Origin of the sequence: Actinobaculum suis (assembly GCF_900102025.1) — a bacterium.
Taxonomy (GTDB): domain Bacteria; phylum Actinomycetota; class Actinomycetes; order Actinomycetales; family Actinomycetaceae; genus Actinobaculum; species Actinobaculum suis.
Genome location: NZ_FNAU01000003.1, coordinates 115344 through 172671, shown reverse-complemented (window position 1 = coordinate 172671; position 57328 = coordinate 115344). Strand labels below are relative to the sequence as shown.

Sequence of the window (57328 nt, the reverse complement as noted above, 5' to 3'; positions counted from 1 at the left end):
CGACGCCGTCTAGCCCGGATTCGCCGTGTACATCGGGGGCAATTTCAATATTGCGCAGGAGTGGGCCGGCACATCCGGCCGCAATCGGCACATCCGTGATTTGTGCCATGGCCATCACGCCTTGGGCGTTGCGCGTGGTGCGATGCAGTTCCGCGTTGCCGCCAATCGTGGTTACCGCGAGCAATTCAATTTCCGGATTTCCGGCCGCAAGCATGAGCGCAATCGCATCATCATGCCCGGGATCGCAGTCGAGGATAATTTTCTTTGCCATAAGATTCTCCTTTGAAATGGTGGCCGATAGTTCTTATTCTCCCATAAAGGTGCTTCGTTAGGGATCAGCGCAGCGCGGCTTTTTAGCGCAGGAGGAAGTCGATATCCTCGGGAAATTCGCCCAGGGCGCTGGCAAGTTGCTGCGTTACTACTTGATGAATGAAGAGGTGGCAGTCGGGGGCGCGGCGGGCGCTTTGCAAAATAGCGAGCCGATAGAAAATAAGCCGTCCGGTGATTTCCCCGCCTGGCTCAAAAGGTAGATAGCGGGCGAGGGGAATCCCGTCTTCCCAAGGGGCCGGATCTTCGCTCGGCACGTCGAGGATCCCAAAATCCAGGCCGTCCATTTTTTCCCCGAGCACCATGCGGTAAGTGGCAAGTTCGTAGGCGATAACGTCGTCGAACTTTTCCGCCCGGGTACGCCAGGCCGGCAAAGTGAAAGGTAGGAAGGGGCCGCGGATCCCGCGCCCGTGCCGATCGCGCCGCCGGCCTTGGGAGCGGAGCGGAAAGATTTCTGACATGCCGCCCATCCTAGCTGTGCCGCGGCCGCGGCTTCGCGAACCGCCGTGCGGGCGGTTTGTGTGCTGGGCGGGCGGTTTGTTTTCTATGCGGGAGGTTTGTCTCTGAGTGGCGGGCGGTTGGTCTTTGGGTGGCAGGCGGTTTGTGTGCTGGGCGGGCGGTTTGTCCGCGGGCGAGCCGCGCCAGCCGTGGTACCGTTGCTTGGCGTGAGCCACGTACGGAAGTGCTCCCGAGTGGGATGCGAGAATGCAGCGGTTGCAACCATGACCTATGGGTATGCGGATGCGACCGCCGTGATTGGACCGCTCTCTCCAAAGCCGACTCCGGGCGGTCTTGACTTGTGCGCGCGGCACGCAGAAGCCGTAACGGTACCGCGCGGGTGGCAGATGATTCGTTTGCGCACCGAATTTGAACCGGCCCCGCCTTCCGAATCTGACCTTATGGCGCTGGCGGATGCCATCCGGGAAACTTCGCAGCGCGAAGCTCCCGCTCCCGAACAGGCCGATAGGCGTGCGCGCCGGGCCAGCGATGTGCCCAATTGGAAAACTGGTTACGGCAACGAACGCCGCCGCCCGAATCTGCGGGTGGTGCCCGACGCCGTTTCTGCTCCCGAATCTGCTTCCGCGCCGGTGGCTGCCAGCACGCCAGAACCCGGTTCGGGGCTGCGCGCGGGCAGGGCGCCATATTCTGCCTCCACCGCTGGTTCCGGAAATAGTGCCACTAGTGCCCCGAGCGCACCAGAAAGTGCACGGGAAAATACACGGGAAAAAACACGAGAAAGTGTACGGGAGATTACTCCGGAACGAGAACCGGGAAGCACACCCGAAAATGCAGCGGAACGTGCTCCGGGAATTATGGAAGCCTGGAAAAAAGGCCGCAAGGGCCGCAAGTAGATACGTCGCGCGGCCACGCGCGGTGCAGTGCGGCGCGGTCCGGAGAAAAAGTGCGAATTTCATGAAAAGATAGGTTTATGAGTACGCGCATTCTCGTGGTTGATGATGATCCGGGCATTTCGGAAATGGTGGCCATTTTGCTGGAATCGGAAGGCTATGCGGTAACAGTGTGTGCCGCAGGCAATAATGTGCTCCCGATTTTCCGTGCCGAACATCCCGACCTTGTGCTCTTGGATGTGATGTTGCCAGGGCTGAGCGGGGTGGAAGTAGCCAAGCAACTGCGGGAAGAATCCGATGTACCCATCATTATGATGAGCGCGCTTACTGATTCGGTGGATGTGATTGCCGGGCTGGAAGCTGGCGCCGACGATTACGTGACCAAGCCTTTCGAAAACGCGGTGCTTTTGGCACGTATTAAAGCGCGTCTGCGGCGCCAGGAACCCGAAGCCGATATTTTGCGCGTTGCGGACCTCACCATTGATCTGCGTGCTCACCAGGTGCTCCGCGATGGCGAAGATTTGCGGCTCACTCCGCTCGAATTTGATCTTTTGGCCTGCATGGCGCGCAAGCCCTACCAGGTGTTTTCACGCGAGGAACTGCTCGAACAGGTTTGGGGTTACCGGCATCAGAATGCTGATACACGCCTGGTCAACGTGCATATCCAACGTTTGCGTTCCAAGGTGGAAAAAGATCCGGACCATCCGCAGGTGGTGATTACTGTGCGCGGGGTGGGATACCGGGCCGGGTCTGTGCAGGATAGTAACCAAAACTCCGCGAGGGCAGAGGCCCGGTGATCCGCGTATTCACTGATTCCGGCGTGTACTCCGGATTTGGAAGCCGAGTACGCCGAATCCTACTGGAGCTTGCCGAACATTGGCGCGGAAGTATGATCGCCCGCGTGGTGGTCACAGTATTGCTCGTGGGAGGCTTGACGGCAGCTTTAACCGGTGCGGCCGTTGCCAACCAAACCCGAGACCGTTTATATAGCGGCGCGGTAAAATCTTCCACGGAACAATTCGAATCCACACGCGCGCAGGCCCAATCTACTTTTGATGCGCAATCGGCGCCCACCTCGGGGCAACTCCAGCAAATCGCCACCGCTTTGGTCCGCTCCCAGTACGACGCGCAGATCGGCGTCGTCGGCGCGGCACTTTTACGTACCCCGGGGCAAACTACCGGTACTTACGAAGTGGCGGAAGTTGCCACTCAGGCACCCGCAATCGGCGAACTAATCAGCAAAGAAATGCGCACTTCCGTACCGAAAGGCGATGGTGTGTACTACCAGCCGGTGGCGATTCCAAAACCGGGGGAAAAGGGGGAAAGCTCGCCGGGAATCGTGGTTGGGGCTCCCGTACGCCTGCCCAATGCTGGTAACTACGAGTTTTATATTCTCTATTCTTTGCAAAACCAGGAAGATACGGCCCGCATGGTCACGCGGATTCTCACTACCGCGACCGTGGTAATGCTACTTATTGTGCTGATCTCCTGCGTGGTAGTGGTGCGTTTCGTATTGCGCCCGGTGCGAGAAGCTTCGCAAAACGCGCGGCGCGTGGCGGCCGGCGTCTTTGACGTGCGAATGCCGGAAGAAGGGGAAGACGAAATCGCGCAACTGGGCCGTTCTTTCAACCAGATGGCAGAATCTATCGACGACCAGTTCACCCGTTTGGAACGGCTTTCGCGCGTGCAACAAAACTTTGTTTCCGCAGTTTCCCACGAACTACGTACGCCCGTCACCACGATCCGCATGGCCGGCCAGCTTATTTACGATAAACGCCACGAACTGCCAGATAGCTTGCGGCGCACCGCCGAACTCCAACACGACCAGCTTATTAACCTCGATACGATGCTTTCGGATCTGTTGGAGATATCCCGGTACGACGCCGGTGGCATGAAACTGAGCGCAACCCGGGCAAACCTTACGGAAATTGCCCGCAAGGTGGTGGAATCGCAAGTCCCGCTCGCCATTGACAATGGGGTGCGGGTGCAGATTGTGGAAGAAGGCGATCCGCACGCGAAGGTGGATGCGCGGCGCATTGAACGTATTATTCGCAACCTGGTGGTCAACGCGATTGAACACGCGGAAGGCGGCCCGGTGCGGGTACGCGTGGCCGGTGGGCCCACGGCGGTAGCCGTAGAAGTTTCGGATCGTGGCATTGGGCTTTCAAAAGAACAAGCCAGCCACGTTTTTGACCGTTTCTGGCGGGCCGATACTTCCCGGGTCCGCAAATCGGGCGGCACGGGCCTGGGCCTAACTATCGCCCGGGAAGATGCGCTTTTACATAATGGCCGCTTGCAAGCAATTGGGGAACCGGGCGTGGGGTCCACTTTCTTGCTCACCGTGCCCCGCGAACAGCACGCCAGTTGGGCGCCCGTGTTAGAACTGCAGGTCGCGGCCGCTGAGCCCTGGCCGGCCCCCGCGGGCGAGATTTATGGGGCCCCGCTACCGGAGCCGGCCCCGGCACCGCAGGCCCCGGCATCGGCACCGCAAGCTCCGGCCTCGGCACCGCAGGCCCCGGCATCGGTCCTTCTCTTGGAAGCCCTGCCGCCTGAAGGGATGGCACCTGAACAGGCCGCGCCGGGAGGAGTGGCACCCAAACAGGCCGCGCCGGAAGCTGGCCGGCAGGATGCGGTACGCGGTCCGGCTCCGGATCGGAGGGAGGAAGAATGAAACGCCTGCTTGGCGTACTCGTGGTAAGCGCTTTGGCTTTGACCGGATGTGGTACCTTGCCGCGCAGTGGCAGCGTAGAAGTGGTTAGCCCTTCGCCTACGCAGGATAGTTCCGTCTCCCTGGGGGCAGCCCCGCCGGTAACCGATGCCTCCCCGGAAGAAATAGTGCAAGGCTTTATCCTCGCGGCTGGTGCGGGAACGGATGGCGAATACGCGGTAGCCCGGCAGTTCTTGACCGATGATGCAGCTTCGCACTGGAATCCGCGTAGCCAAGTGCGGGTATACCCGGATAACCAGAACGTAGACCCCACCGAAGTTAAAGGTACTAGCGCGCAGCCTGGTGCTGCCCAGCCTGATGCTGCCCAGCCTGGTGCTGCCCAGCCTGGTGCCGCGCAGTCTGGTGCCGCACAGTCGGGCGCCGCCCAGCCGAGCGCTGGAAATGCGGATGCTGCCCAGTCCGAAGCTGCGTCAGCTGATAACCCAGGCGTAAAAACCGGTGGTGAGGTAGCAGGCGTAAAAACCGGCGGTGAGGCAGGTGTGAAAACCAGCAATAACGCGGGGGATACCCCTGGTGATAAAGGGGACAAAAGCAGCGCGCCCGCAGAAAACTCCGGGGAGGTGAGTACCGCTACGGTGAAATTGTCTCTCACCTCGGTGGGAACCTTAACGGAAAATGGCCAATACCAGGAATCTTCCGTAGACGCGGTGATCAATAGCGAGTTCGGTCTGGAGCGCAACGCGGACGGGCAGTGGCGGATTTCCCGGCTCGACGACGGCACGATTATGTCTGAGCATTTCTTTTCGCAAAGTTTTGTGGCCACGCCGCTGTATTTCCTCGACCGTACCTCTCACTATGCGATTGCAGATTTGCGTTGGTATCCGCGTGCTACTTTCACCACTTCGGCACTGCAGGGCCTGTTTGCCGGTCCCACAGGATGGCTGAAAGATGCTGCCCATTCGGCGATCCCGCGCGGCACCCAACTCAATGGTGCACCTACCGTAAAAGACACTACGATGACGGTGGATCTAACCGCGGAAATCCTTACCGAATCGATCTCCAACCAGGCCTTAGCCGTCGCCCAAATCCAAGAAACGCTTACCGCAGCGGATTCGGAAATCCAGGCGGTGAAGGTAACTGCCATGGGTATGGAACTCGATGTGGGAACGATTCCCCGCCCGGAAGTTTTTCCCTTTGGCAGCTATCCGATAACCACTCTCCAGAAGGGCAAACCTCGCTATGTGGAAAAGGATCGCACGATTTCCGCGCTTTCCCCCGAGCTGGAACAGATGGTCGATTTTGAGAGAATCGCCGTCTCCTACGAAGATTCCAAACCTATCTATGCGGGGCTTTCGCGCGGCGGGCAAACGATCGACATCGTAGACAGTAAAACCCGCGGCGTGGTATCCGTGTTTACCGGTAATCGGCTCGTAGCCCCTTCTATTGACCATTACAACTGGGTGTGGTCCAGCGAACAGACCAATAGGGGCAACCTGGAAGTTGCCACCGCTGACGGCCGCTGGGTGTCCCTCCCAAGCGCCTGGCTAAAAGGCGCCACCATCCGTGACTTGCGGGTATCCCGAGAAGGTTCGCGCCTCGCCGTCCTTGCCGAAAGCGCCGGCACCATGATGCTCTACATTGCGGCAATCACGCGCGACGATTCGCATACTCCAAAGGCCCTTGGAGAGCCCATCCAAGTGGGGCAAAGACTATCCGATGCTAATTCGATCGCGTGGATCTCTTCCACCGAACTTGCGGTGCTCGGCCGCGCTTCTGCCGGTGCCGATACCTCCATCTACCAGGTGCTGATCGGCGGTCCAATGACTCGCCTCGCCACCGTGTACGACGGCGCCGCCCGGCTCACCGCCGGGCGGTCAGGGCAGTCTGTCACACTCATAACCGAAGGGGGAATCGCGGTTTCTCGCAACGCGGGAGCCTGGCGCACCATCGCCACAGGCGTAGAAGACATCGCCTACCCCGGATAAGCGGGTGGCTCCAGCTGGCCTGGGAAATGCATAAGCCGCATAGGCGGTACGAAATGCAGTACCGGCAGGCCCCGGCTATCTGGAAAACCAGCCCTTGCCGGCTGGGAAAATACGTATCTGCCGGTCTGTGGAAACGGCTCTGCGGTGGGCTGTGGATGCGAGCTTGGCGGGCAACCTGTGCCCTGGCACAGTAGCCGCATGGCAATTTTCGAAGATATCGCAGACCTCTTCTTTCCCCGCTGGTGTGCCGGCTGCGGGGCAGAAGACGAAACCCTGTGCCGAGCCTGCCAAGAAAGTTTCATGGACGGCCCAATTCGAGCTACCGAACGCGCGCCCTACCTCATGCGCGTGGAAGCCAATGGTGATATCGCGGAAAGATTTCCGGTTTTTGCCGCGGCAGAATATACGGGCCGGGCCCGCCGCGCCATCATCCGCTGGAAAAACACGAACGACTCCCGCCTGCACGCTGCCATGGCCGCGGTTTTCGCCGGGATATGCCAGCGCCACCTGCCCAAATTCCTGGCCGAAATGAAACTTGCACCGCGCCCGGGGAGCGGCCGGGCAGATACGCCGGCCGGAAACACCCCGGAACCGCCAGAGCAGTTTACAACCGGCCCGGCAGACCTGGCTTTGGCAGACCCGGCTTTGGCAGACCTGGCTTTGGCAGACCCGGCTTTGGCCGCCCCGGCCCCGGCAAGCGCAAACCCGGCCGGGCCGATATTGTTTGTGCCCGCACCTTCCCGGTGGCGCCGTACCTTCGAAGGCAGATTCGTTGCCGGCCTACTGGCCGAAGCCGCCACCCAGAGCGCCAAAACCCTGGCCGTTTCCGCCGCAAGTTGCCAAGTGCTAGCCCAATCCCAGCTACTGGCTCGTACCCGGCGGAAAACCCAGACCGTCCCGCACGCGCAAACTCAGCTACCTGCCCAAACTCAGGTATCTGCCCAAAGCCGTATCTTGCCCGGGCCCGTTACTGCCTTGCAGCGGGGCCCGGCAATGAAATGGGGCCGGCTGGCCGAAGCAATCCCGGCCTTATTTGCTGCCAGCTCGGCGCGCGGCCCGCAATCCGTGGGCCGGCGCGGTGCCAAAGCCCGAAATATTTATGTGCGGGAAAACCACCTGGCCCGGCTCAGCCTCAAGCTCGCCGGTAAGCAAGATACCCCGAAGAAAAATGGCCGGTACGGCGTCGTACTGATAGATGACGTGGTAACTACCGGAGCAACTTTAGCCGGGTGTGCGGACGCACTGGAAACCTACCGCAACACTCCGCACCTAAAACTGGAGGTAGTAGGGGCTATCACGTTAGCGGTAGCTCCGGATCCGCGCCGGCAGAAATACTTCCACAGGCAGCAGCCTAAGTAGCACACTTAGTATCTTTGTCAAAACAGTAATTACGCTGGTGGCGGCGTAAAACTAATCGCACCAGCAGGTGATATCGCCTACAATTAAGGCAACCCGAAAGTTACGGGAACCTGAACGTCCTGGAAAGTGAGGAGGTGTACATCTCCCTAACGCCTGAGAAGCGGAAAGAAAAAGGGGCCGCATGGCCACTCGAAAACCAGGAGGATATCGTGGAAATCGTTGTTACAGGCAGAAACAGTGAAGTTTCGGATCGCTTCCGCGAACATGTTGAAAATAAGCTTTCAAAGGTTGAACTGTTTGCACCACGAGCACAACGCGTTGAAGTGGTAATAACCAAGGAAAACAATCCCGCCCAAGCCGATACCGCCAAAACGGTAGAGATTACCGTACATGACAAAGGGCCGGTAATTCGCGGCGAAGCCTCAGCGGCGGATCAATATTCAGCGCTTGATCTGGCATCCTCCAAGCTTTTTGAACGCTTACGGCGCGCTCGCGATCGGAAGAAGGACCATCGCCGGGGTGGTAAGCCCCAGGAAGTCGAGCCGCTGAATCTGCGTCCGGAAGATGTGAACGTGAAACCGGATGCGGAAGAGGAACACCCGGAAGAAGCACGCCACGCACCTACCCATTTGGGAGAAACGGTGGAAAGTCAGCTTGGCGATTCGCCGGTGATCGTGCGAGATAAGCTTTATGAGGCCGAACCAATCACGGTAGATGAGGCTTTGTACCAGATGGAGATGGTGGGGCACCCCTTCTTCATCTTCATCGATAAGGAAACCAAGCAGCCTTGCGCGGTATACCGCCGCCACGGCTGGACTTATGGCATTATTCGCCTCGATACCGTAACGCAGGCCTAAACAAAACTCTAATTGCGGGCCCGCACTCATAACGATTACTCATGTACAGCGCAATAACGCACGTACATAGGGATCCGAGTGCGGGCCCGCAACGCATATAGGCGGGCGGCGGTGTGGCGGCGAGGCGTGCGCCAGCCGGACTGCCGCACAAGCTGGGCTGTCGCACAAGCTGGGCTGTCGCACAAGCTGGGCTGTCGCACAAGCTGGGCTGCCGCACCGGCGGTTTTTACCAGGCGAGAGAAACTGTGCAGAAAGCTGAGCTTTCGTAGAATCGGGGAAGGAAAACAAGGAAAGGAAAACATGAGTGATTCACTTCAGGTGGCCATTATCGGCGCTGGGCCGGCCGGAATTTACGCGGCCGATCTTTTGCTAAAAACGGAACATAAGGTGAGCATTGATATTTTTGATGAGCTCCCTGCTCCGTATGGCCTGGTGCGGTATGGGGTGGCCCCAGACCACCCGTATATCCGCTCCATTACCAATGCGCTTCACAACGTGCTCAAGCAGGATAATCTCCGCTTCTTTGGCAACGTGAAAATCGGCGAACACGTAACCGTGGCGGAACTGCATGAACACTATGACGCGGTGATTGTAGCCACGGGTGCTAATGCTGACCGCAGCTTGGGAATCCCGGGCGAGGACCTGCCGGGGAGCATGGGCGGCGCGGACTTTGTGTCCTGGTATGACGGCCACCCGGACCACCCGCGCACCTGGGACCTTTCCGCTCAAGAAATCGCGGTTGTCGGCGTCGGCAATGTGGCCCTGGATATTACACGCATGTTAGTGAAAGATCCGCAAGCCCTGGAAAGCACGGATATCCCGCCGAATGTGGAAGCTGGGTTGCAGGAAAACCAGGTGCGTAAGATACATATTTTTGGCCGGCGCGGGCCTGCGCAGGTCAAGTTCTCACTCCAGGAATTGCGCGAATTAGCGGCTTGTAACGGAGTGGAGGTGCGGGTAGCACCGGAAGATATGCAGCACGACGCCGCCTCTACGAAGACGGTCGAAACAGATCGCATGCAGCGGCAGGTCGTAGAAGAACTCGAAAAGTTGGTGCAAGCCGAACCGGCAGAGAGCGAAGCGCCGCGCCAGGTAATTATCCACTTGCTTTCCGCTCCCACGGAGATCTACGGGGACGGCAAGGTAGAAGGAATCCGGGTGGAGAAAAACCGTTTGCGCGGCGATGGCCAAGTAACAGGCACCGGGGAATTTGTGGACTATCCGGTACAAGCGGTTTACCGGGCGATTGGCTATGCTTCCGCGCAGGTTCCGGGCCTGCCCTGGGATGAAACAGAAAAGGTTATTCCCAACGCGGCGGGGCGGATCATGCACGACGGCGCTGCCCTGCCTGGCTACTACGTGACCGGGTGGGTGAAGCGCGGCCCGGTGGGATTGATTGGTTCCACCAAATCGGATGCGAAGGAAACCATCACTTGCCTCACGGAAGATATCGAGGCGGGCAAGGTGAAGGCTACGGGCGCCGGAGACGGAGGTGAGGGTATTCTCAATCTGCTTCGCAAGCGTGGCGTTCGCTGGACCACCCGGGAAGGGTGGGAAAAACTTGATGCGTACGAAGCGCAGTTGGGCGAAGCGAAGGGGCGGGCCCGCACCAAGGTTGTGGACCGCGAAACCATGACGGCCATCGCGCGCGGCGAAAAATAATGATGGAAAGGTTTTCTAATGCATGGCGAGTATAAAGAGCTCGGTCAAAAGATGGTGATCGTCGATCTGGATGTGATCGATGGCCACATGCGCAATGTGAGGATTTCGGGAGATTTCTTCCTGGAACCGGATTCGGCACTGTGGCGGATTACCGCAGCGGTGGAAGGGCTCCCGGCGGACACCAATTCGGTGGGTATCCAAGAAGCCGTGCAGGCCGCGGTTTTACCTTCCGATAATCTCTTTGGCCTCACCCCGCTCGGGGTGGCCACGGCAGTACGCCGCGCTTTGGGCCAAGCTCTGGACTGGCACGATATTGATTTCGAGGTGATCCACACCCCGGTCATCCATCCCGTGCTCAATATGACCATGGACGAAACCTTGCCCGAAGCCGTAGCGGCGGGCAAACACAAGCCCTTCATGCGGATTTGGGAATGGGATCGGCCCCTCGTGGTGATGGGCTCGTACCAGTCATATTCCAATGAGATAAACCAGGCCGGGGTGGACAAGTGGGGGATCACGGTCGGCCGGCGGATTACCGGTGGTGGCACCATGTTTATGGAGCCGGGTAACTGCATCACCTATTCGCTAGTGGTCCCCACCGCCCTGGTAGATGGCATGAGCTTCCAACAGTCCTACCCGTTCTTGGATGCCTGGGTAATCGAAGCACTTGCCCGCGTGGGCGTGAATGCCAAGTACGTGCCGCTCAACGATATTGCTTCTGATAAAGGCAAGATTGGGGGAGCAGCCCAGAAGCATTTCGCCACCGGGTACATGGTCCATCACGTCACGATGGCTTATGACATCGACACCGACAAAATGATGGACGTGTTGAACATGGGCGATGCCAATAAGAAAAACCGTGGGCATCGCTCCGCCAACAAGCGTGTTGATCCGATGAAATCCCAAACCGGCATGCCCCGCGATGAGATCATCAAGGTATTCATCGAAACCTTCAAGGAACGCTACGGCGCTACCGAGGGTGAAATCACCGCGGAAGATATCGCCATTGCGGAAGAGCGCTACCGCACCAAGTTCTCCACCGAAGAGTGGATCAAGCGCTTGCCCTAAAGGCTGCAAGCACCTTCCTTAAGGGCTGCGAGCGCTTGCCCTGTTGCGACGTTGGGTGTGTTGCCAGTGGCGGCCTTCCCTAGGGCTGCAGGTGCGTGCTCTAAGGACTGCAGGTGCGTGCTCTAAGGGGTTGGTGGCAAGGCCGCGAAGTGGTGCCCGGGCTGTAAACCCGGGCACCACTTGGTACAAGCCCGTGTGTTAGCCCGTGCGTGATTGCCGGAGGTGATCCGGATGCTGTTGGGCGCAAGCCCGGGCTGTACCGTTGTGTCAGCTCGTGTGGCGCCGCCGGGCCGGGCCGACCGGCGGCGGCCGGGATTGCGAAAAAGTGTAGCTCGCCACGTAAGGGGTAAATAGTTTGACAGGGGTGGGGGAGGGCCTGGTACTCTCATCTGGTGCCTCCGGGAGTACGGAGCACATGGCGGGTTTCCCGAGCGGCCAAAGGGACCTGACTGTAAATCAGATGCGTTACGCTTCGTAGGTTCGAATCCTACACCCGCCACGGACGCGAAAGCGCCTGGGATACCCAGCGCGGAAGCTAGGAGCTAATCCTGGTTTTTGTGCGAGCATCCCTTAGCCCCGATAGCTCAGTCGGCAGAGCGTTTCCATGGTAAGGAAAAGGTCGAGAGTTCGATTCTCTCTCGGGGCTCCATCACTGCCTAGCAGTGATACGCGGCGGGGTAGCTCAGATGGTCAGAGCGCACGACTCATAATCGTGAGGTCGCGGGTTCAATCCCCGCCTCCGCTACTACTCAAGATTTAGAGTCGCTAAGTCGTCGGAAAACTCGGAGGAGCAAAGGAAATGGCGAGCAAGTCTGCTGATGTGCGCCCGAAGATCACCCTTGCGTGCACCAACTGCAAGGAGCGCAATTACATCACCAAGAAGAACCGACGCAATACGCCGGATCGGCTGGAGCTGAAGAAGTACTGCGCCCGGTGCAACGCATCCACGCCGCACCGCGAAACCCGCTAATACTTCACCGTTCAGGCGGAAATAACAATATAGCTTGGAACCACAGAGTTCCGTAAAGTGGCGAACTGCTCGCACAAACAACAGTGAGCAGGCCGCCACTTTTTTGTGCCCCAGAACCAGCCCGCTACCGAGTAAGCTGGGCGGTGTGACGTGCGAAATTCCTGAACCTGAAATGAACGCCGCGGATGGGCAGGCGGCACAAACCCCGCTAGTACCGCCGGTGCAATCTACCCGAATCCGGCCCGGTGCGCGTACTTTCGCCGAGCTCACTACGATTGGCGTGGGCGGGCCGGTGCACGAAGTCCGCGCGGCGCATAGCGAAGCGGAAGTAGTAGAAGCTGTACGCGAAGCCGATGCCCAGGGCACCCCGGTGCTGGTTTTAGGGGGTGGCTCCAATGTGCTCGCCGACGATGCTCCGTGGAACGGCGTCGTCGTACGTGATATGCGCCGCGGTATTACGCTCCAAAGCGCTAATGCCTGCGCCGGCGCGAATTTCCGTGTGCTCCCCGGCACTCCTTGGGATGAATTCGTGGTGGAAGCGATTAAACGCGAATGGACCGGAGTGGAAGCGCTTTCGGGGATTCCCGGTGTGGTGGGCGCGGCGCCCGTGCAAAATATTGGTGCATACGGGCAAGAAGTTGCGGCCGTGGTAGCCAGCGTGCGAGTCTACGACCGCGCCACCGGTAACATCCGCACCCTCTTTTCTGCTGATCTCAACTTCGGGTACCGCAACTCCCTCCTGAAAGAAACCTTGCGTACGTGGGGCCCCAGCCCGCGCTACATCGTGCTCGCCGTTGATTTCCAAACCGGTATTTCCGCGCTTTCGGAACCGATCCGCTACCAGCAACTAGCCACCACGCTGGGTGTTGAACTAGGAGCACGGGTACCAATGCGCGAGGTGCGAAGCGCGGTGCTAGAGGTGCGCCGGGCGAAAGGCATGGTGCTCGACGACGCCGACCGCGACACCTACTCGCTGGGCAGTTTCTTCACGAACCCGGTGATGACCACCGCACAAGCCGCGAAACTGCCGGAAACAGCGCCGCGTTACGAAGTCCACGACACCGAAAAAACTACTTTCAACACCGGAGCCCCCGTGCATCCGGGCCTCGTGAAAACTTCTGCGGCCTGGCTGATTGAACACGCCGGGTTTGGCAAAGGCTACGGGCAGGGGCAAGCCCGGCTATCCACGCGCCACACTCTCGCCTTGACCAATCGCGGCCAGGCCACCGCTGCTGATATTCGCGCCCTGGCGCGCGAAATCCAGGCGGGCGTAGAAGCTCGCTTCGGTGTTCATCTTGAACCTGAACCAGTGGTGCTCGGCGGGGAACTATAAAGCGGCGGGCGTACCAGTTACAGTTCCGTAACGAAATCGCATTTTTCTTCTCGGTGGGTTACAGACGGCGTTACGCTGTCATCAGGGTCGGGGGATAGGACCGCCCCAACACAGAGAGGTGTGATTACCCATGGGCAAGAAATACACCGGTTTTATAGCGTGGGTGAGCGTCATAGTTTTTGCCACGGGACTGGGCGGTTGTAGTAAAATCGGCGGCTCAAAATACTCCACCCAGCGAACTGGCACCGCGCGATGTTGTTTGGCATAGCGCGCACGAAAACCACACGCTTTACAGCTTAGAAGGTGTGAGCAGTATTGTAGGCGCGCGCGGGGATGGGCGCTACTTGGCGATTACCGATACGGCCTGGCAAACGGAACCACAAAATGCTAGTCCCCTGCGGCTCCAGCTTTGGGATCTAGAACAGCTGGAGAAAGGGCCGCGAGTACTGGTGGATGCACCCAGCATGGATACGGGGGAGAGAGGCAACTATATCGCTGATGCGATGGTATTTATTGGTGACTGGTTCTGGTTCGCCTATTCAGATGCTAACGGTACCCACCTGGACCGCCTGCAACTATCTACCGGAGAACGTGAACATATCGCCGATGGTCTTTCCTACTCCGGCGGGAATCTAGCTTTCTGGAACGGCACCGTGGTGGCCACGGTCGACGCGCAAGGCCCTACCGGGAATACCGCAAATGCCGCCGGAAGCGCCGAAAACGAGGCGGGAACCAAAACTCGTGGGGAGAAGCTTCAGCAGTTCGACGCCAGCAGTGGAGAAAAGCTTCCCCTGGATGAAAGACTGGCCGGCCTGAACTTCGTAAGTAGTTTCGTAGCAACCCCGCATGATCTCGGCCTGAACTCCGCGCGTAGTTCCAAAGCAAGCCCAGAATACCTGGTGGTTACCGAAAGCGTGCTTTCGGAAGGCAGTGGGGATGTGCAGTGGATAATACCGGCCACGGGCGAAGCGAAATATGTGGACCCGGTCGCCTCACCCGCTCCCGAGGGGTGGAAGATCGGGCAACCGGTAGGCGAATACTTACCGGTCGCGGTAGAAGAAGGAACAATGGCACTGCACTTGCCGAGCGGAAACTGGTGCAAGTTGGACGCCAAAATAATTGGCGAAGGCCTACACGGCCCATTGCTCACCGCACAAAGCTAGCCGTTGCAACAATAAAGCTAGCCGTTGCAATAATGCGGTGCCTTGCGGTGGCACGGTGCCTAGTCCGGACGCCTTGTACTGCTAGTTTTCGGTGCTGCGGTGGGTGTATCTTTCGGCGGGTTTAGCCCTCGGTAGGCTTAGTATTTGGCGGCGTTTTTAACCAGTCATCGACCTCGGCCAACCAGGTGCGTTTCGAGTTTTCGGAAGCGAAGCTGGCCCGAATAGAACGCCGCGCCAATTCCGCGAGTTCCGGATCCGAAAACCCTAGCCGCCGTGCCATTTCGTATTGGTCAGTGAGCCGGGAAAGGAAGAGGAGAGGATCGTCGGCGCCCAGGGCGATCTCGGCTCCGGCGTCGTACAAAGTGCGTAGCGGTACTGCCTCTTCTTCCGGGTACACCCCGAGGGAAATGTTCGATGCCGGGCACACTTCCAAACTGATTCCGGCCGCCACGATTTGCTCCAGGAGGGCAGGATCTTCCGCCGCGCGCACGCCATGCCCCAAACGGTCCGGATGTAAATATTCGATGGTTTCCCGAATTGCCCGCGGGCCGCGCAATTCGCCACTGTGCGGGACGGATTTCAAACCCGCACGGGCCGCAATTCGGAAGGCTGGGCCCCAATCGGCCACATTGCCGCGCCGCTCATCATTAGAAAGACCAAAACCGATCACTTCGCCCGGTCCGTCACCGGCATAGCGTGCAGCTAAACGGGCGAGCGTGCGCGCATCCAGCGGGTGGCGGATGCGGGAAGCCGCCACGATCACTCCCACCTCCACGCCGGTGCTGGCCTGCGCCTTTTTAGCTTCGTCAAGCACAATTTCCAAAGCCGGAGTAATCCCGCCTACGAACGGCGCATAACTCGTGGGATCAATCTGGATTTCTAACCGGCGCGAACCTTCGGCTGCATCAGCGGCCGCTGCTTCGCGTACGATTCGCCGCATAGACGCCTCGGAACGAACAACTGCGCGGGCAGCGTCGTACGAACGCTGGAAACGGAACCAGCCCCGCTGATCAGCAGGCACATGCAAGGCCACATTGTCCGTGAGGTTTTCCGGCAAACGCCGCCCTTGTTCGCGGGCCATACTCGCCAGCGTGGGCACACTCATCGAACCAGTGAAATGCAGATGCAGATGGGTTTTCGGAAGAAATTGTAAATCTCGCACCTCCCCATCATCGCATTATCCAGGGAGGAACGTGGAATGGGCGGGCGAACTGAAATTAACGTTGAGGGTTGGTTCTGAATAATCTGCGGTAACAGTTTGGTAACAAAGAACTAAGTCGGGTTAAAATCTGTTCTCTAACGGTAAAATAATTGTTGCAAGTCACAATGGTGGCGCGTAGCGCGTTGGGTGCACGACTTGTGAGTCATTGCCGTCAAGGGTGACGGAATCTTTTGAGATCAGACTCGGGCCAGGTTAAGGTCACATGCACCCGTGAATGGGAGGATGGAAAATGCGTAAGACAATTCGGTTTTCCTCGGTTCCTCGTAGTCACATTTCGACCTTTAAGAACAGGGCAAATGCTGACCTCACGAAGGGGCCACCCTCTAGCTGTAAAAATGTCAATTCCGGCTGGGGTGGACTATTCCCCGAAGGGGTATCCGGCAGACCGGACGATCGTGCGCCATATGGCGGTTATGGGATATAGGGGTTTTCTATGGTAAATCGAGGGGTGTATAAAAGTATATCGTTGGGTTTGGCGCTGTGTCTGGGCCTCGGGCTTTCGGCCTGCAACCCGAAAAGCGAGAAGAACGCGGATATGACTGGCCATAGCACCACGCCCTCGGCGTATCCCTCCGAAGCCTATATTGATGGGTACAATCCGCCTCCGGAGCTGAGTGCGGAGCAGTTGCGCCGCTTCCGCGAAGCACCCATCTATGAGATGCAGGAAGTATCAGTTCCGGCGCAATATACGGATTCCGCGGTGCAGAAGCGTCCTGATTGGGCAGCTCCAAACATGGCGGATAAAGATGTTATTTGGGCTGATGATTCTGGATTTTTGGCCGAGGTTCCCTTTAGTTTGGATGAGGTAAATAAGGCCGATCGTGAAGGGCGACCTCCTACGCTTCCAACGCGTGATGTTGTATGGCATGGTGCCGATGGGTCCGAGCGGAAACTCTTAACGCTGGAAGGTATGGATCAAATTTGCCATGTAGTGGGGAATGGTCGTTTCCTGGTTATTGCTTCTTCCATAGAGGGGAATCTGGCTCCGGCGGAGCCCGTCCGTGTGCGGTTGTGGGATTTACAAGCAGGTGGTGATCCGGTTGAGCTTGTAAGTGCGCCAGAAGGTAATGCATTCGAGAATGGCAGTTTTCTCTATAAGTCATTCTTATTCGATGGTGACTGGTTGTGGTTTGGTTACTCACAGCGCGAAAAGTCCAATCTCGATCGGTACAACCTTCATACTGGCGAGATCCAACACATTGGGGAAAGTGTAACGGGATCCCTCGCCAAGTGGAATGGAACCGTAGTGACTACGGCGCTTGGCACGCCGGGTACAGATCAAGTGATACTGCGTCAGTATGACAGTGAAACTGGGGCGCCTGTACCTCTTGATCCGCGGTTAGAACCAATGAATCGAGTTGATGATATAGCTGCTACTGCGCATCATTTGTTCGTGTCGGAAACTATATATCCAACCAGTCCTTCCTACCCTACGTGGGTGGTTCCGGAAACCGGCGAACCGCAGATAACCGATCTGCAAAGTGAGCGGGGATCTGATTTCTGGTGGCTAAAGCGATCTGCTGGAGATTATCTTGCCGTGAGCGCTAACGAGGGAGACTTCGTTCTGCACGCCCCGAGTGGGAAGTGGTTTACTGTTCCGAGAGTGGATGTGCCGGCTATTCGGGGATTCGTGGTGGGGCCCATGGTCTACGAGCCGACAATGATAAACAAAGACATACCCCGCGGGGAGGTGGACCTATCGAAATTGCCGCCCAGTTTGTAGATAGCTACATAGTGGCAGCGAAACTGGACAGGCAAACCTGAAGGGCCTGTAAAAGGGCGCTTAAAAGGCTATAAATATAGCTAACAGAAGCGGGCCGGCGCGGGCGGTAATTACTGCCGTGTCGGTCCGCTTCTGCCGTGCCTGCGCATTTTTGCCAGCGCAGGCCTGTCTTTGCTAGCGCCGGCCCGCTTATGCTGCCGGCCAGTTTCTGCAGTGCTTTCCCATATGTGCCAGCGCCGGCCCGCCGAATCTGTTACCAGCGGAGTTGTAAATTCTGCTGGAATCTCGCATATGCACACTTACATGTACAAACTTCGGTCCCACCAAAGCGGAGCTAATTTATGCTCTATTGCCTGGTAGCGGCAAGAAATGGGAGGCGCGCCCCGGGGCATCGACGTCGGTTCTGAAAGTTGGGGCACAATATATGTATGGCGATAACGGACGGTGGTGAAGCACAGGCTCTCGCCTTGCTTACAAGCGGGGAAGCAGGGGCTATGCTCGCCGTGGCGTACGCTCCTCGTGCCGTGCATAGCTGGGCCGTCCACTCTGTACATCACCGCCCGGGTGCAGGCGTTACCGTGGGATATCAAGTGGTAGTGACAGCGGAAGTGGGATATGCCGCGGGGGCTAATCCTGGCGCAAGTATGGGCACTGCCGCGAGAGATCTCCCGAAAGTTCCAACAGGGGCGGCCGTACGTTCCGGTGCGAGTAATAATTTCGCGGGTGGGGCAGGACCTTCCGCAGCAGCTACCGCAACCGCTACGGAAGAAAAATATGTGTGCGCCTCCACGGCACAATTAAGCCGCCCGGATTTACCTTTCCTAAAACATATGACGCATGGCGGGGTGCAGGTAACCCTGTGGGAATACCCTTATGATCCAGAATTACCTGCCTTAGCGGTAGCGTGTTCCCCGCGAAAGATGAGTGAACTGTTGGGGAAGCGGGTCGGCGTCGAACTCAAAAGCTACCGGCCTACCCGCCGCGCGGTAGTACGCGTGGTAGACGAAGCCGGAAAGGGTGCTTTCGCTAAAGTGCTCAAACCGCCGGCCGCGGGATCGTTAGCAAAACGCCACCATATGCTCACCGCCGCCGGCGTGCCCGCTCCGCGCGTGCTCGCAGAAAATGAGCAGGGCTTAGTATTGATTTCTCAGCTTGCCGGTGAGCCTTTGGCCAATGCGTTGGGGCGCGGGCTGCTGGGGCAGGCACGCGCGGTGCTCGATAGTTTGGAGGCAACCCTAGACGCACTACCGGATTCGGTGATGCAACTATCTCGGCGTGCGGCGTGGTCGGATCGGGTGGAACACTATGCGCACGCGGCAGCCACGGCTTTACCGCAAATCCGTTCACGCGCCGAAGCCGTTGCCCACGGGGTGCGGCAAATCCTTTCCACCGTGCCGGCCGGCCCGCTCCAACCGGTACATGGCGATTTTTACGAAGCCAATATTTTCTTGCGGAATATTCCCGAAACTACTGCCCCCGCCTCTCCAAACACAACGTCCACGCGGCCGCAGGGGAGAATACAGGAGGGAACACGGGGGAGAGTGCAAGGTGGTCGTCTGGAAGCCGGGATTATCGACGTCGATTCCCTAGGCCCGGGTTATCGCGTGGATGATTGGGCGTGCCTATTAGGCCATATGTCTGTGCTCCCGCATTTGGCTCCGGCGAGCTATCCCCACATTCGCCACGATTTGGAAAGTTTTTGCCGCATGTTGGAATATCGGGTTTCCCCGCCGGCGCTGTATGCACGATGCGCGGGGGTAACCCTTTCCTTGGTGGCCGGCGCGGCCCGGGTGGATGGCACGCCCTGGGAAGAAGACGCACTCGGCCGGCTTACCGAAGCCGAAAACTGGCTCCGCCGTGCCCAGTCTTTCCTCGGTCCCGTAGATCCGCGCCAACCCCGCAAGCTGCGCTAGAACTTAGAAACAAATTGCGCTGGAACTTAGAAAGCAGTGCGCAAAAGCTTCGTAATGCGCGCGCATCCTTCCTCCAGATCAGCATCGGAAAGAGAATAAGAGAAGCGCAGATAACCGGGCGCCCCAAAAGCTTCCCCGGGTACCAGAGCCACCTCGGCGTGCTCCAAAAGCAAATCGGCCAGTACCTGGGAACTGGTGATCGTTACCCCGCGCAGTTGGCGGCCGAGCCAGGCTTCCACGCCCACGAAAACATAGAAAGCACCCTGCGGTTCAATCACCTCGAAGCCCTCGATTTGCCGCAGGAGTTCCACGAGCCGCAAACGCCGCCGATCAAAAGCCTGGCGCATATTTTCGATCTCGTCCCGCGGGCCTTCCAAAGCGGCAATTGCGGCGCGTTGCACCACATTGGCCACATTCCCGGTGAGGTGGCTGTGATAGTTCCGGACCGCCTGCATTGCTTCGGCCGGGCCGTACAACCAGCCCAAACGCCATCCCGTCATTGCATAAGACTTCGAAACGCCGGAAATAATGAGCGTGCGCTCTTGCATTTCCGGAACTTCCGCGAGCATATACGCCATGGTCGTATCGCCATACACCAGGTATTCGTAAATCTCGTCAATTACTAGCCAAACGTCATGACGTAGCGCCCAAGCCCCAATTTCTCGCAATTCGGCCGCGCTATACACCGCCCCGGTGGGATTATTCGGCGTGCAGAGCAGCAAGGCGCGGGTGCGCGGCGTCGTTACCGCTTCCAACTGTTCCACCGTAACCTTGTACCCATTTTCCGGACCCGCAAATACCTCGACCGGCAAGCCACCATAAAACTTGATGGTTTCCGGGTAGGTGGTCCAATAGGGGGCCGGCAAAATAACTTCGTCGCCGGGATCGAGTACCGCTGCCCAAGCTTCGAAATTTGCTTGTTTAGCACCGTTGGTTACCACGATATTTTCCGGATCGATAACGACGCCGCTATCACGCTTCGTCTTCGCCGCGATTGCCGCGCGCAATTCGGGCAGGCCCGGGCCCGCGGAATAGCCGTGATTGCGCGGGTCAGCCGCCGCTTCTTGGGCGGCGCGGACCACGAAATCTGGGGTGGGGAAATTCGGTTGGCCCACCCCAAAACTAATCACCGGCCGCCCCTGCGCAAGCATGGCTTTCGCCCGCGCATCCGCAGCGAGCGTAGCGGAACCCTGGACGGCAGCGAGGCGGCGTGAAACTCGCCGGCTAGAACAGTTATTCGTCATGCCCCCATTACATCACTTCTGCTCAGATAACTGTGCCTTCTTCCGAAAAATCACCACTGGCACCAGAAACATCACGGTTGGTTCCCGAAAAATCACCGCCGGCTCGCCAAACGTCACCGCTGGCTCCAGAAACATAACCACTGTTTTCCACAAAGCTCGAAGCACGCTTCGTTCTGCGAAGCACGCCGCGTTTGCGGGAAACGCCCAAGTATGAGGAAGCCAGCCTTAACACCTCCGCGAAGCACGCCGCATTTGCGGGAAACGCGCGGGTAAAACTGCGGGGATTAGGGCCGGCGATACCCCGCGGCGTTGTGAGATGGCTCGCCGTAATTCGACGAGCGGGCGCTGAGTGGGTAGTATAGGGCGAGTTGTGGCAAGTAATTGTCATGCCATCCGCATCTGTGAAGCGTAAGCTCGGCACGGAAGCATCTATACTGGATGTTGAAGTACTGGCATAAGTAGACAGTGCGAGTGGAAATATCCAACCTAGGGTAGTGGCGCAATTGGTAGCGCATCGGTCTCCAAAACCGACGGTTGGGGGTTCGAGTCCCTCCTACCCTGCGAACCGGCCCGCGGGCCGGGTGGTAATGATCGAGGAGAAGGGCTACCGGTGAGTCAAACAGCTGCCGCGTCCAAGCGGGAATCCGCAGACAAGAAAGGCGTATTCGCCCGCCTAGCTCAGTTTTTCCGGGAGATCTTTAGCGAGCTGAAGAAAGTTCAGCGCCCCACCCGCGATGAGCTGTGGCAAATGTTCATTACCGTTTTGGTTTTCGTCCTTGCGGTGATGGTTTTCGTAGGTATTTTCGATCTCTTATTTGGCCAGCTAACCTTCTGGATCTTCGGTTAGCTTTTGCCGAAGGAAAGTAGGGAAGCGTGGCTGAGGATAACCGCCAGCAGAATGAATTGTTCAGCGCTGCGGAAGAAGTAGAATCTCCGGTTGCGGCAGGGCAGGTCGCGGAAGAATCCCCAGCTGAATCGGCCACGGCTACGGCCAGCGCGCAAGCTGCCGAAATTTCCTTTAGCGACGCCGATACTGAGGCTCCCGGGGCTGTAGAACCCGCGGATGCTGATTCGGCTACCGAATCCGCAGAAGTTACCGAGCAAGAAAGCGCACCCGCCACCGCAGAAGCAGAAGCGAGTGCTTCGGCAACTGCTGCCACAGATGGCACCGCCGCCGCTACAGACAACGGCGCGGCAGAGGCTGCGGAAACGCAAGCAGCGGAGGAAACGGAAGCAGCGGATAAGAAACAGGGTGAAGTCGGTACCGTTACCGAAGAAGAGGTGCGCGAACGGTTGCGGGGCCTCGAAGGTAAATGGTACGTACTGCATACCTATTCGGGATATGAGAAGCGGGTCAAGCAAGATCTGGAAGCCCGCTTGGTCACCATGAACATGGAAGATTACATCTTCCAAATTGAGATCCCGATGGAAGAGGTCTACGAAATCAAGCGTGGCCAGCGTAAATTGGTACAGCGTGTGCGGATGCCCGGCTACGTGTTGATTCGGATGAACCTCACCAATGATTCCTGGCGTGTAGTGCAGGCAACGAACGGAGTTACCGGCTTCGTTGGCTCTGGTCGCGAACCCGTGGCACTCACTTTCGATGAAACCGTGAACCTGCTAACGCCCGTGGTGGAACTGGAAGCAGCCGCAGAAGCCAAGGCGGCGGGCGCACCTACTGCCGAACCGGAAACTGTCGCCCCGTTCGAAATTGGCGACCAAGTTACCTTGACCACCGAACCGTGGGCGGGCATGCCGGCAACGGTTTCCGCGGTGGATCCGGCCAACCAGCGCCTCACCGTAATGATGACTCTGGTAGGCCAAGAAACCCCGGTGGAGCTGGCCTTCACCCAGGTACACAAAGAAGAGTAAAAGAGAAACAAAAAGAGGCCGGTGGCGTGCGTATCACATGCTTCCGGCCTTTTCAGTTTGTGCCTGCTCGCGTAAAGTAGGTAGGCGTGCCATCGCTAGCCATTGCGATGGTTTTGATCAAGAAGAAAAGGACCCGATATGGCACCGAAGAAAAAGGTTGCAGGCTTTATCAAGCTGCAGATTCCTGCCGGCCAAGCCACGCCGGCCCCGCCGGTTGGCCCGGCCCTGGGCCAGCATGGTGTGAACATTGTGGAGTTCACCAAGGCTTACAATGCGGCCACCGAATCGCAGCGTGGAAACATTGTGCCGGTGGAAATCACCGTCTACGAAGATCGTTCATTCACCTTCGTACTTAAGACGCCGCCGGCTGCCCAGCTTATTAAGAAGGCCGCTGGGGTAGACAAGGGCTCTGGCCGTCCGAATACGGAAAAGGTGGGGCACCTGACGGCAGATCAGATTCGTGAGATCGCCAAGGTTAAGGAACCGGATCTCAACGCTAATGACCTCGAAAACGCTGCCCGTATCGTCGCCGGCACGGCGCGTTCCATGGGCATCACCACGGATGAAATCTAGGCCTTAGAGCCGAACATACGCGAAGCCGAAAAACGGCGGCGCGTCCAAAAGAGTGGAAGGGCCCGCGCAGGCCCGGGTACCACAACTGCAAAAGGAGAAGCAGAAATGGCAAAGCGCTCAAAGGCATACCGCGCAGCCGCGGAAAAGATTGCCCCCGGCGTGCTCTACACGCCTCGCGAGGCTTTTGAACTCGCAAAGGAAACCACCGTTACGAAGTTCGATGCGACGGTGGAAGTGACCTTCCGGCTCGGGGTTGATCCCCGCAAGGCCGATCAGATGGTCCGCGGCACGGTAAACCTGCCGCACGGCACCGGTAAGACGGCACGGGTCGTCGTCTTCGCCCAAGGTGCTCGCGCCCAGGAAGCTATCGACGCCGGTGCCGATGAAGTCGGCGACGACGAACTCATCGCGAAAGTGCAAGGCGGCTGGACGGACTTCGACGCCGCCGTTGCCACCCCGGACATGATGGGCAAGGTCGGCCGCTTGGGCCGCGTGCTCGGCCCGCGTGGCCTCATGCCGAACCCGAAGACGGGCACGGTCACCATGGACGTGGCCAAGGCCGTTTCCGATATTAAGGGTGGCCGTATCGAATTCCGCGTAGACAAGAACGGAAACCTCGCCTTCATTATTGGCAAGGCTTCCTTCAGCGTGGACCAGCTGGCCGATAACTACGCCGCCGCGCAGGAAGAAATCCTGCGTCTGCGCCCGGGTTCGGCCAAGGGCCGTTACATTAAGAAGGCCACGGTATCCACGAGTATGGGTCCCGGCATCCCGCTGGATTACTCGATTACCCGCAAGGATCTCTAAAAACGAGGCCTGGTAAATGGCCTCTCAGATCCCCATGGTTTGAAGGCCAGCGGTTTTAAAAGATCCGCATAAAACTTATATCCGCCCCGGTGGCGGTACGCGTGGCTCTGCTATCCCCAGCGTGGTGATAGCAGAGCCACGCTTTTTCTCTGCGTAGGCTAAAACTTAGAATTACCGGCAGAATTTAGAATTACCGGCACAGTGCAGTGCGCTTGCCAGCGGCGAGCATCCGGCGTGCGTATTCCCTTGCTCGCCGCTCTGCCAAACCACAGCAAGAATCGGAGAACGGGTAGTGGCACGTAGAAACAACCAGCGCGGCAATAATCTGCGCACAGACATTCGCTCCGGCCTGGGGGACGGGCTGTGCGCGGCGCTGCTCTTCTTGCTCGTCGCGGTCTGGGCCGGCGTTGCCCTAGCCCAACATCCCAGCGTGCACTCTTCGGGCGAATGGACCTACATCGATTACGCGGAAAAAATCTCGCGTGGCCACATACCCGTCCAGGGTGAAAAACTTGGCGAAGTAGCCCAAGAAAGCTGGGCCTGCAATTTTTCTGGTGTTACGGAAGGCGTCGTCGTGCCCCCAGACTGCGAAAACTGGCGCACCACGCCGATTGAAGAATGGCCCTACCGCGGCGAAAACTATAATGCCTTCCACCCGCCACTCTATTTTTGGGTGGTCGGCACCCTTTCCCGCGCCATAGAACCACTCACCGGTAGCTTCCTACTCGGTGCCCGCCTCGGTTCGGCACTACTCACCGGGCTCGGCATCGCCGCCCTCTTCGCCGCCATCCGCATGTGGAATGTTTCCCGCCCCGCCGCTTTTGCCGGCTCCCTCCTCGTACTCACCGCGCCAGTGATTGCCGGCCCGGCCGTGCTCGTACATAACGACGCCGTGGGCGTGCTTGCCGGCGCTGCCGCCGTGTGGATGGGAGCCCGGATTTTCCAAAAAGGAAACTATTCGCCCTGGCTACCTGCCCTGGCCACGGCCGCAATCTGTTGCGCGCGGGTAATGGCCGTTTCCGGAATCGTGGTGCTAATGGCCTGGCTAGCGCTGTGCCTGCTCTGGCCGGCAGTAGGCGGGCTGGAGAAAAACTCCCGCCTGCCAGTTCTGCGCTATCTCGTAGTGCAAGCCGTGGTCATTATTGTGACCTATGTGGGCTGGTCGGCCTTCCAAAATCGGCGCGTGCCCGAAGGCTACGTACCGGCCATTAGCGGCGTATCCACCGCGCCCCTGGACGGCATTTCCCTCGGCACCTGGTTGCATACACTCACCCAGCCGTACGGACTGAGCAATCCGCAAGGCGCCTGGCATATGTCCCTAGAACTTTACGGGCCAAGCACGAAAATTTGGGGCACCTGCATTTTCGTGCTGTTCTTAGCGGCGCCCTTCCTGGCCTTACTTTTGCGTATCCGGGACGTTCGCGACCGCAACCTCGCCGTACAAGCCGCCACCGGCCCGCTCGTAGTAGCCCTGCTGGTGCAAGTGCGCGAAGCCATCAATAACGGTACCTATTTCACTTTCGTATTCCGCCGCTACGGAATTGCCAATGTGCCAGTTATAGGCGCCACTCTCGCCGCCGCCTGCGACCGCCCACGGTGGCGGGCCGCGCTACAAATAGTGGCCTGGGTAGGATTTGCGGCCATGCTCGCAGGTGCACTGAGCTAAAACCTGTTTCGTGCGCCCGTATTTCCTCGTGCGCGGCCACACTGATTTTCGGTTTTTCCACGCGTGGCACTGCGCCGAGCGGGGAGGTACGACGTCGTGAACGTTAGGATGCACACAGGTACTGGCACGTACGGCGGGTAGGCGATATTCTTACTTACTGCCAAAGACCGCAGGTCCCGAAAGGGATAATCTCGCAAGAGGCCAGCGCAGGTAAGATACAGAGCTTAGCTCACTGCATCGGAAGCAGGCCGGTAATAGCCTGCTCGGCACGTACCGCGCGGAGTTTCCGCCGGCCAGCCGCAATCCTAAGGCAACTATGGCATCAGTCATGGAAGTGCGCGGGAAGCCAGATGCGTGGAATTGCCAAGCCCCGTGCTACCTGCACGGGGCTTTTTTGCGGGCCTTTCTGGATCATGCGGGGTTAGACCGAAAGGAGGCCCCATGTCGCGGAAGGACAAGGACGCAGTCATTGCCGAGCTCAAGGGACTGTTCGAGAGCTCCAGCGCTGTACTGTTCACCGAGTACCGTGGCCTGACGGTCGGCGAAATGAAGGATCTTCGCCGTTCGTTCAAGGGTGAGGCTGTCTATAAGGTCGCTAAGAATACGCTAGTGAAACTCGCCGCTGAACAGGCTGGCATTGAGCTTCCTGATGAACTCCATCAGGGCCCAACCGCCATTGCCTTTGTGCAGGGTGAGCCGCCCGTTATCGCCAAGGCGATGCGTACTTTCGCCAAGGAGCACGAAGCTCTGCAGGTGAAGGGCGGATACATGGACGGTCAGCATCTCGATGCCGACGGCGTGAAGACCCTCGCGGATCTCGAATCTCGCGAAACTCTTCTCGGCAAGTCTGCTGGCGTGCTCAAGGCGCTCCTCTACCGGACTGCCTACGTGCTCGATGCGCCGGCTTCCAAGGCGGTACGTACCGTCGAAGCCCTGCGCCAGAAGAAAGAAACCGCAGAAGCTGGCGCCTAAGCGGCCGGCATTTTGCTAATAAAAAACCACAGCAATGTCGCCCCGAATGGGCGCAGATAATCGCTCACACTGAGCGGGAAGGAAGGCCACCATGGCTAAGCTCTCTACCCAGGAGCTCATCGATGCTTTCAAGGAGCTCACCCTCGTTGAGCTCAACGACTTCGTCAAGGCTTTCGAAGAAGAATTCGACGTTACCGCTGCGGCTCCGGTAGCCGCTGCTGCTCCGGCTGCGGCCGGCGGTGAAGAAGGCGGCGCTGCTGAAGAGCAGACCGAATTCGACGTCGTTATCGAAGCCGCTGGCGATAAGAAGGTCCAGGTTATTAAGGAAGTACGTACCCTGACCTCCCTCGGCCTCAAGGAAGCCAAGGAACTCGTCGATTCCGCGCCGAAGGCCGTGCTGGAAGGCGTGGACAAGGACGCCGCCAACGCTGCCAAGGAAGCTCTCGAAGCTGCTGGCGCCACGGTTACCGTCAAGTAACTTGCCGGTGGGATAACCACCCGCACATGTTTTCCGCGAAGGCGGGTCTGCTACTAGTAATTTGGTGGCAGACCCGCCTTTTGCCATCCAGAAGTTTAGTGGCAGACCCGCCTTTTGCCATCCGGAGGGGCGGAGGGTAGGAACACATCACGTATGTAGCACTTGCTAAACTAGGGGAGAATGTGCGAGAGTATCAGCGAACGAAGAAGTTCGAGTGATGCCCTCCACAGGTGTAGGGATTGTGCTTTTATGCGTTAACGGGGTACTGTAGATATTTGCGATGACACTCCTATGCCCGTAGCCACTTCAGCCCGTTGATGTAGCTCCTGACGTCCGGTATTTAACAGACCGGCCAGGTGAGCACCCTAGAAAATGGTTGAAGTCGCCGCACCGGATTGGATTGTCTCCACATAGCTACGTCAGGGAAGGATCCACTTTGGCTGCTTCGCGCACATACTCGCTCGCCGCAGAAAACGGCAAGCCGGTAGTTGACCGCGTTTCTTTCGCAGAAATTCATGAGTTGCTCCAGGTACCCAACCTCTTGGGCTTACAAACGGATAGTTTCGGATGGCTCATTGGTTCTCAAGGATGGGCGGAAGAAAATCCCGGGGCAAAGTCTGGCCTCGAGGAGATTTTTGAGGAAATTTCCCCCATTGAAAACGCTGCCCAGACTATGGGCTTGGTGCTTTCGAATCCGCATCTGGAAGAACCGAAATACTCGATTCTTGAATGCCGCGAACGCGATCTTACATATTCGGCTCCGCTCTACGTGACGGCCGAATTCCAGAACTATGAGACCGGCGAAATCAAATCGCAAACCACCTTTATTGGCGATTTCCCGCTCATGACGGACCGCGGCACCTTCATCATTAACGGTACTGAGCGAGTGGTGGTATCTCAGCTCGTCCGTTCGCCGGGAGTCTACTTCGAACGTACCCCGGATAAGACCTCCGATAAAGATATTTACGGCGCGAAGTTCATTCCTTCGCGCGGTGCCTGGCTCGAATTCGAAATCGATAAGCGCGATCAGGTAGGCGTGCGTATTGACCGGAAGCGTAAGCAACCGATCACCGTCTTCCTCAAGGCGCTCGGCATGGAAGAATCCGAGATCAGTGAAGAATTTGCGGACTATCCGGTCTTGCTCGATACCCTGGAGAAGGACACCGTCCACACCCAGGAAGAAGCCCTGCAAGACATGTACCGCAAGCTGCGTCCGGGAGAACCGCCAACCGCAGAAGCTGGCCGAGCGCTGCTCAACAACTTCTACTTCAATCCGAAGCGTTACGACACCGCCAAGGTAGGACGCTACAAGATCAACCAGAAGTTGGGACTCAGCGATAACACCGAACGCCAGCTCACCCTGGAAGACATCGTGGCAGCCATCAAGTACATGCTGGCTCTGCACCAGGGCTTGGACAAGATGGACGAGAACGGGCAATTCCCGGAAGTGCTCGTGAGCGAAGATGGCAAGCCGGTTCGCATTTCCACCGACGATATCGATAATTTCTCGAACCGTCGTGTGCGTGCGGTAGGGGAGCTGATCCAAAACCAGTTCCGTACCGGCCTTTCCCGCCTGGACCGCATGGTCCGCGAACGCATGACCACGCAGGATGCGGAAGCAATCACGCCTTCCTCCCTGATCAATATTCGGCCGATCGTAGCCGCGATCAAGGAATTCTTCGGCACTTCGCAGCTGTCCCAGTTCATGGACCAAAACAATCCGCTGGCTGGCCTTACCCATAAGCGGCGGCTTTCCGCGCTGGGCCCGGGCGGCCTTTCGCGTGATCGCGCCGGCATGGAAGTGCGAGACGTGCACCCGTCCCACTACGGCCGGATGTGCCCGATTGAAACCCCAGAAGGTCCGAACATTGGTTTGATCGGCTCCCTGGCATCCTTCGCGCGCATCAACGCCTTCGGTTTCATCGAAACCCCCTACCGTAAGGTAGTTAACGGGCGCGTTACCGATGAAGTGGAATACCTGCAGGCAGGCGACGAAGATACCGTCAATATCGCCCAGGCAGAAACCCCGCTAGACGAAGAAGGCAACTTCCTGCAAGAAGAAGCCCTCGTGCGTTTGCCCGGCGGTGAACCGGCCCTGGTTCCGGTGGAAGAAATCGACTACATGGACGTTTCTGCCCGCCAGATGGTGTCTATCGGTTCCGGGATGATTCCCTTCCTGGAGCACGACGACGCTAACCGCGCTCTCATGGGTGCGAACATGCAGCGCCAGGCCGTCCCGCTGATCAAACCGGTTTCTCCCTACGTGGGTACCGGTTGGGAAATGCGGGTTGCCGTGGATTCGGGTGATGTGACTACTGGTGCCGCTCCCGGCGTCGTCACCGAAGTAGATGCGGATGCGGTACACGTTGAACAAGACGACGGCCGCCACGTTATCTACAAGATGCAAAAGTTCGAACGGTCCAACCCCGGCAATACCGTCAACCAGAAGGTACGGGTTTCGGAAGGTGACCGCATCGAAGTCGGCTCGCTGATCGCGGATGGTCCGGCCACCGAAGGTGGGGAACTGGCGCTCGGCCAAAACCTGCTCGTGGCCTTCATGGCCTGGAACGGTTACAACTACGAAGACGCCATCATTCTTTCCGAACGGTGTGTGCAAGACGATCTGCTTACCTCGATCCACATTGAGGAACACGAAATCGACGCGCGTGACACCAAGCTCGGCCCCGAAGAAGTAACGCGCGATATCCCCAATGTTTCGGAAGATATGCTCGCGCATTTGGACGAACACGGGATTATCCGGGTAGGTGCGGAAGTACGTTCCGGCGATATCCTCGTCGGCAAGATCACCCCGAAGGGTGAAACCGAACTGACTTCGGAAGAACGGCTCCTGCGCGCCATTTTCGGCGAAAAGGCGAAGGAAGTACGCGATACTTCCCTGCGCGTTCCCCACGGCGAAACCGGGATTGTGATTGGAGTCCGCCAATTCACGGCGGAAAACAACGACGAGTTGCCCAATGACGTCAATGAAACCGTGCGCGTTTACGTGGCCCAGCGCCGCAAGATCACGGTGGGCGATAAGATGGCCGGCCGGCACGGTAACAAGGGTTGTATTTCCCAGATCCTGCCGGTGGAAGATATGCCCTTCATGGAAGACGGCACCCCGGTTGACATCATCCTCAACCCGCTCGGTGTGCCTTCCCGTATGAACCTCGGGCAGGTATATGAACTGCACATGGGCTGGATCGCCTCGCAGGGTTGGGACGCCACGGAAGCACGCGAACGCGGCGAAGAATGGGCACTCTCCCTGCCGGAAGAAGTTATCAAGGCGAAGCCGGAGCAGCGTATCGCTACCCCGGTGTTCGACGGCGCAACCCCGGCCGAAGTTGCCGGCCTGCTCCAGAACACTTTGCCCAACCGGGATGGAGATCGGCTCGTCGATCAATACGGTAAGGCCCGCCTCTTCGACGGCCGTACCGGCGAACCCTTCCCGGAACCGATCGCGGTGGGCTACATGTACATGCTGAAGTTGCACCACCTCGTGGACGATAAGATCCACGCCCGGTCAACCGGCCCGTACTCGATGGTTACCCAGCAGCCGCTGGGCGGAAAAGCCCAGTTCGGTGGGCAGCGTTTCGGAGAAATGGAAGTGTGGGCGCTGGAAGCTTATGGCGCCGCGCATACCCTGCAGGAAATGCTGACCATCAAGTCTGACGACACCGTGGGCCGCGTCAAGGTCTTTGAAGCGATCGTCAAGGGAGATAACGTTCCCGAACCGGGAATCCCCGAGTCCTTCAAGGTACTCATGTACGAAATGCGTTCGCTGTGCCTGAATGTGGAAGCACTCGACGCCTCCGGCCAGGCCATCAGTCTGGAAGACGAAGAAGATCGTTACTCCGCTCCCGTGCAAGACGCGGAAGGCCAGGAGCTTGCTACCGGCCTGGAAGATCTTTCCACCGGAGCCGATTTCTAAGAAACACATCACCGGTAGGCCGGGCGTGCGCCCGCCCGGCCTACCGCGAATCAGCTGACATCAATGGTGCAAAACTCTTGAGGAAGTAGGAATCTTGCTCGACGTTAATCGTTTTGACCAGATCAAAATCGGTCTTGCCACCTCCGACGAGATCCGTTCGTGGTCACACGGCGAGGTAAAGAAGCCGGAGACCATTAACTACCGCACCCTAAAGCCGGAAAAGGATGGCCTTTTCGGGGAACAGATCTTTGGGCCTACCCGCGATTGGGAATGTGCCTGCGGTAAATACAAGCGTCCCCGTTTCAAGGGCATCGTGTGCGAACGGTGCGGGGTAGAAGTAACCCGTTCCAAGGTGCGCCGCGAACGCATGGGTCATATTGAACTGGCCGCACCCGTTACCCATATTTGGTACTTCAAGGGTGTGCCCTCCCGTTTGGGCTACCTGCTCGACATCGCCCCGAAGGACCTCGAAAAGGTCATCTACTTCGCGGCGTACATGGTTACCGAGGTAGATGAAGAAGGCCGCCGGGAAGATATGCCCTCCCTGCTCGCCGAATACGAACTGGAACGCCAAGCGGTAGAAAAGCAGCGCGACGCCGATCTGGAAGCTCGCCACCAAGAGCTCGAACAAGAGCTCGCCACTGCCGAAGCAGAAGGCCAGGGCGGCCCCGAACGCGCCCGTATTAAGCGCGCCGGGGAAAGCGACCTGAATAAGATCCGCCGCAAGGCCGATCGCGATCTGGAACGCCTGGCCGCCATGTGGGACCGCTTCACCAAACTCACCGTAGGCGATCTGGAAGGCGATGAAGATCTCTACCGGGAAATGGAATCCCGGTATGGCGATTACTTTAAGGCCGCGCGCGGAGCAGAAGCCATCCAGGCCCGCCTGCGCACTTTCGACCTCGAAGCCGAACACGACAAGCTCGTAGAAGAAATCGAAACCGGCACGGCCCAAAAGAAATCCCGGGCACTCAAGCGCATCAAGGTAGTGAACGCCTTCCTGCGTTCCGGCACCAAGCCGGAAGCCATGGTGCTTGACGCTATCCCGGTAATCCCGCCGGATCTACGCCCGATGGTGCAGCTGGACGGGGGCCGTTTCGCCACCTCTGATCTCAATGACCTGTACCGGCGCGTGATTAACCGGAACAACCGGCTCAAGCGCATGCTCGATCTGCACGCACCGGAAATCATGGTCAACAACGAGAAGCGGATGCTCCAAGAATCCGTGGACGCCCTCTTCGATAATGGCCGGCGCGGCCGCCCCGTGCAGGGCGCGGGCAACCGTCCTCTGAAGTCCCTGGCAGACATGCTCAAGGGCAAGCAGGGCCGGTTCCGCCAGAACCTACTCGGTAAGCGCGTGGACTACTCCGGCCGTTCCGTAATCGTGGTGGGCCCCACCCTGAAGTTGCATCAGTGTGGCTTGCCTACCGCCATGGCACTCGAACTGTTCAAGCCGTTCGTACAAAAGCGGCTCGTAGACCTCGATATCGCCAAGAACATTAAGGCAGCCAAGCGCCTGGTGGAACGCCAAGATCCGCAGGTGTGGGACGTGCTCGAAGAAGTCATTCAAGACCACCCGGTCTTGCTCAACCGTGCTCCTACCTTGCACCGTTTGGGCATTCAGGCCTTCGAACCGAAACTGGTAGAAGGTAAGGCAATTCGCTTGCATCCGCTCGTATGCGGCGCCTTCAACGCCGATTTCGACGGCGACCAGATGGCCGTGCACCTACCCCTTTCGGTAGAAGCACAGGCAGAGGCACGCATCCTCATGCTCTCCTCGAATAACATCCTCAAGCCCTCTGACGGCCGGCCCGTAACCATGCCTTCGCAAGACATGATTATTGGCGTCTACGGCTTGACGAAGGTCAAGGAAGGTAAGGCGGGCGAAGGCCACGCCTTCACCTCCACCGGGGAAGCACGCATGGCTTATGACCTCGGCAAACTGGACCTGAACTCGCTGTGCAAGATCCGTTTCGAAGGCGACGTCGAACCGCCCCTGGATTGGGAAGCACCCGAAGGTCACGAACCTGGCGAACCCTTCATTCTGGAAACCACGCTGGGCCGCACGATCTTCAACAATGCGCTGCCCACAACCTTCCCGTTCGTAAACGAAGTGGTCGATAAGTCGGCACTGGGCCGAATCGTTAACCACCTCGCGGAACGTTACGAGAAGGACGATGTGGCCGCCTCGCTCGATGCGATTAAGAACACGGGCTTCTACTGGGCGGGCCGTTCCGGCGTCACCATTGCGGTTTCTGACGTAGTGGTTCCCGATGAGAAACCGGCAATTATTGCGGAAGCGGAAAAGAAGGCTGCCGTAATTGAAAACCAGTTCCTCACCGGCCGTATTGAAGACGAAGATCGCCGCCGTGACCTGGTGGACCTGTGGTCCGACGTCACCGACGAAATTGCGCACGTAATGCGGGATAACTTCACTCCGGAAAACACCGTGAACCAGATGGTTGTTTCCGGGGCCCGTGGTAACTGGGAGCAGATGCGTCAGATCGCGGGTATGCGTGGGCTGGTAGCAGACCCGAAGGGTGCGATTATTCCGCGTCCGATTATCTCCTCGTACCGCGAAGGTCTTTCGGTGCTCGAATACTTCTCGGCTACTCACGGTGCCCGCAAGGGCCTGGCCGATACCGCTTTGCGTACCGCCGATTCGGGGTACCTGACGCGGCGTTTGGTAGACGTTTCCCAAGACGTAATCGTCAACGAATTCGACTGCCAGACCAAGCGCGGGCTGGCCAAGGAAATCGCGCAGCTTGTGCCGGCCGGCAAACCGGTTCCGGCGGGCGCGCTCGGTTCCACGGTTTACGTGCGTTTGGCCGAACCGCGCGGCGAACAACGCTTCGCCCCGCAAGTACTGGAAGCTCCGGAAAGCGGCGAACTGCTCGCTCCGGCAGATCTTCTGATCCCCGAACGCACGCTCGACACCTCGGTGTACGCACGTACCTTGCTCGCGGACATTACCGATGAAGAAGGTACCGTGCTCGCCCAGGCCGGTGCGGATATCGGCGATGAACTGATCGAACGCTTGTTGCGGGCTGGCGTCACGCAGGTGCGGATCCGTTCCGTACTTACCTGCCAAGCCAAGCACGGTACTTGCGCCCTGTGCTACGGCCGTTCCATGGCCACCGGCAAACTGGTGGATCTGGGCGAAGCCGTGGGTATTGTGGCCGCGCAGTCCATTGGCGAACCGGGTACCCAGCTCACGATGCGTACCTTCCACACCGGTGGTTCGGCCTCCGCGGACGACATCACCCAAGGTTTGCCGCGTGTGCAGGAACTCTTCGAAGCCCGTACCCCGAAGGGGGAGGCGCCGATCGCGGAAGCGGCCGGTACCTTGCGGATCGAAGACGGCGAACGTATGCGCCGGCTTATCGTCGTGCGCGACGACGGCGAAGAAGACCTCGTCTACCAGGTGTCCAAGCGGGCCAAGCTGTACGTGCCAGAAGGTGGCCGCGTACAGGTAGGCCAGCAGCTCGTGGAAGGCTCCGTGGATCCCAAGAAGCTCTTGCGGATCTCCGGCCGCCGTGCGGTGCAAGAACACATCGTCAACGAAGTGCAGGCCGTGTACCGCTCGCAGGGTGTGGATATTCACGATAAGCACATTGAGATCATCGTCCGCCAGATGTTGCGGCGCGTGACCGTGCTCGATTCGGGAACCACCAACCTGCTACCGGGCGAACTGGTAGAAGTACCCCGCTTCGAAGAAGAGAACCGGGCCGCGATGGCCGAAGGCGGCAAACCCGCTGCCGGCCGGCCCGAACTCATGGGTATTACCAAGGCCTCTTTGGCCACGGATTCCTGGCTCTCCGCCGCCTCCTTCCAGGAGACCACGCGCGTGCTCACCGAAGCCGCGCTGGAGGGCAAGTCCGATCCGCTGGCCGGCCTGAAGGAAAACGTGATCTTGGGCAAGCTGATCCCGGCAGGTACGGGCTTCGAAGCGCTCAAGAGCGCGAAGGTAGAACCCACTACGGAAGCGAAGATGGAATTCGAGAAGAACAACGGCTTTGCGGCGCAAGGCCTGGATCCCTTCGACGATTCCTTCTCCTACGGCGATTTCCAGTACTTCGATCTGGGCGCCGGCTACGGGGCCTTCTAGGCCGGGCAAGGCCAAGGAAAACCGCTTCCGCGGGGCAAAAGCTGTGTTTCCTACCACCGCAGGGCCTTAACCTTTGACGTAAATCCCGTGTGGCCGCTAATCTTGGTAGGGTTGCCTGTTCGCAGGCGCGGCCACACGGTATGTCCACACCGAGGTAACCTGATAAAGGTACGCCCCGGGTGAACTACTGCTAGCGCGGATAAGCGGTGTGTATCCCGCCGCCCTGGCGAACGATAGATATTCATTTTTCAAAACAGGAGAAATAGTGCCTACTATTCAGCAGTTGGTCCGTCAGGGCCGCGCGAAGAAGAAGCGCGCCTCCAAGCGTCCTGCGCTCAAAGGAAGCCCGCAGCGGCGAGGGGTGTGCACCCGCGTATTTACAACTACCCCGAAGAAGCCGAACTCCGCGCTCCGGAAGGTAGCCCGTGTTCGTCTTTCCTCGGGTATTGAGGTCACGGCCTACATCCCGGGTGAAGGTCACAACCTGCAGGAGCACTCGATCGTGCTCGTGCGCGGTGGTGGCGTAAAGGACCTCCCCGGTGTTCGTTACAAGATCGTGCGTGGCGCACTCGACACGCAAGGTGTGCGCGGCCGCAACCAGGCCCGCTCCCGTTACGGCGTGAAGAAGGAGAAGTAAGCATGCCTCGTAAAGGTCCAGTCAAGAAGCGCGAGATTATTGCGGATCCGATCTACAACTCGCCGCTCGTCACGCAGCTGGTAAACATCGTGCTCCGCGATGGCAAGAAGGCGAAGGCCCAGTCCATCGTTTACGGCGCGCTGGAAGGCGTTGCTGAAAAGTCGGAACAGGATGCCCTCACGGTGTTCAAGCGCGCCCTGGATAACATCAAGCCGCAGCTGGAAGTCCGCTCGCGGCGTGTGGGTGGCGCGACCTACCAGGTTCCGGTAGAAGTCAAGCCGGCCCGCTCCACGGCACTCGGGTTGCGCTGGCTGGTCCAGTATGCGCGGCTGCGCCGCGAACACACCATGCAGGACCGTTTGCTCAATGAAATCCTCGACGCTTCCAACGGCCTGGGTGCTGCTGTCAAGCGCCGTGAAGATACACATCGCATGGCGGAAGCCAACAAGGCTTTCGCTCACTATCGCTGGTAATTCGTTGCGTAAGAACGCAGCATTTCTAACAAGAGAGAGCTAAACAAACGTGGCACAAGAAGTGAAAGCGCTTACTGACCTAACCAAGGTCCGTAATATCGGCATCATGGCGCACATCGATGCCGGTAAAACTACCACTACCGAGCGCGTCCTCTTCTACACCGGCATCAACCACAAGTTGGGCGAAACGCACGATGGTGCTTCGACCACCGACTGGATGGCCCAGGAGAAGGAACGCGGCATCACCATTACCTCGGCGGCCGTTACCGCCTTCTGGAAGGGATACCAGTTCAACGTTATTGATACGCCAGGCCACGTCGACTTCACGGTCGAAGTGGAGCGCTCCTTGCGCGTACTCGACGGCGCCATCACGGTGTTCGACGGCAAGGAAGGTGTGGAGCCGCAGTCCGAAACGGTGTGGCGCCAGGCCGATAAGTACGGCGTTCCGCGCATCTGCTTCGTCAACAAGATGGATAAGCTCGGTGCCGATTTCGAATACACCCTTTCCACCATTCGGGACCGCCTGAAGGCTATTCCTGCGGTGGTAACCTTCCCGATCGGAGCGGAATCGGAACTGTCCGGCGTCGTCAACGTATTGACGATGAAGGCAGTACGTTTCCCCGAAAAGGACGATAAGGGTAACGACACCTGGGGTGCCGTGGTGGTAGAAGAAGATATCCCCGCGGAACTGCAGGAACAAGCCGAGCTTTACCGCAGCGAATTGATGGAACTGGCCGCGGAAGCCAATGACGAACTCATGGAGAAGTACCTCGAAGAAGGGGAACTGACCACCGAGGAAATCAAGCAGGGCATCCGCATGCGTACCATCGCTTCGGAGATTTACCCCGTATTTGCAGGCTCTGCCTACAAGAATAAGGGCGTACAGCCGCTCCTGGACGGCGTTGTAGACTTCCTCCCGGCTCCGATCGACATTCCGGCGATCAAGGGCTTCAAGCCCGGCCACGAAGAAGACGGCGAAACCGAAGAGCGCCACTCCACGGAGAAGGAACCGTTCTCCGCACTGGCGTTCAAGATCGCGGTACACCCCTTCTACGGCAAGCTGACCTACATTCGCGTGTACTCCGGCGCCATTAAGCAGGGCGAGCAGGTGCTCAACTCGGTCAAGGGTAAGCGCGAACGTATCGGCAAGATGTTCCAGATGCACTCCAACCAGGAAATCCCGGTTGATGTGGCGCACGCTGGTCATATCTACGCTTTCGTGGGTATGAAGGATACGACGACGGGTGACACCCTGTGCGCGCAGGACGCGCCGATCATCCTCGAATCCATGTCCTTCCCCGAGCCCGTGATTCACGTGGCTATTGAACCGAAGTCGAAAGGCGATCAGGAGAAGCTTTCGGTTGCGATTCAAAAGCTCGCGGAAGAAGATCCGACCTTTACCGTGCGCCAGGATGAAGAAACCGGCCAGACCGTCATCGGCGGTATGGGCGAACTTCACCTCGACATTCTGGTAGATCGCATGAAGCGGGAATTCAAGGTGGACGCCAATGTTGGTGCCCCCATGGTGGCTTACCGCGAAACGATCCGCCGCAAGGTCGAGCATGTGGAATACACGCACAAGAAGCAGACCGGTGGTTCCGGTCAGTTCGCACGCGTTATCGTGACTATCGAACCCTTGGATTACACGGCCGATGGCCAGACCTACGAGTTCGTAAACGCGGTCACCGGTGGGCGCGTGCCCAAGGAATACATTCCTTCCGTAGACGAAGGTATCCAGGAATCGATGCAGAACGGCATCATTGCTGGCTACCCGGTGGAAGGTGTGAAGGCAACTTTGGAAGACGGCGCCTACCACGACGTCGATTCTTCGGAACTGGCCTTCAAGATTGCGGGCAACCAGGTGTTCAAGGAGGCCGCCAAGAAGGCGAAGCCGGTACTCCTGGAGCCGATTATGGATGTGGAAGTTCGCACCCCCGAAGAGTACATGGGCGACGTTATCGGCGACCTGAACTCGCGGCGCGGTACGATTCGTTCGATGGAAGATTCGCGCGGTGTTAAAATCATTCGTGCGGACGTTCCGCTGAGCGAAATGTTCGGTTATGTTGGTGACCTCCGGTCGAAGACCCAGGGCCGTGCAGTCTACTCGATGCAGGCTGGATCCTACGCGGAAGTTCCGAAGGCAGTAGCCGACGAAATCGTGGCGAAGGCCCACGGCGAATAAGCTCCTTTTTCGTTTAGAATTAGGAACTAATAATTCGACAAGGGCGGGTGCGAAAGCGCCAGTCCATAAAGCTGTAAGTAAATTTAGTTAGAGTCCCAGGAGGGCCCAGTGGCGAAGGCCAAGTACGATAAGTCCAAGGTGCACATGAACATCGGCACCATCGGTCACGTTGATCACGGTAAGACGACGACGACCGCCGCAATCACCAAGGTACTTGCGGACAAGTACCCGGATCTGAACGAGTTCACGCCGTTCGATCAGGTGGATAACGCTCCGGAAGAGCGCCAGCGCGGTATTACCATTAACGTTTCCCACGTTGAATACCAGACCGAGAAGCGTCACTACGCTCACGTTGACGCCCCCGGCCACGCCGACTACATCAAGAACATGATTACCGGTGCGGCCCAGATGGACGGCGCCATCCTCGTGGTCGCTGCAACTGACGGCCCGATGGCCCAGACGCGTGAGCACGTACTGCTCGCCCGTCAGGTCGGCGTACCGCAGATCATCGTGGCACTCAACAAGTCCGACATGGTGGACGACGAAGAGCTGCTCGAACTGGTAGAAATGGAGACCCGTGATCTCCTTTCTTCCCAGGGTTACCCGGGGGATGACCTGCCGGTAGTCCGCATCTCCGCGCTCAAGGCGCTGGAAGGCGACGCCAAGTGGGTTGCTTCCATTGAAGAACTCATGAACGAGGTAGACAACTACTTCGAAGATCCGGTTCGCGATACCGACAAGCCGTTCCTGATGCCGATCGAAGACGTCTTCACGATTACCGGCCGCGGCACCGTGGTTACCGGCCGTGTGGAACGCGGTACCTTGCAGCTCAACTCCGAAGTGGAAATCGTTGGTATCCGCCCGGTGCAGAAGACCACCGTTACCGGTATCGAAATGTTCCACAAGTCCATGGACTACGCCGAAGCCGGCGAAAACTGCGGGCTGCTGCTGCGCGGCATCAACCGCGACGACGTGGAACGTGGCCAGGTTGTGGCGGTGCCGGGCACCGTTCAGCCGCACACCCAGTTCGAAGCTCAGGTATACGTGTTGAAGAAGGAAGAAGGCGGCCGCCACAATCCGTTCTTCACCAACTACCGTCCGCAGTTCTACTTCCGTACCACGGACGTTACCGGCACCATTACTCTGCCGGAAGGCACCGAAATGGTTATGCCCGGTGACAACACCGAAATGTCCGTTGAGCTGATCCACCCGATCGCTCTGGAAGAAGGCCTCGGCTTCGCTATTCGCGAGGGTGGCCACACCGTTGGTTCCGGGCGTGTAACGAAGATCGTCCGCTAAGACCAAATGAGTAAAAGTGAAAGGCTCGGGCTAAACGCCCGGGCCTTTTGCTTTGTATCCCGCCGCTAGAATATGCGGCTCGCCACTTGCAGCAGCGAATGCTTGCGGAAAGTGGCTCGCTCGCGGCATAATATACAAGTTGCTCGAAACGCGGTGTTAGCACCGCGTTTACGAAGCTGGCTTATCGGCCTCGCGCCGATGTGAATGAAAACTGGTTCCTTGTAACCTCACATAGGGTGGATTGAGCGCTCTCGTTCTCGTTGGCGCGACACGCCCGAGTGCGGGTACCGGGGCACCAACGCAGAAGAGAGGTAGACGCGCCATGGCGGGACAGAAGATCCGCATCCGGCTGAAGGCCTATGACCACGAGGTCATTGACAGCGCAGCCAAAAAGCTCGTCGACGAGGTCACGCGTACCGGCGCGAAAGTAGTCGGCCCGGTGCCGCTCCCGACGGAAAAGAACGTGTTCGTCGTCGTCCGCTCGCCGCACATGTATAAGGACTCGCGCGAGCAGTTCGAGATGCGCACTCATAAGCGCCTCATCGACATCGTTGATCCGACTCTGAAGACGATCGACAGCCTCCGCCGTCTCGATCTTCCGGCGGACGTCAACGTGGAAATCAAGCTCTGAGGTAAGTAGGCAATGAACTCCAAGCAGGCTACTGCCAGCAAGCCCGTCAAGGCTCTGCTCGGCACAAAGCTGGGTATGACCCAGACATGGGATGAACAGGGGCGTGTAGTCCCGATCACCGTTGTGCGCGTTGGAACGAACGTCGTTACCCAGGTGCGCACCCCCGAAGTTGACGGCTATTCCGCCGTGCAGCTCGCTTCGGGTGATGAACAGAAGAAGAACGTAAAGAAGCCGATGGCTGGGCATTTCGCGAAGGCCGGCGTGACGCCGCGCAAGAAGCTCGCAGAAATCCGCACCTCGGACGCTTCCGAATACACGCTCGGCCAGGAACTGACGGCCGATGTTTTCGAAGCGGGCCAGAAGGTTGATGTAATCGGCACCTCCAAGGGTAAGGGCTTCACCGGGGTAATGAAGCGCCACGGCTTCGGCGGTGGTCCGGCTTCGCACGGTGCCCACCGTATCCACCGCAAGCCCGGCTCCATCGGCGCGTGCGCCACACCTTCTCGTGTTTTCCGTGGCACGCGCATGGCTGGCCGGAGCGGGAAGAGCCGCGTGACGGTCCAGAACCTGTCCATCCACGCCGTCGATGCTGAGAAGGGACTCCTCCTCGTCGTCGGTGCCATCCCTGGTAACAAGGGTGGCTCGGTCGTGGTTCGCACGTCCGTGAAGGGAAACTAAGCGATGGCAGACTTCCAGATTGACGTCCTCGATGCTTCGGGGAAGACCGCCGGTAGCGCGGTTCTTCCGGAGGCCCTGTTCGACGTCGAAGTAAATATTCCGTTGCTCCACCAGGTCGTTAACGCGCAGCTCGCGGCGGCCCGGGCGGGCACACACAAGACCAAGACTCGCGGGGAAGTTCGCGGCGGTGGCCGTAAGCCGTTCCGGCAGAAGGGTACCGGCCGGGCACGTCAGGGCTCGATCCGCGCTCCGCAGTTCACCGGTGGTGGCACCGTACACGGCCCGCAGCCGCGCTCTTACGCGCAGCGCACGCCCAAGAAGATGATTGCCGCTGCGCTTTTGCAGTCGCTTTCGGACCGGGCTCGGGCCAGCCGCATTCACGCGGTTACCGCCTTCACCGAAGATGATGTTCCGTCCACGAAGAGCGCAAAGAACTTGCTCCACTCCTTCACCGAGGGACGCCGTTCGCTCGTGGTAACGGAACGCGGCGAAGATACCGCGGTACGTTCCGTGCGTAATCTCCCCGAAGTGCACCCGATTTACGTCGATCAGCTCAATAGCTACGACGTACTGGTAGCCGATCACGTGGTATTCACCGAAAGCGCGCTCAACAAATTTGTGGAAACGCATACGAAGGGTGAGAAGTAATGAGCGATAAGTTCTGGAACCGGGATCCGCACGATATTATCCTCGCCCCGCTGGTAACCGAGAAAACGGCAATTGCCGAAGAAATTGGCCAGTACACCTTCTTTGTTGATCCGCGCGCTAACAAGCCGGAGATCAAGTGGGCGATCGAGAAGATTTTCGACGTCAAGGTGGCTTCCGTTAATACACAAAACCGGAAGGGGAAGACGCGGCGCACGCGTACCGGCATTGCCCGGAAGAAGGATACGAAGCGCGCGATCGTTACCCTGCGGGAAGGCACGATCGATATCTACGGCGACGTCCTGTAGGGCGAGCCCGAGAAGCTGAGGAATAGAACTCATGGGAATTCGTAAGTACAAGCCGACGACCCCGGGTCGTCGCGGTGCGAGCGTTGCCGACTTCGCCGAGATCACCAGATCGACCCCGGAAAAGTCGCTCGTTCGTCCGCTCAAGAAGACTGGCGGCCGGGATAACCGCGGCCGCATTGCCACCCGGCATCGTGGTGGTGGGCATAAGCGGCAGTACCGGATTATTGATTTCCGGCGCTGGGATAAGGATGGCGTACCAGCAAAGGTAGCGCACATCGAATACGATCCGAACCGCACTGCCCGCATTGCTCTTCTGCACTACGTAGACGGCGCCAAGCGTTACATTTTGGCGCCGAAGGGCATTTCGCAAGGCGACGTGGTAGAAAACGGCCCGGATGCGGATATCAAGGTTGGCAATAACCTGCCGCTGCGTAACATTCCGCTCGGTACCACCGTTCACAATGTGGAACTGCAACCGCTCGGCGGCGCGAAGATCGCGCGTTCGGCCGGGGCCTCGGTGCAGCTGGTAGCCCGCGAAGGCCGCTACGCGCAGTTGCGCATGCCTTCCGGCGAAATCCGCAATGTGGATGTGCGTTGCCGCGCCACGGTAGGCGAAGTTGGCAATGCCGAACACATTAACATCAGTTGGGGTAAGGCCGGCCGTATGCGGTGGAAGGGCATTCGCCCGTCCGTCCGTGGTGTGGCCATGAACCCGATTGATCACCCGCACGGTGGTGGTGAAGGTAAGACTTCAGGTGGCCGCCATCCGGTCAGCCCCTGGGGTAAGAAGGAAGGCCGCACGCGCCGTCCGAAGAAGGCCAGCGACAAGCTCATTGTGCGCCGTCGCAAGACCGGCAAGAAGCACTAGGGAGGTAATCGCTTATGCCGCGTAGTTTGAAGAAAGGTCCGTTCGTTGACGACCACCTCATGAAGAAGGTCGACGAACAGAACAAGAACAACACACGTAACGTCATCAAGACGTGGTCGCGTCGCTCTGTGATCACCCCGGATTTCCTGGGTCACACCTTCGCGGTACACGACGGACGCAAGCACGTGCCGGTGTTCATCACCGAAGCAATGGTGGGGCACAAGCTCGGGGAGTTCGCTCCCACGCGCACGTTCCGCGGACACGAGAAAGACGACCGGAAAGGGCGGCGCCGCTAAGGCGCTCCCAGGAGAGTAAGGCAGACAAATGAAAGCACACGCGCAAGCGCGGTTCGTGCGCGTCACGCCGATGAAGGCTCGCCGCGTCGTGGATATTATCCGCGGCCAGCGTGCCGTTGATGCGCTCGATACGCTGCAGTTCGCACCCCAGCGGGCGGCCGTCCAGATCCGCAAGGTATTGGAATCCGCCATCGCTAACGCTCGTTACCACGCTGATGAAGCAGGGGAGCGCTTTGATGAAGAAGACCTGTACGTCACCGAGGCTTACGCCGACGAAGGTCCGACCATGAAGCGTATCCGGCCGCGTGCCCAAGGCCGCGCCAACCGCATCCTGAAGCGCACGAGCCACATTACGGTTGTCGTTTCAGACGATAAACCGAAGGCAAAGAAAACGACTAGGCAGCAGAGGAGGGCCCGCTAGTGGGACAGAAGGTTAACCCAATCGGGTTCCGTCTCGGCATTACCACCGATCACCGCTCGAAGTGGTTCGCTGATTCGACCAAGAAGGGTCAGCGTTACGCCGACTATGTGATCGAAGACGTCAAGATTCGCGAAATGATTACCAAGACGCTGGAACGCGCCGGTATTTCGCGGGTCAATATCGAACGCCGCGCGGAGCGGGTAGTGGTAGACATCCACACCGCTCGTCCGGGCATCGTCATTGGACGGCGCGGGGCAGAAGCAGACCGGCTGCGTGCCGATCTGGAAAAGCTCACCGGCAAGGCAATCCAGCTCAACATTCTGGAAGTCAAGAATGCCGAAGCCGATGCGCAGCTGGTAGCGCAGGGCGTAGCTGAACAGCTTGCCTCGCGCGTCTCCTTCCGCCGCGCCATGCGCCGGGCTATTCAGTCCGCGGAGCGCGCCGGTGTGAAGGGCATCCGCGTGCAGGTTTCGGGCCGTTTGGGTGGCGCCGAAATGTCGCGTTCGGAATTCTATCGGGAAGGCCGTGTGCCGCTGCACACCCTTCGCGCAAACATTGATTACGGCTTCTACGAAGCTCGCACCACCTTCGGCCGAATTGGCGTGAAGGTGTGGGTGTACCGCGGCGATATTACCGACGCCGAGTACTACCGCAGCCTGGCAGAAGCTCCGCGGGGACGCGGCCGGGGCGGCCGCGGGCGCGGAGAACGGCGCGGTGGTGGCCGCGGGCGCGGTGGCGCACGCCGCCAGCAGCAGGCGCCGCAGGCGCAGCAAGCGCAGCCAGAAGCCGCAGAAGCTACTGCTTCGGCTCAGGGCGCTGGCGCCGCCAAGCCGAACACTGGATCGGAGGCATAAACCATGCTGATTCCTCGTCGCACAAAGTGGCGCAAGCAGCATCGCCCGGACCGTCACGGCATGGCCAAGGGCGGTACCGAACTGGCATTCGGTGAATACGGCATCATGGCCCTGGAGCCCGCCTACATCACCAATCGGCAGATTGAAGCGGCCCGTGTGGCTGCCACCCGTCACGTCAAGCGTGGCGGCAAACTGTGGATCAACATCTTCCCGGATCGCCCGCTTACGAAGAAGGCGCTGGGAGTCCGTATGGGTTCCGGTAAGGGCCCGGTGGAAACCTGGATTGCGAATGTAAAGCCAGGCCGCGTGATGTTTGAAATCGCTGGAGTGGATGAAAAGCTGGCCCGCGAGGCCCTGAACCGCGCCCAGCACAAGCTCCCGATTAAGACCCGGTTCATCAGCCGGGAGGAGGTTGAGTAATGGCTAAGGGAATTTCCACCGAAGAGCTCGACGGGATGACCGACGCCGAGCTGCTGGAAAAGCTCCGCGAATCCAAGCGTGAGGCCTTCAACCTTCGTTTCTCCGCGGTCACGCACCGCCTCGAAGATCAAGGTCGTCTCAAGCAAGTCCGTCGCGAAATCGCTCGGATTTACACCATTAAGCGCGAACGGGAGCTCGGCATTCGTACCGCTCCTGATTCCGAAGAGTGAGGCAAAAGATGAGCGAAACACAGGAACGTAATCACCGGAAGGTGCTTCGCGGCTACGTCGTCTCGGACAAGATGGATAAGACCGTTGTCATCGAGGTCGAAAGCCGGGTCAAGCACCCGCTATACGGTAAAATTATTACCCGTACCAAGCGTGTCAAGGCGCATGATGAAACCAATGAGGTACGCGAAGGCGATCTCGTGTCCATCATGGAAACTCGCCCGCTTTCCAAGACCAAGCACTTCCGCGTGGTCGAGGTAATCGAAAAGGCGAAGTAGCGCCCAGAGCACCAAGTCCGGTAAGGCTCGGATAGTTCCGAAGAACCAACCGGCATTCAGTTCGGCAAGGCTCAGTATTGAGAACCAGCACGACAACAGGAGAAGATAAATGATCCAGCAGGAGACGCGGCTAACCGTCGCCGATAACACCGGAGCAAGGGAACTGCTTTGCATCCGCGTGCTCGGCGGCTCTGGCCGGCGCTACGCCGGGATAGGCGATACCTTTGTCGCCACCGTCAAGGATGCTATTCCGGGCGGCAATGTGAAGAAGGGCGACGTCGTCAAGGCGGTGCTCGTCCGTGCAAAGAAGGAAACCCGTCGCGTTGACGGTTCCTACATCAAGTTCGACGAAAACGCAGCCGTCCTGATTAAGGACGATGGCACCCCGCGCGGCACCCGTATCTTCGGGCCGGTCGGGCGTGAGCTGCGTGATAAGAAGTTCATGCGTATCGTTTCGCTCGCGCCGGAGGTGATTTAGTTGGCAAAGATCAAGAAGGACGATCTTGTGCAGGTCATCGCCGGGCGCGATAAGGGTAAGCAGGGCCGTGTGCTCAAGGTAGACCCGAAGAAGGACCGCGTGATCGTAGAAGGCGTGCAGCGCGTCAAGCGCCACCGCCGGGCCGGAGCTCCCGGCTCGCAGACCGCTTCGGGCGGCATCGAAACCATCGAAGCCCCGATCCACATTTCCAACGTGATGCTGGTGGCTCCGGACGGCAAGCCCGTTCGCGTGGGCTACCGCGAGGTGGAAGTGGAACGTGACGGCCGGAAGAAGATTGTGCGCGAACGCATCGGCCGGCGTGGCGGGAAGGAGATCGAGCTGTGACCCCTCGGCTCAAGACCCAATACCTCGAGCAGGTTGTGCCTGAACTCCAAAAGGAATTCAAGTACCAGAACGTAAATCAGATCCCGAAGCTGCAGAAGATCGTGGTCAATATGGGCGTTGGCGATGCCGCGCACGACCACAAGGTCATGGACGGCGCGGTTGCGGATATGGCCGCTATCACCGGGCAAAAGCCGCAGGTGACGCGGGCTCGCAAGTCGATTGCGCAGTTCAAGCTCCGTGAAGGGCAGCCGATTGGTTGCCATGTGACCCTGCGTGGGGATCGCATGTGGGAGTTCCTGGACCGTTTGATTTCGACGGCGCTCCCGCGTATTCGCGATTTCCGTGGCCTTTCGCCGCGTCAGTTCGACGGCCGTGGTAATTACACCTTTGGCCTGACCGACCAGACCGTCTTCCGCGAGATCGACCAAGACAAGATCGATCGGGTGCGTGGTATGGATATCACCATCGTGACCACCGCGCAGACGAATGACGAAGGGCGTGCCGTTCTCCGCCACCTCGGCTTCCCCTTCAAGGAGGCGTAAGAAAACATGGCGAAAACAGCACTGAAGAACAAAGCGGCTCGTAAGCCAAAGTTCAAGGTTCGCGGCTACACGCGGTGCAACCGCTGCGGGCGTCCGCGCTCCGTTTACCGCAAGTTCGGCCTGTGCCGAATTTGCCTCCGTGAGCTCGCGCTACGCGGCGAACTCCCCGGTGTAAAGAAGTCCAGCTGGTAAGAAACTACGTCGCAGGTCCGGTAGGGAAACCGCGACGAGGAAGGGCAAAAGCCCAGAAATGACAATGACTGACCCCATCGCAGACATGCTGACACGTCTGCGTAACGCCAATTCGGCGTTCCATGAGTCGGTGAGCATGCCTTACTCCAAGATTAAGTCCCGCATCGCGGAAATCTTGAAGCGCGAAGGCTACATCGCCGACTATAAAGTCGAGGATGCCGAGGTTGGAAAGAACCTGACCCTCACGCTCAAGTACGGCTCCAACCGCGAACGTGCCCTGGCTGGGCTGCGCCGCGTCTCCAAGCCGGGCCTGCGCGTTTACGCCAAGTCCACGAACCTTCCGCGGGTTCTTGATGGCCTGGGCGTAGCAATCCTCTCCACTTCTTCCGGTCTGCTCACAGACCGCGAGGCCAAAGACCAGGGCGTGGGCGGCGAAGTCCTCGCCTACGTGTGGTAAGGGAGGAAAAGATACATGTCGCGTATTGGAAGACTCCCGATTACCGTTCCGGCCGGTGTAGAAATTACCGTGGCCGAAAGCAAGGTCACCGTGAAAGGCCCGAAGGGCGAACTAGCCTACGAACTTCCCGAACCGATTACGGCGAAGGTGGAAGACGGCGTCGTTACCGTAGAACGGCCGAACGAAAGCCGCGAGGCGCGTTCCCTGCACGGACTGTGCCGCACGCTCATCAACAATATGGTGGTTGGCGTTACCGAAGGCTATGCGAAGAAGCTCGAAATCGTTGGTACCGGTTACCGCGTGGCAGCGAAGGGCCAGGGCCTGGAATTTGCGCTCGGCTTCTCGCACCCGGTTGTTGTGAACCCGCCGGAAGGCATCACCTTTACCGTGGAGGGTAACAACAAGGTAACGGTTTCTGGAATTGATAAGCAGCTCGTTGGAGAAACAGCCGCGCAGATCCGGAAGCTCCGCGCCCCTGAACCGTACAAGGGTAAGGGCATCAAGTACGCTGGCGAAGTTATTCGCCGCAAGGCTGGAAAGGCTGGTAAGTAATGGCTGTTCCTCCACAAGGTAAGGGCAAGTTTGTAGCTCGCTCGCGCCGTCACTTCCGCCTTCGCAAGCGCGTGAGTGGCACGCCAGAGCGGCCGCGTCTGGTGGTCTCGCGTTCCAATCGCAATATGCAAGCCCAGGTGATTGACGATACCGTCGGCCACACGCTGGCCGCGGCTTCCACCCTGGAAGAAGCATTGCGCGATCTGGAAGGCACGAAGACGGAACAGGCGCGCCGAGTCGGCGAACTCGTTGGCAAGCGTGCCAAGGAAGCCGGCATCACCACGGTCGTCTTCGATCGTGGCGGCAACAAGTATCACGGTCGCGTGGCGGCGGTCGCCGATGGCGCCCGCGCCGCTGGACTCGAATTCTAACGGCTCAGGAAAGGCAGAGGAAATGTCTGTGAATGAACAGCAAAACCCGGCCGCCGAAGGCCGGAATCAACAAGACAATCGCGGCGGCCAGCGCGGTCGCGGCGAGCGTGGCGGCCGGCGCGAACGGCGTGGCCGGCGCGAAGAAAGCCAGTACGTAGAACGCGTTGTCACCATCAACCGTGTGGCCAAGACCGTCAAGGGTGGCCGCCGCATGTCCTTCACCGCCCTCGTGGTGGTAGGCGATGGCAACGGCCTGGTGGGCGTTGGCTACGGCAAGGCGAAGGAAGTACCCGCGGCGATCTCCAAGGGCACGGAAGACGCGAAGAAGAACTTCTTCCGCGTACCGCTCATGGGACGTTCCATCCCGCACATCGTGCAGGGTGAAGATTCTGCGGGCATCGTGCTGCTGCGTCCGGCTGCTCCCGGTACCGGTGTAATCGCCGGCGGTCCGGTGCGTGCGGTAATGGAAGCGGCAGGCATCCACGATGTACTCACGAAGTCCCTCGGATCTTCGAACGCCATCAATATCGTGCGTGCCACCGTGGCCGCGCTGAAGCAACTCGAACAGCCCGAAGCAGTGGCGGCCCGCCGTGGCCTGCCGCTCGAACGGGTGGCTCCGGAAGGCATGCTCCGTGCCCGAGCAGAATTTGATGCGCGCGAACGCGCAGAAAAGGAAGCTGCGGCCGCGCAAGCTGAAAACGAAGCCGCGGCAGCAGGAGTGGGTGCGTAATGGCAAAGCTAAAGATCACTCAGGTCAGGGGCACGGTTGGGCAGAACGAACGGCAGCGGGAGAACCTCCGCACGCTCGGACTGCGGAAGATCGGCCAGAGCGTGGAACATGAAGATACCCCGATCATTCGCGGTATTCTTCGCGTGGTCGCGCATCTCGTAGAAGTAGAGGAGGCGTAGCGATGGCAGAAAAGAATCCGGCCGAAGAGCCCCAGATTCTCAAGATCCACGACCTGCGTCCGGCCCCCGGATCCAACAAGTCTCGTACCCGCGTAGGCCGCGGTGAGGCCTCCAAGGGTAAGACCGCTGGGCGGGGAACGAAGGGTACGAAGGCGCGTAATACAGTACGGCCAGGCTTCGAAGGTGGCCAGATGCCACTGCACATGCGCCTGCCCAAGCTGCGTGGCTTCAAGAACCCGTTCCGCAAGGAATACCAGGTTGTCAATGTTGGGCTGCTCGCCGAACTCTTCCCGGAGGGCGGCACGGTCACGATTCCCGATCTCGTAGCCAAGGGCGCGGTTCGCAAGAACGAACTCGTCAAGGTCCTCGGCGAAGGCGAAATCTCGGTCAAGGTAGACGTGACCGTAGATGCCTGCTCCGGATCGGCAAAGTCGAAGATCGAAGCAGCTGGCGGTTCGGTAACGCTCAACGCGGCCGAATAAGCGGTTCGGTATCGCAAAGCGCGGCCGAACAATCGGTTCGGTAACACGCAACGCAGCCGAACAAACAGCAACAGCAGCGCAATAGATAAGTGCTTCAGGCACTTCTCACCGAATTACGTTCGCGCGTAGTTCGGTACGGCACTGGGGCCCCGCACAACTGAAAGTGCGGGGCCCCAGTCCTATATACGTATTGTGGATATGGCTATACAGCGTGCCGCCTCGGTGAGCGCTCAGGCACAGTTTTCGCTGTGTGAGTGCGAATCCGGAAAGTCGCGGTTATCATGGCCAAGGCATGCTTTCCGCGCGTGCTACCGTCAGGTAGTAGACTGCCAGTCATCACGCGGCAAGCAAACGCAATGCGTCACGTGAAATATTGGCCCTCGCGGGCACAAACGAGGCGAGCCCGGGCTCGCACCATCTGGAGGAACCTTGATTAAGGCCTTTGCAGCGGCGTTCCGCACGCCAGACTTGCGCAATAAGCTTCTCTTCACCATGTTCATCATGGTGATTTACCGCCTCGGAAGCTTTGTTCCGGCTCCCTTCGTGAGCCTCTCGAACGTGCGCCAGTGCCTTTCGACCCAGGCCGGTACGAACGACCTCGTCTCGATGATGAACCTGTTCTCCGGCGGGGCCATGATGCACCTGTCGATCTTCGCACTCGGGATCATGCCCTACATTACGGCGTCGATTATTGTGCAACTCTTGCGCGTGGTGATTCCGCGTTTCCAAGAGCTCCACAAAGAAGGTCAAACCGGGCAGGCCAAACTTACGGAGTACACGCGGTATTTGACCATCGGGCTGGCACTCTTGCAGTCGGCCGTCGTTGTTTCCACCGCTAACTACACCATTTTCCAGGGATGCAACCTGGACGTTATCCCAGACGCTACGTGGTGGACGTACACGATGACCATTCTTGCCATGACGGCCGGCACCGGCCTGATCATGTGGATGGCCGAACTGATTACTGAACGCGGCGTGGGTAACGGCATGTCGATCCTGATCTTCACCGGTATTTGCGCCGGATTCCCGGGCCTGCTTGGCGGCATCTTGCAAACCCACGGCTGGGGCACGGTTGCCCTCGTGGTGGCGGTATTCCTGGTGATCACACTCGTGGTTACTTTCGTGGAGCAGTCGCAGCGGCGCATCCCGGTCCAGTACGCGAAGCGCGTTATTGGCCGGCGCACCTACGGCGGTTCGACGACGTACCTGCCCATCAAGATCAATATGGCGAACGTTATTCCAGTAATTTTCGCGTCTTCGATTTTGATGCTCCCCAACATGATTTCCACCTTCGGCAGTCCGGAGGCCGGCTGGGTGCAGTGGATCCAACGCAACTTCACGCAAAGCGGTTGGGCCTATATTCTTTGCTATGCCCTCCTCACGTTCTTCTTCACCTTCTTCTACACGTCGATTGCTTTCGATACGGAAGAAGTGGCGGATAATATGAAACGCTACGGCGGTTTCATTCCGGGCGTGCGCGCGGGCCGGCCGACGGCAGAATACTTGCACTTCGTTTCCAACCGCCTCACCTGGGTGGGCGCTACTTACCTGGCGATCGTCGCGCTGATTCCGATTTTGCTTTTTGCGGCGCTCGGTATTCACCAGTCCGGTTTCGGCGGCACATCCATCATGATTCTCGTGGGTGTGGGCTTGCAGACCGTCAAGGACATCAACGCCCAGCTCCAGCAGCGGCACTACGAAGGCTTCCTTTCCGGCAATAATAGCCGCAAGTAGCTTCGCTGGAAAAGCTTTGCGCGCAGGCTCGGGATGCGAGCTGGGGTTGTTTCTGGCGGAAGCTACGCGCGTGGTGGCCGCTGGTAAAAGAAATAGCAGTAGAAGGACGAAACATGGCGTATCGACTGATTATCGTGGGTCCACCCGGAGCGGGGAAGGGCACGCAGGCGAAAGGTATTGCAGAACGGCGGGGCATTCCCGCAATTTCTACCGGTGATCTTTTCCGCGCTCACGCGGCCGCGCAAGACGAGCTCGGTAAACTCGCCGCTTCCTATTCGGAACGTGGTGCGCTGGTGCCCGATGAGGTCACCAACCGCATGGTGGCAGAGCGCATTGCCGAAGACGACGCCGCCGGGGGCTTCCTCCTCGATGGCTACCCGCGTAATCTCGCGCAGGTTGATGCCCTGGATGAAATGCTCGGCGAAACCAAGATCGATGCGGTAATCATGCTCGATGTGGACGACGACGTAGTGGTTCGGCGCTTGCTGGGCCGGGCCAAGCAACAAAACCGGGCCGATGATACCGAGGAAGTAATCCGTCACCGGCTCGAGGTCTACCATCAGGAAACCCAGCCGATCGTTGACGCCTACGCGGCGCGCGGGCTGGTAGTACGGATCGATGGTGGGGCCGGGATTGCCGAAACCACCCAGCGCATCGAAACTGCTCTCCAGGATTTCCTTGGCTAAACAACGAGGATGAATTTTGGCTTATGCGGAAACGGCCGCGCCTCGGGGCGCGGCCGTTTCCGCATAAGTGGCTGGTAGATAAAAATATTTTCGGTAGCGGTGCGCGGAAAGCTATACAAACGCCAACCGCACAAATAGAAGTACCGCAGAAGTACCAGTACCGCGCAAGTAGAAGTACCGCACAAGCAGAAGTACCGCAGAAGTACAAGTACCGCAGAAGTCAAAAACAGCGCAGAGGTAGAAGAGGAAAAGATGAGAAGCCGCAGCGGCATTCAATATAAAACGAACGAGGAAATCCGCAAGTGTCGGCGGGCGGCACTGATTGTCCGGCAGATCCACAAAGAACTCGTGGCGGCTGCAAAACCGGGCGTTTCCACCGGGGAGCTAGATCGGATCGCTAAAGAAGTGCTAGACGCCGCTGGTGCGGTTTCAAACTTCTATGGCTACTACGATTACCCGGCACAAACCTGCATTTCCGTAAATGACACCGTGGTGCACGGCATCCCCAGCGATACCGAAATCTTGCAACCGGGCGATATTGTTTCCTTCGATTGCGGGTCTCTGATTGACGGATGGAACGGAGATTCTTGCTATTCGGTGGTAATCCCTGGTGGGGATCCGGAAGTAACTGCCCGGCGCGAACGCCTTTCGGAACTCACTCGGCAAGCGATGTGGGTAGGTATCGCGGCCATGGCTACCGGAAAATATGTAGGTGATATTGGGGAAGCAATCGACGATTTTGCAACATCCCAAGATCCTGAACCGGGCATCGTGGAAGATTTCACGGGGCACGGGATCGGGAAAGCGATGCACGAACCGCCAAATGTTTTCAATTATGCGACGGCGGCCCGCGGTCCGCGTTTGCGGCCCGGCATGGTGCTGTGCATCGAACCGATTTTCACCGAAGGTGACCAGGCCAATCACACGTTAGCGGACGGGTGGACCACGAAAACGAATGATGGCTCGGATGCCTGCCATTGGGAATCACAAGTTGCGCTCCATAAGGGCGGCATTTGGGTACTCAATGAGCCCGACGGGGGAGCAGCCGGCCTCGCGCCTTTCGGCATCACTCCGGTTCCGCTCGAGGACTAACCCTCGCGGGTGGGTCCCGCGCGGATTAATTCGGTGGGGCTGGTTTTCATACGGCTCCAGCTCGCCTCTGCCCGATCTGGAAGGCACTGTATGCCGTGATGGACCACATGTGTTTGCGACCTTTTCAACACTGGGCGAAACCTAGTAGTATGGGAGGTCGGTACGTTTTGCCCAAAATGGAATTACGGGCGGGCTGCCTGTACCGTGCGCGGCAGGCGGGCGGTAGGAGTAATAGCGGAGGATCATGGCCAAGAAAGACGGAGTCATCGAGGTAGAGGGGACCGTTGTAGAAGCGCTTCCCAATGCGATGTTCAAGGTCGAGCTGGAAAATGGGCACGAAGTGCTGGCCCATATTTCTGGCAAAATGCGTCAGCACTACATCAGGATTCTTCCGGAGGACCGGGTAGTAGTGGAGCTTACTCCCTACGATCTGAGCCGCGGGCGAATCGTGTACCGCTATAAGTAAATACAGAGGGAAGCAAGGATGAAGGTCAAGCCGAGCGTTAAGCGGATGTGCGACAGCTGCAAGATCATTCGTCGCCACGGGCGCGTGATGGTCATCTGCAGCGCAAATCCCCGGCATAAGCAGCGTCAGGGTAACTGACGTTTTTTCAAGCATCGCCTGCTGTGAAGCAACCCCCGGTCCGGAGGCCGGGGCTCGCGTTTTGAGACGTGCGAGTACGGCGATGCAGGATACCTCCGGCCAGATATGAGGAGCTAAGAAATTGGCACGTGTCTCTGGCGTCGATATCCCGCGTGAGAAGCGGGTAGAAATCGCGCTTACATACATTTACGGCATCGGCCGCACTCGTTCCCATGAGACGCTCGCCGCTACGGGGATCAGCCCCGATACGCGCGTGCGTGACCTCACGGACGATCAGCTGGCGACGCTCTCGAACTACATCAACGAGCACTACATGATTGAAGGCGATCTGCGCCGCGATGTGCAGGCCAATATTCGCCGCAAGGTAGAAATCGGGTGCTACCAGGGTATTCGCCACCGTCGTGGCCTGCCCGTGCACGGCCAGCGCACCAAGACCAACGCGCGTACCCGCAAGGGCCCGAAGCGCACGGTTGCCGGCAAGAAGAAGGCCTAAGGGCCTGCCACTCGCATAGCAGTAGTTCGAAAGAAGGAAGAAATGGCTCGTCAGTCAACGGCGGCCCGGCGTCCGCGCCGCGCTACACGCCGCAACGTGGTACAGGGTCAGGCCCACATTAAGTCCACGTTTAACAACACTATCGTTTCTATTACCGACCCCACGGGTGCGGTTATCTCCTCCGCCTCCGCTGGGCAGATGGGATTCAAGGGCTCTCGTAAGTCCACTCCGTACGCAGCCCAGCTGGCTGCCGAATCCGCCGCACGCGGCGCGATGGAACAGGGAATGAAGAAGGTAGACGTCTTCGTCAAGGGCCCGGGCTCGGGGCGCGAAACGGCTATCCGTTCGCTCACCGCTACCGGTCTGGAAGTGACCTCCATTCAGGATGTCACTCCGCAGGCTCACAACGGTTGCCGGCCGCCGAAGCGCCGCCGCGTCTAATCCCGCACTTCGCCGGGTAAGTTTTCCAGCCAGCCGGCTGGAAAATATCCCCGAAGTACATCGAAAAAACTTTATAGCATCCCAATCTCGCTTCGTCTTTAGTGCGGGTAGCGGCAACTATTGCCGCGCCTGGCCTGGGAAAGCGCGAGAATCATGGGTAGTGCAGATTATTTCTCGTAACCGGTCCGAGTGTTACGAGGATTTGCGTGGGCGTCATATAGCGGTCGCCTACGGGAAGGATACAAAGTGCTCATTGCGCAGCGTCCTGTTCTCAAGGAAGAACAGATCTCGGAGCTTCGCTCCAAGTTCGTGATCGAACCGTTGGAACCTGGATTCGGCTACACCATCGGTAATTCTCTACGCCGTACCCTGCTGTCGTCGATCCCCGGCGCGGCAGTTACTTCCATCCGGATCGACGGGGTGCTCCACGAGTTCTCCACCATTCCGGGCGTGAAGGAAGACGTAGCGGAAATCATCCTCAACCTGAAGGAACTTGTGGTTTCTTCGGAACAGGATGAACCCGTTTTGATGTACCTGCGCAAGCAGGGCCCGGGTGAGGTAACGGCCGGAGACATTACACCGCCGGCCGGCGTTGAGATCCTCAACCCGGAACTGCACATCGCCACCTTGAACGAAAAGGGCAAGATCGAAATCGATCTCACTGTAGAACGCGGCCGCGGCTACGTTTCTGCGGCTCTGAATAAGGGTGACGACGACGAAATCGGGCGCATTCCGATCGATTCCATCTATTCGCCGGTTGTCCGGGTTTCCTACAAGGTCGAGGCCACGCGTGTGGAACAGCGTACGGACTTCGATCGCCTCGTCATTGATGTTGAGGTGAAGCCCTCGATTACTCCGCGCGATGCGCTGGCTTCCGCCGGTAAGACCCTGGTCGAGCTCTTCGGGCTCACCACGGAGCTGAACGAAGAAGCAGAAGGTATTGAGATCGGTCCGGCTCCGGTGCAAGAGCAGCGTTCTTCTGATCTGCAACGTCCCATTACGATCCTCAACCTGCCGGCGCGTTCTCAGAACTGCCTGCAGCGTGAAGGTATCCACACCATTGGTGAGCTCGTACAGCGTAGCGAAGAAGATCTTCTTGATATTCGCAACTTCGGCGCTAAGTCGATCGAAGATGTCAAGGATGAACTAGCCAAGCTGGACTTGGCGCTCAAGGATAGCGGTGCTGCCTTCAGCTACAGCGACGATTACGGGATGCAGTTCAGCGATAACGCCTAAATAATCCCGGGCGAAGAATTTTTATAGGAGAACACAATGCCTACACCGAAGAAGGGTCCGCGTCTGGGCGGAAGCCCCTCGCATCAGCGCAAGATCATCGCGAACTTGTGCAAGGAACTGGTGCACCACAAGTCCGTCCGTACCACCTTGGCGCGGGCCAAGACGGTGCAGCCCTACATGGAACGCCTCATCACGAAGGCGAAGAAGGGTGATACGCACAATCGTCGCCTGGCGCTGAAGACGCTCAAGGATCGCGAGACCGCTTATATCCTCTTCGAGGAACTGGCCCCGCTGTTCGCGGAACGTCAGGGCGGCTACACCCGCATCGTTAAGATTGGTAACCGCCGCGGTGATAACGCCCCAATGGCCGTTATCTCTCTGGTCACGGAAAAGGTTTCGCCCAAGCAGGCAGTAGTCCGCGAAGCTGAAAAGGCAGCGGAGAAGGCCGCGCGTGCAGAAGCCGCAGCCGCTGAATCCGCAGAATCTGCCGAATCCGCGGAATCTGCTGAATCTGCCGAGTCGGCCGAATCTGCAGCATCGGCGCCGAGCGCCGAAAGCGCTCCCAGCGCAGATAGCCCGGCAGAAGCCGCAAAAACGGAAGAAACCAAGTAGCGCACACGGTTGCAATAGCTAACTAACGCGTGGTTGCAATAACCAACGAGTGGTTGCAGTAACCAATGCGTGGTTGCAATAACTAAATAGTGCGATACGTCCGCGGGGCGCGTAGCTTTCCCAAGCTACGCGCCCCGCGCGTGTACATTTTATTGAAGCTACGCGCCCCGCGCGTGTACCTTATAGTCCAAATAATTATCGGCGTGGCGGTCGCTATTGTTTTGCGGGCGGGTCGTTCCCGGAAGCGGGCTTTAGTCAGCTGCGTGCTGGGTGTTCTTGGAGGCGGGCTTTGGTCAGCTGCGTGCAGCCGTTCTCGGAAGCTGGCCTTAGCGAACTGTTATTTACCCGCGTGCGGGCCGTTCGCGGCGGCGGGCCAGGCTCCAAGCTCGCACCCCGCCATTCATACCCGCCGCATTGGGAATGAAAGTTACGCGGGAATCAAAACGAGCCCGCACGGTGGGAGTAATCCGGGCAGCATTGCCCCCGCCAATATAAAGCTTGTCCCACCGGATCACGGGGAACAGAGAATCCACGGCGCGCAGCACACGCCGGCTCCATGCCGCATCTCCCAGGCGGATCCGCTCAATTTCGCCCACTACGTCGTCGTAAGTAAGGCCCCACCGCATTTGTGCATG

Annotated in this window: 61 protein-coding genes and 4 tRNA genes (2 of these 65 only partly in view); 60 read left to right on the top strand and 5 right to left on the bottom strand. The window is 58.7% G+C overall.

From position 1 onward, the window contains the following. Both uriH and BLT47_RS02990 read right to left on the bottom strand, forming a co-directional pair. Nucleotides 1-271, bottom strand: the beginning of a protein-coding gene (gene uriH / locus BLT47_RS02995; protein ID WP_049619929.1) for a uridine-preferring nucleoside hydrolase UriH. The gene continues 686 nt to the left of window position 1, outside the view; only the first 271 of its 957 coding nucleotides appear in the window; its start codon is at nt 269-271; its stop codon lies off the left edge, out of view. Nucleotides 272-353: 82 nt separating this feature from the next. Then, complete coding sequence (locus BLT47_RS02990) at nt 354-788, bottom strand: metallopeptidase family protein (RefSeq protein ID WP_049619930.1); 435 nt, start codon at nt 786-788, stop codon at nt 354-356. A 45-nt stretch (nt 789-833) separates the two neighbouring features. On the opposite strand from BLT47_RS02990, the gene BLT47_RS09665 reads away from it, so the two are divergent. The 14 genes from BLT47_RS09665 (at nt 834) to BLT47_RS02920 (ending at nt 14741) form a co-directional block, all read left to right on the top strand. Then, complete coding sequence (locus BLT47_RS09665; RefSeq protein ID WP_320753513.1) at nt 834-1679, top strand: DUF3499 domain-containing protein; 846 nt, start codon at nt 834-836, stop codon at nt 1677-1679. A 77-nt stretch (nt 1680-1756) separates the two neighbouring features. Further along, complete coding sequence (gene mtrA, locus BLT47_RS02980) at nt 1757-2473, top strand: MtrAB system response regulator MtrA (protein ID WP_049619945.1); 717 nt, start codon at nt 1757-1759, stop codon at nt 2471-2473. A gap of 92 nt (nt 2474-2565) precedes the next feature. Next, nucleotides 2566-4347, top strand: a complete 1782-nt coding sequence (mtrB, locus tag BLT47_RS02975) for an MtrAB system histidine kinase MtrB (protein ID WP_256332508.1) — start codon at nt 2566-2568, stop codon at nt 4345-4347. Next, on the top strand, nt 4344-6329 hold the full coding sequence (locus BLT47_RS02970) for an LpqB family beta-propeller domain-containing protein (protein ID WP_074661429.1): 1986 nt from the start codon (nt 4344-4346) through the stop codon (nt 6327-6329). The genes mtrB and BLT47_RS02970 overlap by 4 nt, the downstream gene beginning before the upstream one ends. A 198-nt stretch (nt 6330-6527) precedes the next feature. Then, on the top strand, nt 6528-7688 hold the full coding sequence (locus BLT47_RS09290) for a hypothetical protein (protein ID WP_049619932.1): 1161 nt from the start codon (nt 6528-6530) through the stop codon (nt 7686-7688). 209 nt (nt 7689-7897) lie between these two features. Further along, nucleotides 7898-8545, top strand: a complete 648-nt coding sequence (hpf, locus tag BLT47_RS02960; RefSeq protein WP_049619947.1) for a ribosome hibernation-promoting factor, HPF/YfiA family — start codon at nt 7898-7900, stop codon at nt 8543-8545. Nucleotides 8546-8845: 300 nt separating this feature from the next. Further along, a complete protein-coding gene (locus BLT47_RS02955; protein ID WP_074661425.1) occupies nt 8846-10207 on the top strand; it encodes an FAD-dependent oxidoreductase in 1362 nt (453 codons plus the stop codon). An 18-nt stretch (nt 10208-10225) separates the two neighbouring features. After that, nucleotides 10226-11275, top strand: coding sequence for a lipoate-protein ligase small subunit (locus tag BLT47_RS02950; protein WP_074661421.1), 1050 nt, complete (start codon nt 10226-10228; stop codon nt 11273-11275). Nucleotides 11276-11692: 417 nt separating this feature from the next. Continuing rightward, nucleotides 11693-11774: transfer RNA gene (locus tag BLT47_RS02945), tRNA-Tyr, on the top strand. 74 nt (nt 11775-11848) lie between these two features. After that, nucleotides 11849-11924: transfer RNA gene (locus BLT47_RS02940), tRNA-Thr, on the top strand. A 22-nt stretch (nt 11925-11946) separates the two neighbouring features. After that, nucleotides 11947-12020, top strand: a tRNA-Met gene (locus BLT47_RS02935). Nucleotides 12021-12074: 54 nt separating this feature from the next. Beyond that, nucleotides 12075-12245 (top strand): 50S ribosomal protein L33, encoded by a 171-nt coding sequence (gene rpmG / locus BLT47_RS02930; RefSeq protein ID WP_049619935.1) that lies wholly within the window; start codon nt 12075-12077, stop codon nt 12243-12245. A gap of 145 nt (nt 12246-12390) precedes the next feature. Further along, the gene (locus BLT47_RS02925; protein WP_256332506.1) at nt 12391-13578 is read left to right on the top strand and encodes a UDP-N-acetylmuramate dehydrogenase; all 1188 of its coding nucleotides are present in this window, start codon (nt 12391-12393) and stop codon (nt 13576-13578) included. A gap of 305 nt (nt 13579-13883) precedes the next feature. Next, complete coding sequence (locus BLT47_RS02920) at nt 13884-14741, top strand: hypothetical protein (protein ID WP_074661414.1); 858 nt, start codon at nt 13884-13886, stop codon at nt 14739-14741. A gap of 121 nt (nt 14742-14862) precedes the next feature. On the opposite strand, the gene BLT47_RS02915 is transcribed toward BLT47_RS02920, so the two are convergent. Beyond that, the gene (locus tag BLT47_RS02915; protein WP_074661410.1) at nt 14863-15903 is read right to left on the bottom strand and encodes an adenosine deaminase; all 1041 of its coding nucleotides are present in this window, start codon (nt 15901-15903) and stop codon (nt 14863-14865) included. Between the two features lie 526 nt (nt 15904-16429). On the opposite strand from BLT47_RS02915, the gene BLT47_RS02910 reads away from it, so the two are divergent. Both BLT47_RS02910 and BLT47_RS02905 read left to right on the top strand, forming a co-directional pair. After that, on the top strand, nt 16430-17686 hold the full coding sequence (locus tag BLT47_RS02910; protein ID WP_143021749.1) for a hypothetical protein: 1257 nt from the start codon (nt 16430-16432) through the stop codon (nt 17684-17686). Nucleotides 17687-18114: 428 nt separating this feature from the next. Beyond that, the gene (locus tag BLT47_RS02905; protein WP_074661402.1) at nt 18115-19599 is read left to right on the top strand and encodes a phosphotransferase; all 1485 of its coding nucleotides are present in this window, start codon (nt 18115-18117) and stop codon (nt 19597-19599) included. A gap of 26 nt (nt 19600-19625) precedes the next feature. Here the strand turns inward: BLT47_RS02905 and BLT47_RS02900 are convergent, their stop codons facing one another. Next, on the bottom strand, nt 19626-20843 hold the full coding sequence (locus BLT47_RS02900; RefSeq protein ID WP_074661398.1) for a pyridoxal phosphate-dependent aminotransferase: 1218 nt from the start codon (nt 20841-20843) through the stop codon (nt 19626-19628). Between the two features lie 488 nt (nt 20844-21331). Here BLT47_RS02900 and BLT47_RS02895 point away from each other — a divergent pair. From BLT47_RS02895 to rplQ, 44 genes are all read left to right on the top strand, one after another. Continuing rightward, a tRNA-Trp gene (locus BLT47_RS02895) sits at nt 21332-21404 on the top strand. A gap of 49 nt (nt 21405-21453) precedes the next feature. Then, nucleotides 21454-21690, top strand: a complete 237-nt coding sequence (gene secE, locus BLT47_RS02890; RefSeq protein ID WP_049618717.1) for a preprotein translocase subunit SecE — start codon at nt 21454-21456, stop codon at nt 21688-21690. A gap of 26 nt (nt 21691-21716) precedes the next feature. Beyond that, a complete protein-coding gene (gene nusG, locus BLT47_RS02885; RefSeq protein ID WP_256332503.1) occupies nt 21717-22715 on the top strand; it encodes a transcription termination/antitermination protein NusG in 999 nt (332 codons plus the stop codon). A gap of 138 nt (nt 22716-22853) precedes the next feature. Next, complete coding sequence (gene rplK, locus BLT47_RS02880; RefSeq protein WP_049618709.1) at nt 22854-23288, top strand: 50S ribosomal protein L11; 435 nt, start codon at nt 22854-22856, stop codon at nt 23286-23288. Nucleotides 23289-23393: 105 nt separating this feature from the next. Beyond that, nucleotides 23394-24095, top strand: coding sequence for a 50S ribosomal protein L1 (gene rplA, locus BLT47_RS02875; RefSeq protein ID WP_049618708.1), 702 nt, complete (start codon nt 23394-23396; stop codon nt 24093-24095). A 292-nt stretch (nt 24096-24387) separates the two neighbouring features. Continuing rightward, complete coding sequence (locus BLT47_RS02870) at nt 24388-25761, top strand: glycosyltransferase family 39 protein (RefSeq protein ID WP_065419537.1); 1374 nt, start codon at nt 24388-24390, stop codon at nt 25759-25761. Between the two features lie 441 nt (nt 25762-26202). After that, entirely contained in the window at nt 26203-26733 is a 531-nt protein-coding gene (rplJ, locus tag BLT47_RS02865; protein WP_049618706.1) for a 50S ribosomal protein L10, read from the top strand. 91 nt (nt 26734-26824) lie between these two features. Beyond that, complete coding sequence (gene rplL, locus BLT47_RS02860) at nt 26825-27211, top strand: 50S ribosomal protein L7/L12 (RefSeq protein ID WP_049618705.1); 387 nt, start codon at nt 26825-26827, stop codon at nt 27209-27211. Between the two features lie 436 nt (nt 27212-27647). Further along, the gene (rpoB, locus tag BLT47_RS02855; RefSeq protein ID WP_049618704.1) at nt 27648-31142 is read left to right on the top strand and encodes a DNA-directed RNA polymerase subunit beta; all 3495 of its coding nucleotides are present in this window, start codon (nt 27648-27650) and stop codon (nt 31140-31142) included. Between the two features lie 94 nt (nt 31143-31236). Further along, nucleotides 31237-35250: a DNA-directed RNA polymerase subunit beta' gene (gene rpoC / locus BLT47_RS02850; RefSeq protein ID WP_049618703.1), complete on the top strand. Its 4014-nt coding sequence runs from the start codon at nt 31237-31239 to the stop codon at nt 35248-35250. 265 nt (nt 35251-35515) lie between these two features. After that, on the top strand, nt 35516-35887 hold the full coding sequence (gene rpsL, locus BLT47_RS02845; protein WP_049618702.1) for a 30S ribosomal protein S12: 372 nt from the start codon (nt 35516-35518) through the stop codon (nt 35885-35887). A 2-nt stretch (nt 35888-35889) separates the two neighbouring features. Beyond that, nucleotides 35890-36360 carry a 30S ribosomal protein S7 gene (rpsG, locus tag BLT47_RS02840; protein ID WP_049618701.1) on the top strand — a complete coding sequence of 157 codons (471 nt, stop codon included), beginning with the start codon at nt 35890-35892 and terminating at the stop codon, nt 36358-36360. A 49-nt stretch (nt 36361-36409) separates the two neighbouring features. Further along, nucleotides 36410-38542 (top strand): elongation factor G, encoded by a 2133-nt coding sequence (gene fusA, locus BLT47_RS02835; protein WP_074661395.1) that lies wholly within the window; start codon nt 36410-36412, stop codon nt 38540-38542. A 108-nt stretch (nt 38543-38650) separates the two neighbouring features. Continuing rightward, nucleotides 38651-39841: an elongation factor Tu gene (gene tuf, locus BLT47_RS02830; RefSeq protein WP_074661391.1), complete on the top strand. Its 1191-nt coding sequence runs from the start codon at nt 38651-38653 to the stop codon at nt 39839-39841. A 322-nt stretch (nt 39842-40163) separates the two neighbouring features. Continuing rightward, entirely contained in the window at nt 40164-40472 is a 309-nt protein-coding gene (gene rpsJ / locus BLT47_RS02825; RefSeq protein ID WP_074661388.1) for a 30S ribosomal protein S10, read from the top strand. 12 nt (nt 40473-40484) lie between these two features. Then, a complete protein-coding gene (rplC, locus tag BLT47_RS02820; RefSeq protein ID WP_049618698.1) occupies nt 40485-41150 on the top strand; it encodes a 50S ribosomal protein L3 in 666 nt (221 codons plus the stop codon). Between the two features lie 3 nt (nt 41151-41153). Further along, the gene (gene rplD / locus BLT47_RS02815; RefSeq protein ID WP_065414906.1) at nt 41154-41798 is read left to right on the top strand and encodes a 50S ribosomal protein L4; all 645 of its coding nucleotides are present in this window, start codon (nt 41154-41156) and stop codon (nt 41796-41798) included. Next, entirely contained in the window at nt 41798-42103 is a 306-nt protein-coding gene (gene rplW, locus BLT47_RS02810) for a 50S ribosomal protein L23 (RefSeq protein WP_049618696.1), read from the top strand. The genes rplD and rplW overlap by 1 nt, the downstream gene beginning before the upstream one ends. A 31-nt stretch (nt 42104-42134) precedes the next feature. Next, on the top strand, nt 42135-42971 hold the full coding sequence (gene rplB / locus BLT47_RS02805) for a 50S ribosomal protein L2 (protein ID WP_049618695.1): 837 nt from the start codon (nt 42135-42137) through the stop codon (nt 42969-42971). Between the two features lie 14 nt (nt 42972-42985). After that, nucleotides 42986-43267 carry a 30S ribosomal protein S19 gene (rpsS, locus tag BLT47_RS02800; protein ID WP_049618694.1) on the top strand — a complete coding sequence of 94 codons (282 nt, stop codon included), beginning with the start codon at nt 42986-42988 and terminating at the stop codon, nt 43265-43267. A gap of 28 nt (nt 43268-43295) precedes the next feature. Continuing rightward, complete coding sequence (rplV, locus tag BLT47_RS02795; protein ID WP_049618693.1) at nt 43296-43688, top strand: 50S ribosomal protein L22; 393 nt, start codon at nt 43296-43298, stop codon at nt 43686-43688. Then, nucleotides 43688-44542: a 30S ribosomal protein S3 gene (gene rpsC / locus BLT47_RS02790; RefSeq protein WP_074661385.1), complete on the top strand. Its 855-nt coding sequence runs from the start codon at nt 43688-43690 to the stop codon at nt 44540-44542. The genes rplV and rpsC overlap by 1 nt, the downstream gene beginning before the upstream one ends. Before the next feature lie 3 nt (nt 44543-44545). Next, on the top strand, nt 44546-44962 hold the full coding sequence (rplP, locus tag BLT47_RS02785; RefSeq protein ID WP_049618691.1) for a 50S ribosomal protein L16: 417 nt from the start codon (nt 44546-44548) through the stop codon (nt 44960-44962). Continuing rightward, nucleotides 44962-45192 carry a 50S ribosomal protein L29 gene (gene rpmC, locus BLT47_RS02780; RefSeq protein ID WP_049618690.1) on the top strand — a complete coding sequence of 77 codons (231 nt, stop codon included), beginning with the start codon at nt 44962-44964 and terminating at the stop codon, nt 45190-45192. Before rplP ends, rpmC begins: the two co-directional genes overlap by 1 nt. An 8-nt stretch (nt 45193-45200) precedes the next feature. Beyond that, on the top strand, nt 45201-45467 hold the full coding sequence (gene rpsQ, locus BLT47_RS02775) for a 30S ribosomal protein S17 (protein ID WP_049618689.1): 267 nt from the start codon (nt 45201-45203) through the stop codon (nt 45465-45467). A 109-nt stretch (nt 45468-45576) separates the two neighbouring features. After that, nucleotides 45577-45945: a 50S ribosomal protein L14 gene (rplN, locus tag BLT47_RS02770; RefSeq protein ID WP_049618688.1), complete on the top strand. Its 369-nt coding sequence runs from the start codon at nt 45577-45579 to the stop codon at nt 45943-45945. Beyond that, a complete protein-coding gene (rplX, locus tag BLT47_RS02765) occupies nt 45946-46290 on the top strand; it encodes a 50S ribosomal protein L24 (RefSeq protein ID WP_049618687.1) in 345 nt (114 codons plus the stop codon). Next, nucleotides 46287-46832, top strand: coding sequence for a 50S ribosomal protein L5 (gene rplE, locus BLT47_RS02760; protein WP_049618686.1), 546 nt, complete (start codon nt 46287-46289; stop codon nt 46830-46832). Before rplX ends, rplE begins: the two co-directional genes overlap by 4 nt. A gap of 6 nt (nt 46833-46838) precedes the next feature. After that, a complete protein-coding gene (locus tag BLT47_RS02755) occupies nt 46839-47024 on the top strand; it encodes a type Z 30S ribosomal protein S14 (protein WP_074661381.1) in 186 nt (61 codons plus the stop codon). Nucleotides 47025-47082: 58 nt separating this feature from the next. Continuing rightward, nucleotides 47083-47481 carry a 30S ribosomal protein S8 gene (gene rpsH, locus BLT47_RS02750; protein ID WP_049618685.1) on the top strand — a complete coding sequence of 133 codons (399 nt, stop codon included), beginning with the start codon at nt 47083-47085 and terminating at the stop codon, nt 47479-47481. Between the two features lie 15 nt (nt 47482-47496). Then, the gene (gene rplF / locus BLT47_RS02745; RefSeq protein ID WP_065414909.1) at nt 47497-48033 is read left to right on the top strand and encodes a 50S ribosomal protein L6; all 537 of its coding nucleotides are present in this window, start codon (nt 47497-47499) and stop codon (nt 48031-48033) included. Further along, complete coding sequence (rplR, locus tag BLT47_RS02740) at nt 48033-48404, top strand: 50S ribosomal protein L18 (protein ID WP_049618683.1); 372 nt, start codon at nt 48033-48035, stop codon at nt 48402-48404. Before rplF ends, rplR begins: the two co-directional genes overlap by 1 nt. Nucleotides 48405-48426: 22 nt before the next feature. Further along, complete coding sequence (rpsE, locus tag BLT47_RS02735) at nt 48427-49134, top strand: 30S ribosomal protein S5 (protein WP_049618682.1); 708 nt, start codon at nt 48427-48429, stop codon at nt 49132-49134. Continuing rightward, nucleotides 49134-49313 carry a 50S ribosomal protein L30 gene (gene rpmD, locus BLT47_RS02730; RefSeq protein ID WP_049618681.1) on the top strand — a complete coding sequence of 60 codons (180 nt, stop codon included), beginning with the start codon at nt 49134-49136 and terminating at the stop codon, nt 49311-49313. The genes rpsE and rpmD overlap by 1 nt, the downstream gene beginning before the upstream one ends. 2 nt (nt 49314-49315) lie before the next feature. Then, on the top strand, nt 49316-49795 hold the full coding sequence (rplO, locus tag BLT47_RS02725; RefSeq protein ID WP_074661378.1) for a 50S ribosomal protein L15: 480 nt from the start codon (nt 49316-49318) through the stop codon (nt 49793-49795). A 429-nt stretch (nt 49796-50224) separates the two neighbouring features. Further along, complete coding sequence (gene secY, locus BLT47_RS02720; RefSeq protein ID WP_074661374.1) at nt 50225-51529, top strand: preprotein translocase subunit SecY; 1305 nt, start codon at nt 50225-50227, stop codon at nt 51527-51529. 113 nt (nt 51530-51642) lie between these two features. Next, nucleotides 51643-52215: an adenylate kinase gene (locus tag BLT47_RS02715; RefSeq protein WP_074661371.1), complete on the top strand. Its 573-nt coding sequence runs from the start codon at nt 51643-51645 to the stop codon at nt 52213-52215. Between the two features lie 252 nt (nt 52216-52467). Further along, nucleotides 52468-53307 carry a type I methionyl aminopeptidase gene (gene map, locus BLT47_RS02705; protein ID WP_074661364.1) on the top strand — a complete coding sequence of 280 codons (840 nt, stop codon included), beginning with the start codon at nt 52468-52470 and terminating at the stop codon, nt 53305-53307. Nucleotides 53308-53551: 244 nt separating this feature from the next. After that, nucleotides 53552-53773: a translation initiation factor IF-1 gene (gene infA, locus BLT47_RS02700; RefSeq protein WP_049618676.1), complete on the top strand. Its 222-nt coding sequence runs from the start codon at nt 53552-53554 to the stop codon at nt 53771-53773. An 18-nt stretch (nt 53774-53791) separates the two neighbouring features. Beyond that, nucleotides 53792-53911 (top strand): 50S ribosomal protein L36, encoded by a 120-nt coding sequence (gene rpmJ / locus BLT47_RS02695; RefSeq protein ID WP_074661360.1) that lies wholly within the window; start codon nt 53792-53794, stop codon nt 53909-53911. Between the two features lie 121 nt (nt 53912-54032). Beyond that, the gene (gene rpsM / locus BLT47_RS02690; protein ID WP_049618675.1) at nt 54033-54404 is read left to right on the top strand and encodes a 30S ribosomal protein S13; all 372 of its coding nucleotides are present in this window, start codon (nt 54033-54035) and stop codon (nt 54402-54404) included. A 42-nt stretch (nt 54405-54446) separates the two neighbouring features. Continuing rightward, nucleotides 54447-54845, top strand: a complete 399-nt coding sequence (gene rpsK / locus BLT47_RS02685) for a 30S ribosomal protein S11 (protein ID WP_049618674.1) — start codon at nt 54447-54449, stop codon at nt 54843-54845. A 246-nt stretch (nt 54846-55091) separates the two neighbouring features. Continuing rightward, nucleotides 55092-56081 (top strand): DNA-directed RNA polymerase subunit alpha, encoded by a 990-nt coding sequence (locus BLT47_RS02680; RefSeq protein ID WP_049618673.1) that lies wholly within the window; start codon nt 55092-55094, stop codon nt 56079-56081. A gap of 36 nt (nt 56082-56117) precedes the next feature. Beyond that, on the top strand, nt 56118-56693 hold the full coding sequence (gene rplQ, locus BLT47_RS02675; RefSeq protein ID WP_049618672.1) for a 50S ribosomal protein L17: 576 nt from the start codon (nt 56118-56120) through the stop codon (nt 56691-56693). Between the two features lie 341 nt (nt 56694-57034). Here rplQ and BLT47_RS02670 read toward each other — a convergent pair whose 3' ends face one another. Further along, nucleotides 57035-57328, bottom strand: the end of a protein-coding gene (locus BLT47_RS02670; RefSeq protein WP_074661356.1) for an ROK family protein. 537 nt of this gene lie beyond the right edge of the window; 294 of the gene's 831 nt are visible here — the last part of the coding sequence; its start codon lies off the right edge, out of view; the stop codon is at nt 57035-57037.

Bases quoted from the DNA above. Each gene is read 5' to 3' on its own strand.
- BLT47_RS02990 (WP_049619930.1), bottom strand. From the start codon at position 788: ATGTCAGAAATCTTTCCGCTCCGCTCCCAAGGCCGGCGGCGCGATCGG.
- mtrA (WP_049619945.1), top strand. From the start codon at position 1,757: ATGAGTACGCGCATTCTCGTGGTTGATGATGATCCGGGCATTTCGGAA.
- mtrB (WP_256332508.1), top strand. From the start codon at position 2,566: ATGATCGCCCGCGTGGTGGTCACAGTATTGCTCGTGGGAGGCTTGACG.
- BLT47_RS02970 (WP_074661429.1), top strand. From the start codon at position 4,344: ATGAAACGCCTGCTTGGCGTACTCGTGGTAAGCGCTTTGGCTTTGACC.
- BLT47_RS09290 (WP_049619932.1), top strand. From the start codon at position 6,528: ATGGCAATTTTCGAAGATATCGCAGACCTCTTCTTTCCCCGCTGGTGT.
- BLT47_RS02955 (WP_074661425.1), top strand. From the start codon at position 8,846: ATGAGTGATTCACTTCAGGTGGCCATTATCGGCGCTGGGCCGGCCGGA.
- BLT47_RS02950 (WP_074661421.1), top strand. From the start codon at position 10,226: ATGCATGGCGAGTATAAAGAGCTCGGTCAAAAGATGGTGATCGTCGAT.
- rpmG (WP_049619935.1), top strand. From the start codon at position 12,075: ATGGCGAGCAAGTCTGCTGATGTGCGCCCGAAGATCACCCTTGCGTGC.
- BLT47_RS02905 (WP_074661402.1), top strand. From the start codon at position 18,115: ATGGCGATAACGGACGGTGGTGAAGCACAGGCTCTCGCCTTGCTTACA.
- BLT47_RS02900 (WP_074661398.1), bottom strand. From the start codon at position 20,843: ATGACGAATAACTGTTCTAGCCGGCGAGTTTCACGCCGCCTCGCTGCC.
- rplK (WP_049618709.1), top strand. From the start codon at position 22,854: ATGGCACCGAAGAAAAAGGTTGCAGGCTTTATCAAGCTGCAGATTCCT.
- rplA (WP_049618708.1), top strand. From the start codon at position 23,394: ATGGCAAAGCGCTCAAAGGCATACCGCGCAGCCGCGGAAAAGATTGCC.
- rplJ (WP_049618706.1), top strand. From the start codon at position 26,203: ATGTCGCGGAAGGACAAGGACGCAGTCATTGCCGAGCTCAAGGGACTG.
- rplL (WP_049618705.1), top strand. From the start codon at position 26,825: ATGGCTAAGCTCTCTACCCAGGAGCTCATCGATGCTTTCAAGGAGCTC.
- rpsG (WP_049618701.1), top strand. From the start codon at position 35,890: ATGCCTCGTAAAGGTCCAGTCAAGAAGCGCGAGATTATTGCGGATCCG.
- rpsJ (WP_074661388.1), top strand. From the start codon at position 40,164: ATGGCGGGACAGAAGATCCGCATCCGGCTGAAGGCCTATGACCACGAG.
- rplC (WP_049618698.1), top strand. From the start codon at position 40,485: ATGAACTCCAAGCAGGCTACTGCCAGCAAGCCCGTCAAGGCTCTGCTC.
- rplD (WP_065414906.1), top strand. From the start codon at position 41,154: ATGGCAGACTTCCAGATTGACGTCCTCGATGCTTCGGGGAAGACCGCC.
- rplW (WP_049618696.1), top strand. From the start codon at position 41,798: ATGAGCGATAAGTTCTGGAACCGGGATCCGCACGATATTATCCTCGCC.
- rplB (WP_049618695.1), top strand. From the start codon at position 42,135: ATGGGAATTCGTAAGTACAAGCCGACGACCCCGGGTCGTCGCGGTGCG.
- rpsS (WP_049618694.1), top strand. From the start codon at position 42,986: ATGCCGCGTAGTTTGAAGAAAGGTCCGTTCGTTGACGACCACCTCATG.
- rplV (WP_049618693.1), top strand. From the start codon at position 43,296: ATGAAAGCACACGCGCAAGCGCGGTTCGTGCGCGTCACGCCGATGAAG.
- rplP (WP_049618691.1), top strand. From the start codon at position 44,546: ATGCTGATTCCTCGTCGCACAAAGTGGCGCAAGCAGCATCGCCCGGAC.
- rpmC (WP_049618690.1), top strand. From the start codon at position 44,962: ATGGCTAAGGGAATTTCCACCGAAGAGCTCGACGGGATGACCGACGCC.
- rpsQ (WP_049618689.1), top strand. From the start codon at position 45,201: ATGAGCGAAACACAGGAACGTAATCACCGGAAGGTGCTTCGCGGCTAC.
- rplN (WP_049618688.1), top strand. From the start codon at position 45,577: ATGATCCAGCAGGAGACGCGGCTAACCGTCGCCGATAACACCGGAGCA.
- BLT47_RS02755 (WP_074661381.1), top strand. From the start codon at position 46,839: ATGGCGAAAACAGCACTGAAGAACAAAGCGGCTCGTAAGCCAAAGTTC.
- rpsH (WP_049618685.1), top strand. From the start codon at position 47,083: ATGACAATGACTGACCCCATCGCAGACATGCTGACACGTCTGCGTAAC.
- rplF (WP_065414909.1), top strand. From the start codon at position 47,497: ATGTCGCGTATTGGAAGACTCCCGATTACCGTTCCGGCCGGTGTAGAA.
- rplR (WP_049618683.1), top strand. From the start codon at position 48,033: ATGGCTGTTCCTCCACAAGGTAAGGGCAAGTTTGTAGCTCGCTCGCGC.
- rpsE (WP_049618682.1), top strand. From the start codon at position 48,427: ATGTCTGTGAATGAACAGCAAAACCCGGCCGCCGAAGGCCGGAATCAA.
- rpmD (WP_049618681.1), top strand. From the start codon at position 49,134: ATGGCAAAGCTAAAGATCACTCAGGTCAGGGGCACGGTTGGGCAGAAC.
- rplO (WP_074661378.1), top strand. From the start codon at position 49,316: ATGGCAGAAAAGAATCCGGCCGAAGAGCCCCAGATTCTCAAGATCCAC.
- BLT47_RS02715 (WP_074661371.1), top strand. From the start codon at position 51,643: ATGGCGTATCGACTGATTATCGTGGGTCCACCCGGAGCGGGGAAGGGC.
- map (WP_074661364.1), top strand. From the start codon at position 52,468: ATGAGAAGCCGCAGCGGCATTCAATATAAAACGAACGAGGAAATCCGC.
- infA (WP_049618676.1), top strand. From the start codon at position 53,552: ATGGCCAAGAAAGACGGAGTCATCGAGGTAGAGGGGACCGTTGTAGAA.
- rpmJ (WP_074661360.1), top strand. From the start codon at position 53,792: ATGAAGGTCAAGCCGAGCGTTAAGCGGATGTGCGACAGCTGCAAGATC.
- rpsK (WP_049618674.1), top strand. From the start codon at position 54,447: ATGGCTCGTCAGTCAACGGCGGCCCGGCGTCCGCGCCGCGCTACACGC.
- rplQ (WP_049618672.1), top strand. From the start codon at position 56,118: ATGCCTACACCGAAGAAGGGTCCGCGTCTGGGCGGAAGCCCCTCGCAT.